The sequence below is a fragment of the Bacillus sp. FCW2 genome (assembly GCF_021228595.1).
Taxonomy (GTDB): domain Bacteria; phylum Bacillota; class Bacilli; order Bacillales; family Bacillaceae; genus Bacillus; species Bacillus velezensis.
In genome coordinates this window covers 1,503,761-1,559,006 of record NZ_CP089436.1, presented here as the reverse complement: position 1 = coordinate 1,559,006, position 55,246 = coordinate 1,503,761, and the positions used below count along the sequence as shown (strand labels likewise).

Sequence of the window (55,246 nt, the reverse complement as noted above, 5' to 3'; positions counted from 1 at the left end):
TAATAATTTTATTTTTACTCTTAAAAGCCTTATGCTTTCCCGTCTCACCCCCTTTCATGTGCCTTTTCTTACTTTGCTTAGGTTTAATGAGTTTTGCTGAGATAGTCTTCTCTGTATGCCTTTTTAATTGTTGTTCTTTGTTCGTTTGAGCTTTTTTAAATAGCCGTGAGACAATATTCTCACTTGATGGGATCCTAATTTGTCCAGGCTTCTTATAAAATGATTCTTTTATTGAGTTTTCATTTCCCTCTGTTTTATGTATATGCTGCTCATAACTTATGTAAGAAAAAGTGGCTAAGGGAATTAAAATCATCATACCATAAACGGACTTAAAGATGTGTGTTTTGATTTTATTTTTACTCTTAATTGCGATGCATATCACTTCTCCTTCTTTGTTTTCTTTCTATTCGATATTCCTAAATAATCATTTATTCGTTTTTTGGCTATCTCTATGTAATATTCCTTATCAAGATAATCAGGAACTTTTAAATCAATAACGTTATCATTATTTATAAAGCAGCGCGGTGGAGTATTTCCGATTTTTTCAATTCGTTCTTCTGTTTTAACCTTGAAAACACCTTTAGCATCTTCATCATTAGAAGCAAAAACTCTTAAAACTTTTTCAGGTAGCCTTTCTTCTCCATAGAGAGCGTACATATATTTGTTTGAAACCTTTGATATCTTTTGAAATTCTCTTAACTGATCACATTCATTGATGGTTTTTTCGACTGGAATGTCTTTTGTAAAATACTCAATCATGGCTTTATTAACAATTGGTAAGTCATAATCCAGGTTGTTTAGTTTTTTAACATAAGCACCTTTAGATTTATACTTCTGGTCTTTATCAATGATTATATAGTTGTTTACATCCTTCTGATAAATCTTCTCATAAACATCCCACTCTAAATCTAATCTTGTTCTGGTTTCCCACTCCTTTGCCACTTCCTTAATTAAATCAATATCAGATTCCTTTTCAACTTTCATAAACAATCCATCAGTATTTGACTGAATCAGTTTACAGTACGGTTCAATTTTCTCGATCAAATCTAATAACAGCAGCTGTCCGGCTAAACATACGTTATTTGCCATTAACGGGTCGTAAAGTGGATTATACTGATCTTTCATTGCTCCATACGTTGAGTTTAGGACGATCTTGTAGGGAGCCTGCTTAGGATCTTTTTTCCGTTTAAGTTCTAACCGTGTATCTCTGATTTCAGTATATTTTAAAGGGTTTTTCACGTTACGACTGATGTAATCATATTCAATCATGATTGAAGGATATAGAGATGCAACATCACAACATAAAATTATCCCTTCATCTTTATACTTTGGTAATGCACCATGTAAGCCTCCCCAGGCAAAAATATGAGGTACACCTGCAACATCAACCTTTAAATTTTTTTTATAATCTAGATTTTCAGGATTTCTATACCAATCAACAATGTGTTTGTATTTTTCAATTTTTAATGTATTAGGAAATCTAAGTTCAAACTCATCTCCCCTGTTTCCTTGCTTTTCAGCCCCCAAGATAAATGCAGATAATTGGGCTTTTGTCTTTGTAAACATAGACATTTCTAAATCAAAGGCTTCAATTAGAGCCAATTGACTTTCGAATTCCTCTTTTTTATTATCAAACACTTCAATTGTTTGTTTCACATCGTGAATACAGTACTCAACAACTTCCTTAATTTCTTTTTCTGTCAAAGCCCTGGAGATATCAAATGGTACTGATGACTCCTTAATCCTTGAACCCATAAAGCCTTCTAGCTGCTTTAAGCTGTGGAAACCAGTTGTTATGTCAAAGTTATTCAGTGGGATCTTATAACCTTCTCTAACAACATTAAATCCCTTTACATTATCATTAATAATTCTTGAACTAATATAATAAGGATTCATTCCTAACAGGATTCCCTTTAAAATGTATTGGTCGTACATTCTAGAGTTGTAACCAATCCAAATATCATCTTTAAACATCTTATAGAATCGTTTCAGTTCATCAACATCATCTACAATAACCTTACCCTTTTTAGTATCATAATCGATCAGCACAACCATCCAGTTATTTTTAAAAACTTCAAAGTCATAGAATATCTTCCTCATCATTACCCCCTAAGAAAATAGGTTATCAAACAAATCGGTCTTATCCTTTTTCTTGAATTTATTTGATGATTTATTTAAAAAATCCTTATAAAACTTGCATGTTTTTCGGTGACCACATAAGACACTGCAATAAAAGGAGTTGTATTTATCTATTTTCACTGGTTCCCATTGTGTTTCATCTTCACAGTCTTTATTTTCAATCTTTTTAACAGTATCAGTAATATAATCTTTCAGTTCATTAATTTTCTCTTCAGTAACTTCGTATTCAACTAAACAATCTTCAAGCCAATACTTATTTTTAATCTCTGCAGGTAAGCAGTCAATGCTATTTTCTTTTACTGCGTTATCTAACAATAGGTCAATTTCGAAATCATCATATTCCAGAGTGCGCATCTCTTTTTCAAGCTGCATTCGTATTTCCTTTACCCACTTACCTCTGTTACACATTTTCTTTTTTACTTTGGTTTTTCCTTGGGTACATACATAAACGTATTTCACCATGAACCATAGGATTTTATCTACTTTTAAGTCAGTTGTTTGCTCCAACGCAAGCTTGTACATCAATAACTGTCTTCCTGCTTCATTTAATTTCTTTCCGGCAAACTTACTTGATGTCTTCCAGTCATAAATACTAACGTACGGTTTTCCTTTTTCACTGGGCAGGATTGCATCTACATATCCTTGAAGATATATTCCATCTGATATTTCAAATACAAGTAGCTTCTCTAAAACCATTTTGCTGTCAATTTTATTAAAATTGTTTAGGAAATGACCAACGTCTGCTTTCCAGCTGTCCCCGATTGAGTCACTCGGAAAGTTGACTCCATTCAGCTCTAATTCAATTAATCTATTTTCAAATCCCTTTTTAAATTCTCCAATGTTTAATTCATTTTTATAAATCTGTTCAATTCCGTTATGTAATTCAGAACCCATAAGGGTATAAATATTATCTATGCCTTTCTTTTTCAAAACGTATGTATTGTAGTATTCATATTCACAGTTTTTAAAGGTTCCGAGCTTTGAAAAGGAATAAATGTTTTTCCCTTGTTGTCTCAATTCATTTAATTTTTCTTTCAATCAATCATCTCCTTTTCATATCCAAACTGTACAGTCTCTAATTAGACGGTGTAGAGTGCTTTTATCAAGGTCTGCTGGTGCCATTTTTGATCCCTTAGGCAGATACTTGTTTTCACGATCAAATATGTACCCAACTTCATTTTCAAAGAAATTTTCAAACTTAAGGCTGTTGGCAATTTCTACGCTATGTTCTTCACCTAATCCTTCATCCATCATGACTAATGACTTTTTCGGAAACATTGATTTTATGTGATTTGCTTGAATTTCACTTAAAAAGCTGCCTCCCAAAGAAACTCCAACATTCAATCCCTTGCTTGCTAAAGCCATTGAATGTTTTTCAGATTCCCCGATCATTACAATGCTCTTTTCTCTAATTGAACTGTAATTTTCAACAAACCCATACAGCGTTTTGGACTTTGGAAAAGAAATAATAGGCAGCCATTTTGTTTCCTCATAATTAACTTCCTTCTTATTAAGACGCCCCATTACACCACACAATTCACCACTAAGAGATTTCCATGGAACCGTTATTCTTCCGGAAACACTATCATAACCTACCTGGAACAAAGATTGAGTTAAAGGTAATATTCCATCCTCATAAAACAACTTATTTGGAACAGATACAAATTGATCTAAAATGTCATCGGAATACGTTTCTAGATCCAAATCCATTGGATTACTTAGTTTTCTTATATTCTTATAAAAACCTCCGAATGGTAACTCAGGTGGTTTATATTCTTCTTCACTTTTATAATCAACTATTTCAGATATCCTTTTGATTGTTTTGGGAAAAGATAAACCCAATTTATTTTGAACAAGTGTTATCAAGTCACCTTTTAAGTTGGTTGAAAAACAGGTTGCACCTAAAGTGGTTTTATTTACTTTTACTGAAGTCGGATTTCTTCCTTTTTTTCTTGCACATCTGTACTCATTCCCGCGTTCATCAACATTGTAAAACCCCGTCTGTTCTAAAATAAGTACTATGTACTCTGGCTTTTCAATAATGTGATTCTTAAGATCATATACGTCCATGATTTCACCGTCCCTTGGTAATCATGTCCGCTCTGTAGTTCTCTGATGTTTAGGAGTACAATAACCGAGCTCATTCCATTTATTCCATGCACCGTCAAATTGGTATAACAACACTGTATCGCCTTCGTCATTCCGTGTCTTATTCAAAAAGAATAATCTATACTTCTTATTTGGGTCTAACTGAATTTCTTCTTTAATGTTTGTAAATTTTCCCGACGAGTCTTTTTTGAATCTATAGGGTTTAACATCGAATTTTCCTCCTGGGAATTCATCCTCCCATAAAGGTCTTGTTAGAACTAACTCTGAAACAATCTCCTTAACTGCTTTAGCATTTGATAAACAAGACGCTGTTAGATATCTAGTATTCTCCATATAAATGGCCAATTGCATTGTAATGATGATGCAAATATCCTCTTTTTCCGCCACTTGTAATAACTGTTTTGAGGCTTCAATTAGCTCACCTGTTACATTGGTTGAAGCCGCATCTTCAGCTTTAAATGTATCGTAAAGCATATAACCGAATCCTTGTTTTGCCATTCTTCTCATTATTCTCTTTACATCATTAATGCTGTAATCATATATCTTGGCAAATTTGATACGCCCCTTGTAATGCTTCTCATAATATTCAATTGCCTTTTGTAACATTTCCTTTTGCTCATGCTTTAGGTTGCCCATTTTTTGTTTCTTTCTTGGCAAACCATAATAACCAAGTTTATGACTTAAAATTGTTGCCATAAAAATATGTTGCCAAGCCCTTTTATTCATTTCATTGGCGATAATTGTTACCTTTTCACCCTGATCTAAAATTGACATGATATAAGAAGAAACACAAAAACTTGTTTTCCCTGTCCCACTAAATCCAGCAAAAATTTGAACATTAGATTTATGAAGTCCAAGCGTGTGATAATTCAATAATGGACATGCAGCTGAATAGCTTAATCCCATTTCTTCCCCGTTTTCAATTGATTCGACAAACTCTTCATTCAAATCAAGATCCTCAATTTTCACTCCTGAACCGCGACCTAGAAAAACATTATCTAATTGAAATTCAAAGTAACTGTACAATTGTTGACTCGTCATCTTCTTGAATTTATCAAGCTCGTTCGAAACATTGAATCCCTTATCATGAAGCTTTAGTATCATGTTAAATTTAATTAGTTCATCATAGTATGTCTCAACGTTTTCATCGTTTAGTACGTGCTTGAGTTCATCAATGGTTTTCATTCCACCTCGCCGAATAAAACCATTTTTTAATGTTTCTTTACCTTCTATGTAGCTGAAAACACTCGCATCATCAAAGCTCTTATAATTCATGTTGCTCAGTTCTAAACCTAGAGAGTAATAAAATTTCCCGTCTTCTGTTAGAAAATCTCTATCCGCCCTCACGTGGTCTTTATAATCCTCATACAAATCAGGGTTTTTCCATAAACAAAATATAAAGCTTCCTTCAATTTGTCCCCTGTTTTCAACTAATTCCTTTGGATAAGAATCTAAGTTGTTCAATACTCGTCCTCCCCATCCAGAAACTCTGTTATATTTTTTGGTGAATTGTTTTGTTTTAAAGATGCGGAATCAACGATATTAGTTTGATTTACAATTGCAATATCAAGATTATGATTTTTTTCAATCATTCTCTGATTTTGTTCATGCAGCCATTCCTTATAAACATCATTGATGTTACTTTCAACAATCTTAAAAATATAGCTAATCATCCCATACTCGTTGTAAAACTCTTTATTAGTTAACCAATATTGAATTGTTTGTTGGTTCTTCTCAAAGCAAATTTGTATCACTTCATAATCATAAAATCTTTTTAGTTCAGCTATCTTTTTTAGAAAAATTGGAGGAATGACTTGACCCTCTCTATAATTCAAGACACCTTTCGCTATGTAGTTTAAGAGGTTTTTTCGTTTCACCTTATCATTGATATAGGTTTCATATTCATCCTTAGTACAGTAGTATTTATTTTTCCCCTTATCGTCAGAAACCCTAAAAAAAGTATCAACAGTTCCATTAGCTTTACATATTTGACATACACATCTTCTGGCCAAGAATACCCTCTCCTATTGATAAGGGGGAGAGTCTCCCCCTCTTTTCCTTCAGTTAGATAATGCTTCGACTATCTTTTCGAATGCTGTAGTTGGTACAATGTCTACTCCTTTAAAATCTTTCATATTAAATTGATCCATAATTTTCTTCATTTCACCCTTAGCTTTGTCAGTTGCATTAGGGAATAGTACCTTAATCTCTTCTGCCAACCTCTCATTCTCTTCTTTATCAATAAAAGATGAGTTGTTAACTTCGTTGTGAATTTGAATTTCTTTAATTTGCTCTTGTTCTTTTCTTTCTTCTTCAATGTTATTTGTGTTATTTTTTTGTTTATCAAAAGCCACATGGATAGCTTGTTCAATTGCTTTAATAAATTCATTCGGATCTAAAGGAATTGATGGTGTGATATCTGAGAATCTTGACTTTGAATCAATATTAAAGTTGTCATCTCTAAAAGTGATGATTCTTGATTCATCAACAACTGTTCCCACTGTTTTGTCAGGCCCAATTTTTTGTTTTACTGTTTTCTTTTCAATCGACCGATTAATAGATGCTACTCCTAAAACATGCAGCTTGGTTTTAATCGCATTGAAGTATTTATGTGTCATATTGGTTGTCAGCATGTCGTATTCCAAACCCGTAACTACGTCTGTCATTGTTCTTTTCTTCGTATGACCTAAAATAAACATGCTAATACCGACCTTTTTAAGTTTCCACATCTTTTCAAGAATTAACTCAATTACCTTGTCCTCTCCTGCCTGGAAACCACCGAATGCTGCTTTAATGGTATTCACTCTTTTTTCAGGATTTGCTTTATTGTGTAGTCTAATAACTTCTGGTTCTGTAATTTTAATCAACTCATCAAATGTGTCATATACTAAAACCTTTAAATCAGCATAATCTGTTGTTCTGTTTTTAATAATATCTTTAGTAATTTCATCAAAGGTTGTCCAATCAGGAACATCTTCATAAGAGGCATTGGGGATGGCATCAATACCATCCTCTTTACCAATATTCAAGATTATATACCCGTCTTCTCCGACTAATTTTTCGCAAACTTCTTTAGCTAGAGTTGTTTTACCGATCCCCGATTCACCAATAATTCCAGTGTTATAATCGAGAGGATTAACTTTAATTTTATTCTTTTTACCAAATTTTCTTGCCATATGGATAAACATCTCCTTATTGTTTTTAAATAAATGTTAGTTAGGTCTTTTCAAATCAAGCAAATAACTCATCAAATGCATTTTCTTTTTCTTCTTCAGTCACTTTAGGTTCTTCTTTTTCTACGGGTGGTGTAGAATTTTGAATCTGTTGTGGAATATATGTAAGATCTTCAATTTCATATGTAGATGTTGCGGCACCTTCTGTAAAATCATTAGAATCATTAAACTTTTTTAAAATAGGTTTTAAAAGTCTATTTTCTTCACGATTTTCGCCCAATAACCCTCCCTTAGGTTTAAAGTCATCCAGTGTGTTTAAACCTAAAGCAATCATTTCCTTTTGACTTTCCGTGAGTTCCTCTTCGGTAAACTCAATCTCATCAGCACCCCTGAAAATATTCACAACCCATTGAAGGTGAAAAACTTCATCATTTTCAACTTTAAAGAAGTTTTTCAAGAGATCTAACCGTTTCATATGTAATTCATTTTCAAAGTCCAATTTTTGTGCATTGATGACTAATTGCTGAGGAAAAAATCGATCTTTTTTTGCCTGATTATCATAGCTAAGTACGTACGCATCAACAAAGTACCTTTTTTCTTCCTCAAATGACGATTCATCTAAAGATTCACTTGTGAAAAATACATCCATGGTGGCTCTTAGTTGAGATGGTGTATCACTACTTACAATTTCAATGGTTTTGATTTTGAACTTTCTAAAATTCCGTCCATTCCATGAATTGTATTCAATATTGCCTGTGATTTTAAATTTATTGTCTTTATGCTTTTCGAGGTTTTGGGACAAGTACTGAATAGCATCATATTCATGAATGAATTCTGCACCGTTTACGTTTAATTGTTTATATTCTCCCTTGAGAGTAGATAAAGTTTTATTTTCTTCTTCAGTAAGAGAGCCTTTCATTTCCAACCCTCTAATTTTAAATTTCAATTCATTTAATTTGGCTTTTGTTGACTCATCGTTTAAGTTAATTAAGATCTTAGAAAAATCAGCAACCATGTTTACTGTTTCTTCTTTCAACCGATCTTCCCATGGAATTTCGAGTCTTGATCCTTTTTCATTTTCTGTACCCTTGCTAAATGAAAACACTTTATTTTGTTTACTTTTTGAGTAACCACCTTCAATCTCAACAAAAACACTGTTTGTTTTTGACTCTTGAACTGCGAAGCTCAATCTTTCCTTAACCCATCCGCTGTCATATTCCTTAATTTCATGGAATTTCTCTTTATTGTTTGAAATAAATAGGTTACCGATAAATTCAAATGTATTATAAAGTTTGCTCAATATAATTCCTCCCAGAATAATTAGTTTAAGATTAATTTAAGAACTGAATCTATGACTCTTTGATTAATTTGACTACCGGCTGCTCGGGGGTGACCTCCACCACCAAATTTAGCAGCAATGTCTTTTCCTAAATCAATTTTCTCCTTGACTCCCCTATAACTGACCTTTAATGAACCAGGATCAATTATGATAATGAAATCTAAATTAGGATTTTTCTGAGCAAGTTCATTCCCTAGTTCAGATTGATATGTATCAGCAAACACTACTCCTGTACTGTAATCAAGCACTTGCAAAGTTCTCAGTTGTTTTTCCTTTTTAGATATGTATTCTTTAATTTTAAATTTCTCAATGTCCAAAATATGTAGTTCATGATCTGAAAAATAAATGGATGGATTTGTTGAGAATCTTTTTATAAAGTTTTCTCTCCCAATAATATAAAGAAGATCATTCAGTTTTTTGGCATGGGTGTCATTATATTTTGTTGACCACTCCCAGGTGTCATATCTTCTTACTTTTTCTACAAATTCACTCAATTCTTCACACTCATTATTTTGAAACTTAATGAGATGGTCATAAACCATACTTGTAGCAGATGTCTTTAGGTTTTCTTCGCATGGTGATTTAATATAGTAATCATTAACATTTGCCCATTTATAAATATTTAACCACTTCGCTGTCGCATGATGATCAATAAGTACCCATTTAGACGTTGATTGAATTTCATTTATTTTTTCAGCAAGATCCTTATTAACAGATATATCTGTAACGAGAATTAAATCATATTCCTTAAACCTGTTATTATTTATGAATTCAAGAACTTTTTGATCTATATTATGATAATCACAAAACTCTACTTCCACGTCATTTAATAAGTGGTTACATACTATTGCACAACCAACTCCGTCTAGGTCAGTGTGTGTAAATAATTTTACCTTTTTAATATTCCGCACCTCTTTCTTTTTGTTTATATTTTATTTTTATCCTTAAAATGCCTATAATGAGACTTGCTACTAAACTTACAATCCTTTATACCAAGTAGCTTGTTTAATTCTATGTATCTCTTTTTTGGAAAGTCCCAAGGTTCTGGATCACCTTTTACATTTTCAATCCTTATTACTGTTCCATGCCGAATTGTGATCTTTAAATTTCCATATGAGTATGTTTTAGAAAAAAGACCTCTCTTAATTCCTCCTGGTTTAAATTCCTTTACCAACATCACATTCCTGGTTAATTTTCTTCTTGCTTGGTCTTCGTCAATGTCGTAATTCCTTTTTACATCATTTTTGTAGGTATGCAAGGCTTCGGCAGATACTTTCAGTATCTTTAATTCCTTTTTCATCTCTTTCCTCCTTTCTCTCTTTGGGATAACTTAATCTTACATCATTAAAAAGGCATGGTCAATAACTATTTTATTTTTATTCTGAAAAGTTTTAATGAGTATCTTTATTAATTGGGGTACAGACTGCATCTGAAGAATGATTTTCTTGTTTCCACCCCCAACAGCGTAATTTTATAAAATCATATCGAGAGTTAAGAAGCACCTTTGCTTAGGCGCTTCTGTATAACAAACTATCCTATACCCGAAATTCGGCTACGTATCTCTTATCTGATCCTTCATTACCGTAATCAGAAACTTTTGCAAAGTCCGTTGTGAAAGTTTCATCTGGGTACTCACGGATCATTTTTCTACATAGGTTAGACAGAGCTTCTTGCTTCGTTCTGCCATATTCATATACCAACACATTAAACACCCCTTAACATTATTATGAGAGAACCTTTTCCTTCTCATCCTTAATGTACCCACTTAACGATATGACAAATCAAAACAAGTGAAAATTCATAAAATTAAACAACTTCACTCCATGACCACATGTTCATTGTTTGCAGCGTAAAACCGTCAGGAAGCTTTTTCATTTTTACATTCACATTATATCTTTTCCCAGTGGTCTTATGAATTACAGCAAGTTCTTCACCATCATAGAACCGCACAATTGCTTCATTAAATTCAATTGGCTGATCAACCACGTAACCTTCTTTGAGCGCTTTGATATACAGATAAGGATCTGTTTTATAAAGCTCATATAGTCTATTGCCAAAGTCTTCGTGTTTATCTCTAAGCAGATTAAAATTAATTAGGGATATGTACAGTTTTTCCGATATGTTTAGCTTGTTCTTGAAGTACCGGATTGCTTCATCTTGCTCTTTACTTAAAATGTTAATCATTTAATCAAGCTCCTTTAAGTATAATGTTTAAGTGTTTTTATATGGGGGAATATGTATATGGAGGTGGTTCATTTGGAAAATAATCAGAAAATAACGCTAAACTCTTCTTTCGCGTTATCCACTCTTATTGTCTTACTTATTGCATTGTACCCGTCCTATTCTTCTTGGTTTGTCACAATATTCTTTTTAGGGTTTGCACTAATTTACACATTTGAAAAAAATAAGAGTAAATCCTCAAAATTAATTGCCATTATCTCTTATCCATTGTTTGTTGTAGCATTAGTTTACAGCATAATAAACAGCATATAATAATCCTCCCACCTAAGGGAGGATTATTTTTTATCCATTACATTTCAACAACTTTTGGGCCACCTTTGTCTGTGATGATAAAGCTGTCACTCCCGATTTTTTTCTTTCGATCCTTATCTTCATAAATCGTTACATGGTGCTTTGTCATGAGAGTTGCCCCTGCCATCTTAAATTCCTGCTTATCCTTAAAGTAAACAATTTTATATTCACCTAGAATAATCATGTTAGCTAGTCCAGCTAAATAAGAAGACCATCCCCCTGTAGGCAAATTTAATGCAAATCCTAATGTTTGAACGACTGCAGCAGTTGAATACTTGTCAAACTTGGTATCGCCGTATGTAGTTCCGGCATCTTGCCAATCATCCGCAGTTGTCGAAAAACCTGGGCTCTTAATATTTGAGGCGGTCTTAAGTACATTGATTGGTTGGTGGTAGACATTGCTTTCAGTATCATTCCTACTTTGATTTAGCTCTTTTGCATTTACTCCTACTCCAAAATCACAAAGCAAACCACTTACGAGTAAAGTTCCAACAACTCCAATTTTACCAATGTTTTTTTTCACACCTAATTCCTCCTCTGAGTGTTTTAATTATATTACACTCAGACATTACCCCAAAAATATCCATACAAACCACTTTCTATTTAATTTGTTTTCTTTTAAAACTACAATTTTATTTAATCTAATAAAGTTGACAAAGCTGGTTAAGCCCTGTCAACTTTTTGTTTATCTAAATCGTTTCGTATCCTTTAAATTTAAAAAATGTTATTTCTGTATGTCTTGTTGAAACCTTCAAATAGTCTTTGAAAAAGCTCTCTACTAGAAGTTTGGTATAAAATTCAAATATGGCTCGTCCAAACTCTGCATTATTTTCTGTTGATGTTCTTTCACGGAATTTGTCATCACTAAAATGATGTTTATAATGGAAGATTACATTTGTGAACTCATATTCAACTCTGATTTCATTATCCTTTTCTTCAAATTCTAATTTTTCAATTTTAATCGGAGTGGTTTCAATATACGTTTTAAATAGTTCTTTTAAAGCTGATTTCAATTCACCTAATAAGCCGTCTTTTTTCTTAACAATTTCAAAACTTAACAATCCTTGTATTTTTCGTTTTTCCATTTTTATCAATCCCCTTCTTTGTAATTACATCTTTATTATATCTCAAATTTCTTAATAATAAGATATTAAAGCTTTACGTAGCCTTAAATGACTACAATATCTCCTTCTGCAGTCTTCAGCGTTCCACTATCATATGTGTTATGGATTAAGGTTGTATTCTTTGCTTTATCTGTGCAATAAGGGTGGGATAATAACTTGCCTCCAATTCCGCGCACATCGTTCCTTACGAGACGTACCTTGTCTGTATTCTCCAAATAAACGCCGTATCCTTGGTCTACTGAACGATTAAACATTATCTCATTATCCTTTAAAATGTGTTCTGAGCCACCAGTCAGTTGAATAGCGATCAATGATTTACAGAAATAAACCTGATTCTCACTGATCTGGCAACTATACTTCTCAGGAGTACCTTTAATTGCAACATTCCTAGGCTCATGAATTTCATTTCGTTGCAGTGAGACAGAAGAGTCCTTGTCCCAAAAGATGCCGTATCCACTCCCACTTAACAACAAATCATTTCCCTTTAAACGAACTGACTGAGATCTTTCGCAATACATTCCACCATACACATTAGCAAATTCATTATTAACGAGACTGATTCGGCTAGAATCCATTATCTTTGCAGCATATGATGAGCTCGTTCCTTTTCCTTTGGTATTCACAACCTTGATATCATTTGAGTTTCTAACCTGTACTTGAACACAATCACTGTTTTCTATCCTGTTGTCCGTAATTAAAAAGTCCTCTGCTTGATGTGTTGCAATAGGACATGCTTTTATATTTTCAAAAGTATTATTTGATACTGTGCCACCCTTTCCTCTTACACAAATGCCCACTTCAAAGCCACTTATCGTATTGCCATCAATTTGAACTCTGTTTCCCGACTCCGTACTTGAAACGCCTACCGAGTCAATCCCATATGTCTTAATTTCATTTTCATTGATGATCTTGTTATTTTTGATACTGACATCCGTGCTATATCCATAGGAAATAACATGGTCACTGTAGTTTCCTTCAATAATTACCTTGCCGCTTGTGTGCGCTGTAACGGATCCACGTCCATTGTTTTTAAACCTGCAGTTTCGCACAGTTAATTTATACGGGTGATCATATTTAATTCCGTTTTCTCCAAAGCCCTCTAAATCAATGCCTAATTGTGGCCCAATTGTATCTCCCCCAGCTTCTTCTATATCACAGTCATCGACAAGAAGACCTTCACAACCATTGGTAGCTAGGTTATTTCTTCGCCCTCTTAAAAGCGTACACTTTCTAACGGTCACATTCTTTGAAGGCGTATATGTTCCTGAAGTATTCATCATTCCATCAGCTGCTATCCAAATGTCATCTCCAATACAGTCAGAGACTTGTGCATTTTCAATTAACACATTGCTACTTCCATTAACATGGATACCATAGCCCCATTCATGCGTCTTCTTAATTGAGGTGATTTTTGAATAATCATGCTCATATCGATCCCCTATAATTTGTCCGCCTCGAATCGTTACATTACTCGCTTGGCCAATATAAAAACAGGAGTAGCCTTGATAACCATTAGGCAACACTTTAAATATAGCCTCTGGATGAAGTATTAACTCAATATTTGATGGTACATTAATACCTCCACCGAATTCAGGTAACCGCTTTGTTGTATTCACCGCATCAATTAGATAGATTCCTTTTGGAATATGTACTTTATAGAATGATTTTGAGCTTGCATACTCTAAAGCTCGATTTAACCCTTCTGTTGTTTCAATTGCATTTGACCCTTTATCATCAATTCCCCAATCCAGAGCATCAACAAAATAGTATAAGGGCTGCTGCATGTTCATGTTGTCAAACCCTTCCCTTCAACATTTTCATTGAGAAACCCTGACAGAGTATCAATAAAGTTATAAAAGTTCTCGTTTCTTGTGTCTGAGCGTCCTTTTAGAGAAAAGGTGTTAAACATTGATTTGCGCAGTCCAGTGCTCAATTCCAGTTGAATGCTCTTTCCTGATTTATTTTTATTGGCAACATTATTTGGACTGCTACCGGATAACCTCGTCCCCTCATCAAGAAGCTCTGCAGAGTACCCGGCATTATTTAATGTTCTTGTTATCGCTTCAGCTTTGTTCCGATCTGTGCCGCCAATCAAAACATGTTCCACATTACTTGCATAGCCATGAAGTGACAGTGTGAACTCATGCTCCTGTAACATTTCAAGTGCTCGTGGTTCATCAAAATTCGTACTTGTTAAATGTAAATCAAATGCTCCTGGTATCTTTAAAGCTTCAAAAAGATATGTAGAGTATGCTTCGCTTAATTCCTTTGCAAGCTCGCTTGTCCCCCCTTCTATGCCACCTCCATGGGGAGCAAGAATTAATACATCAGTGTCTTGCTCTTTTGAGAACACACTAAAATTGAACGGTGATTCATTCGCTTTAAGCTCTTCAAAGTTCCGATACTTGTCCGCTGCTAAAATACTCACTGGATTCAGGAATGAAACCAAAGCTGTCACCAAGATTGGAAAAGTCTTCTTAACTGTGTTATACTTTAATAGCTTCACTTCGCGGTGAGGTGGGCAGATTAGAGTGTACCGTCCAAAGTCTCTCTTTTCTGCTCCTTTAGTCTTTTTTAGCAATTCCTCTATTCTGTTTTTAATCCGTAACAATTAATAACCACTCCTTTTTATTTTTGTTTTATTCTTAAAACTCAAATCACATAGGTAACTCACATTGTTATCACCCCCTTAAATTAGACATACAAGTTAAATCCAAGACACAATGCTACCGCATTTTAAATGCACGTGTTCCCAATCTCCTTCCCAAGGGACTTCTACTAAATCAACTTCATCTTTTTCAATTACTTTTTCACATTCGTTGCAGAAACAAGTAAACATTTTTATTCATCCTCTTTCTGTAAAATATCGTTTTTATTTAGACTCCAAAAGCTCTGGATTTTGATAGACTGTTCCGAGAAATTCAGAATCTGCCCCGCAATCGCCAAGAGACTCATAATGACCGTTAGTATATTCTCCGTAAAATGCGGCTAAATCATTGTCGTAAACAACCTTAAATATTCTCCCCAAAGCGTCTTTTCGAATGTCTCCCTCCCAAATCTCCTCCCCGGCCTCACTTTTGTCCTTTAATCCGGTGTATTGCAAATAAATTAGATGGTGCAACGTTTTAAAATTAGGTTCGTCTTCTGTGATGTCTGTAGCAACAATACCGCTTCCACCAAAATCAAAAACAATGTCATCTTCTTCGCCTAAATAAAGCATTCTGTCTTTGACATCGTCCCAAGCTCGAAACTTAATCTCCCTCATTCTTCCGCCTCCATTTTCAATTTAAATTCATCTTTATAAAATCTCTGATTTTTTTATCTTCATCGAAGCTATCCGCTCGCCGATTACTACACACTTATTTTATTTTTATCGATTAAATCAATTATGTAAGTCTCATACATGTCATCCCAATAAGGATCTGTTCTTGCTATGTATTTCTTTACTCTTCCATTTTCCTCGATCTTAAATGTTTGTCCCTTTTGGATATCCGTGAACCTCTTCTTTCTCCAGATTCCCCTAATCAACACTTCAACTTCTTTAACATCAACTGTTTGCTGCATCACATTCCTCCTTTTTGATTTTCGTGTATCAAGCCTGTACAATATTCAAAAACCCTAAAGGATGATGAACATGTGTGGCAGGTTCACTTTATTTTCTGAGTTTGACGACATCATCGAACAGTTCAATATAGATCAATTTCTGGCTGAAGACGAATACCGTCCAAGTTATAACGTTGCTCCTTCACAAAACATCCTTACAATCATCAACGACGGATCAAACAACCGTATGGGTAAGCTAAGATGGGGTCTTATTCCTCCCTGGTCTAAGGATGAAAAGATCGGATACAAAATGATCAATGCTCGCGCTGAAACATTGTCCGAGAAACCAAGCTTTAGAAAGCCGTTTGTAAGCAAACGCTGCATTATCCCTGCAGACAGTTTTTATGAATGGAAACGCCTTGATTCAAAGACTAAGATTCCTATGCGGATTAAGCTCAAATCCTCCAATCTCTTTGCATTTGCCGGCTTATATGAAAAGTGGAATACACCTAAAGGTAATCCGCTATACACCTGCACAATCATCACGACAAAACCCAATGAGCTTATGGAAGACATTCATGATCGGATGCCGGTCATTCTTACTGATGAGAACGAAAAGGAATGGCTAAACCCCAAAAACACGGATCCTGATTATCTTCAAAACTTACTGTTACCGTATGACTCTGATGACATGGAAGCTTATCAAGTTTCATCTTTAGTGAATTCACCTAAAAACAATTCACCTGAGCTCATTGAATCCCATTAAGTACCACAGTCATTTTGCTTTATATATCACCTTCGCTTAGCTATTATGTTCTAAGTAGGAGGTGATATTTTGTTTGTATCGCCAATGTTATTACATTCAATTAAAGAACCATTTGATGATGATGGTTATATTACCGAGCTGAAGTTTGATGGAATTAGACTGATCCTCTCCAAGTTTAATGATCAAATAAAGCTTTACACTCGTCACAACAATGAAGTAACAAGCAAGTTCCCAGAACTGTTGGATATCGATATCCCCAATGGAACTGTTTTAGACGGTGAAATCATTGTAGCTGCGCCAGGCGGTGCTCCTGATTTTGAAGCAGTCATGGAACGCTTTATGTCTAAGAAATCAGCTCATAAGGTGGTTTACTGTGTATTTGATGTAATTTATATTGATGGGTGTTCAATCGCTAATAAGCCGCTCATTGAACGAAAGAGCATGCTTTCAGACCTAAACCTTGAGCACGATAATGTCTTTGTGATCGAAGGCCTGCAAGGAAACGGATTAGCTTACTTTAATCTGGCCAAAGAAAAGCATCTTGAAGGAATCGTACTAAAGAAAGCTAACTCCCCTTATGAAATCAATAAACGTTCCCATAGCTGGCTGAAAGTGATTAATTATGATTACACAGATGTGCTTATCACTGGCTACACCAAAGAGGATATAAAATTTCTTCTGTCTTATCCTGATGGTACTGCAGCTGGGTTTATGGAATTCATGCCGAATGCGGAACGAAGTAAGTTCCACTCTATAAAACATGTAAAGTCTGAAACTGATGAATATGTATTTGTAGAACCGATCTTATGTAAGGTTAAGCACAGATTTAAGACTAAGCATGGTAAACTCCGCATACCTTCCTTTGAATCCTGGAGAGTCTAATCTCTCCGTTACATAATTCCTTAGTGACTCGCCATTACACACCGAATGAAAATTTAGTACATGGATCAATTAGACAATTTATCGTTAAAATAACTATTTTATTTTGATTCTATAATAATCACCAAATATCATAGCCCACAAAATCATTTAAAATATTCGTCATTTCCTCATCCTCTTCTTCTGTCAATCCATATCATCAAGTCTGTTTAAATAATCTTCTCGTTCGTTCTTGGTCAATTCCCTTCCTCCTTTAATTCCACATTAATATTCAATACTTTTGCAATCCTTTTACCCACCTCATCAGAAACTGTTTGTGACACCCTTTCTTTAAATCCATACAGCAGTCGATCTCCATTTCTAAAACCTTCTTCAATAAGTGATTAAATCTTTTCTCCTGCAACTCTATCCAGTTTTCCTGACTCAGACATCTTCTGAACTTCATTGGAAACCGCATTGCTGATCATTTTCTGTATGTCTTGCCTGGAAATACCTAATTCATTATGTATGAGATTTTTCAATTCTTTGTATACATTATGTTTATTTTCAAAGGTCTTCTCTTTATCTAGTGGGACGAGAACGCAATAATATCCATGATAAAAACCGCTATATAATTCTCCCTCATCTTCGAATGTATCAACATCCACTCCATCGTCGGCGGCTTTGCGAACAACTCGGACAATGCCATTCGACTCTCCTTTATAAACATGAATAACTTTATCGCCTACTTCCCCCTCACGTTCGACCATTTCGTAACGTCGACCGTCAATGTGAACGATGTCGGTCGGTTCGAGTACACGGCAACAGGCTGGATCGCAAGCAACTCCGTTCCTATAGCCTCCTAAATCTAAGTAAACAAAACTTGAATTGCTTTCGAGAAACGTACCTATCTCATCATCATCTCTGAGGATAATTCTATCGCCTACTTCCGCCTTCCGATCGACCTCGATGTATTCCCGCTTGATGCCGCCTAGTTTTTCATCAGCCAATACGTGAATCTTTGTATTTGTGTTTGCACTAGTTTCGCTCATTTGCTCCACCTCAATTTTCTTCATGTTTTTTTCAATTCTTTTTGATTTTCATATTACTTTCCACTCTTTTATTAATAGGAGCGTGTCATACACATGCCACCTAAAAGAGATAGGACATTTTTGTCTCGGGAGGTGAAAGGTAATGAAAATTCTTATAGATCTTTTCACAAATTGGACTTTTGATAAAGTCATGGATTACATGTTTACTTTTGTAATTTGGTTTGTATTTAAATCCAGATTAAAGCAGAATAAGTATCCGGATTATTTCGAGAAAAGACGCCACTATAGAGATTAATATTCTCTTATTTGATCGTTATCTATTAGGTTGTAGCGCTAGATAGCGATCTCCTATTGGTTTAATTTAAATTCAACACCCAAAAAGTCGCATAGCTCTTCCTTAAAATCCGGTTCTCCAAATGTTCCATTCAGCAACCTGTGTTCTAAAACATTGAGAGTAACCTCTTCAGGTTCCCACTGATCTTCTAAACCGTGGCATGAACAGTGGGAACCATTAACCTCGAACAATTTCCCTCTCTCTTCAAATAGAGCCCAAGCGTGCCCTTCACAAATATCGCCATCATAAGAGGCAAACAGAATGTTTACATCAGTTTCTTTTTCTTCAAAGTCAGACAAAACGTCAACCTTTTCTTTTCCTTCCCATTCGTTCAGAAGTACTGATTTTTGCTTAATGATTTCTTCAAATTTTTTCATTGTTGCTTTCCCCCATTTTCACTTTGAAAACTATCTTTTATTAGACTTGTTCAGCTCTCTCCAACATTTCTAAAAAGGATTGTGCCTCTTTTAATTTGGTACTGTAGTCTTCAATCTCTTTCTTTGTATTGGCCAATTTATCAAAACCCACTTGCCATTCATCGTTACGAATTCTGATGAATGATTTAATCTTAATACCATCAAACCAAACATCTAATACCAGTCTGTTACCTGAAGTGTCATTAATTTTGCTAAAGGCAACTTCTTTATTGACACCCGCGTAAAGCACCTTTTTAATTGGCTCATTGCTATAGTATTCTGTTTCCTTTGTTACTACATATGTATTCATTTTACCACTCCTTGTAGATTGTATTGACTGTCTTTAATTGAATCCCAATCAAACGTTTCAAGTATGTTAAGTAACCGCTCAACTTTTGGCGCTCTCCAAGCTGTCATTGCGTAAGTATGTGCTTCAGAAGTGTAGTGATGCTTATTCAATTTGATGTGTGTCTTCGCCTCTGCTTTGGTCAAAAACATTGTATCCGGCCATACAATGTGAACCTTTCTTTCTGGAATTAAGTCTGCTTCTTCATCAATGTATTTTTGAATCCACTCAATAGGATTGTCAAAGTCGTCCTCTTTCAACTCTGTTAAAGCTTCCTCAGAGAGCTCGCTATCTTCTTTTATTTCTTCTAAATAATCATCTAAAACATAGGCTTCTGCTATATATGGCAGGTATACAGAATACCGTTCTGCATTTTCCTCTCGAGCTTCGACCCATTCATAATCACCAACTGTCCAGAAACGCGGTGCAGCTTGACCGTCGTTATCTTGATTTTTTAACTCTTGCTGAAGTTCTTTTAAAAACTGAATATCTTGATTCATTCGTTTCCTCCCATTGTTTAAAATCACGATTTCATCTAAATTGTTAAGCTTACATCACTGTCATTATTAAGATAGTCATCTACCATTAGCGTTAAACCATTTACGAAATCTTCAATTTTATCTTCACATTCACAAAAGCTGTCCTCTAAAAACCACCCTCCTGTTTTGTGCATCACGGTATAATAGATGTTTTCCCACCCTCCAAATGACGCATTTCTTGTTGCAACTATCTCAAACCCTTTGTAAATTATCTTCATGCAGCTTTACCACCTCTAATATTTTTTTATTTAACCTGGACTAAGATTTCATTTAAAATCACAGCGAACCTCATTTATTATGATTTTAAACAATTTGTTAATTCTCATTTCTTCTTTTTCTTTCAAAATGTCCTCTTCATTACTGCCAGCTTCATTTTCAACTTAACGTTTTCTTTAATCAATTTCTTCACGTTGCTCATATGTATTATCTCCCTCAAGATATGTGTTATTTATAGTCAAACAATGTCCCTTCTTCTGTCTTTGGAACTTTAGTACATTCATTTGAATTTGGTTTATGTCCAACATAAATGTATTCCTTTTCTTCGTCTAGAATTTCGTATTCCTTGTCCTTTTTGAAAATTGGATTGTTAGGATCCTCCGCAAACGCAATATCCTCTTTAAAAATTAACTTGTCCATGTCTTTCACCATCCTTTTTAGATTGTTTGCAGGCTATATACGACTTCCATCCAGCTGCAGTTCTCAAAGAAATGATTTCATTCAGTCCCACTGCCTGATGATCTTAAATCCCTTCTCTATATATAAGCAGCGCTGTATTATGAGTTCGACCTGTATTTATTGAATTATATTTGATATCAATAACTTCAATCTTTTTTGACTCTGCTCTTATGAAACCGTTTATTAGCCTATCAATTTCAACCCATTCACCATTGCAATATTCATCTTGGAATAGCCTTGTTTTAATCATTGTTTAAACCCTTTCTTTAATGAACTTCTTTCGTTTAACTTTCGGAAGACATATTAATCTACTAACATTAATAACTCATCGACTTCATAATTATATTCACCGTATTCACCAGAGTCCCATTCAACACCTACAGAACCTTGATTTGTCGTCCACAATATAATTCCCATCTCCTCATCTTCATGCCACCTTACTCGCTTCCCTATCTGATAACCAAGCATGTTTCCACCCCTTTCTTGAGAAAGCATTTAATTTAACTTTAATGTGTATTGCCTTGAGAAAATCCCCTTTAATTGGTAAACTCATACCTAACTTACATACGAGTGGGTGATCCCTTGAATAAAACAATCGGTATTACTGGATTAATCATCAGCATTGTAGTGCAATCATTTTCAGCCGATGATTCGCTATCCAAAAAGATTGCTACTGGTTTGTTATTTTTATCAATAATGATTTATAATTTTGAACATGCTAAAGATTATTCTAAAAAGTCACTTGTAATTTTAGGAGTTTCCTTTATTGTTTTTATGCTAGGAATTTATAAACTTCTTTCATTTGTCAGCGATTACTTTGAAGAGCTTAATATGAATTTTGGATACATCCTCTTATTTGAAATAGCATTGATTATTGCATTAGTGTCGATTGCAGTAAACGTAATGAAGTATATTGCGAATCGGTTAAGGAAATCACCTAATGGTAAAGAGCTTTGACTCTTTGCCTTTTTTAAGCTAAATACTTCTTCTTATGTGGTCTTCTATGTACAAAATCAAATGCTATATCAACCTTTACCGGTTCCTTCTTCTCTGCTACTCGTTCCGTAACAACAATCAGTTGTCCATTTTCCTGGCGTTCAATGCTATGGACTGAATATCCTTTACCAGCGTAATATTCACTAATAATCTCATCAACGTGGTTACTAAGCAGATTCCTCTTTATCACTCGAATAACCTCCACTTATTTTATTTTTATTCTTTAAAAGTTTATATGTATTCCATCCGCAGCCATCAAATACGCTTATGTCCGCTCCAAGATGCCATCTAAACCAAACTAAGTTAAACCAGGCTGTATCAATTATGTGCTTTAAATAACCTATGTGCCTTCCTCCTTACAATGAAATAATCCATTTATTCAAAAATGAAAATATTAAGGCGTCATTATATTATTAATATGTATTGACGCCTTTTATTCTGTTATGGCTTAGTTGCAATATCTTCTGGTTTTATAAATTTACTTGGAACAGGAGCGCTGTCAAAAATTGTTGGAAATGATACCGGTCTTCCAAAGTTCTTAATGTTATTCTTTAATTCTTCAATAGTATTAACACCGAATACACTTAAAGTTTTTTGCGCAAACTTTTCAGATTTTAATTTACTTAGAAACTTAATGTTTAAATGAAAAAGATTATGGATATATGTGATCGGAAACCAATCAAAGTTCACACTTCTCATTCTTAATAAATGAAAAAGTAATACATCAGCTACTATCAATTCGTCTCTTAAGTCGTTCGATCTTTGTATCAATAATTCTGAATGATAACTCACCCTATTCAATTTAAGATTCTCGTTTCTTTTCTCTATAGATGTTATGTAAAACCTGAATGCAGTTAAGTTTTCAGAGCTTCCCCTAAATGTCAAATTGTATTCCATATCTAATAGGTCAGCAATAATGTTGTACATTTTATACTTGAACAGTAGAGTAAAGGTGTATATAACGATTTCATGGAGTAAAAACTTAAAGTGATCAAATTGCTCAGGATGACAATTATCCATTCCTTTTTGTATATCTGTGAAAATATATATTCTTTCAAAGAACTCTGACAAAGCATCCGAATCAACCTTGTCTGCCTCAATTAGTACTTTTATATAATTCACAAAATCGTCTTTTAATGGTAGTGACTTATCAATTCCTTCTTTAACCAAATCGTCAATTTGGTTATTTTCAATTTTTTCATTTTGGATTTGTATCTCTTTTAAAGATTCAACAAATGCTTCAATAAATTCTTCTGAAAGGAAACTAATTCTTGAAGAATTTTTCTCAAGGGCGTTTCTCATTTTTCTAATAATATTTTTAGTTTTAAAATGGTTTATTTCTTCATCAAATAAATATAAAGGCAGTTCACCTAAAGGTGGTTTTTTATACTTTGGTGCTTTCAATATATTTCTAATCAATTTTTCATAATTTTCTTCAAAAGTTTCTTCATTAGAGAGTTCAATATAAATTCTATTCTTAACATAAGCCGGAATGAAAGCATTCCCTTTTTCATCTCTTTCTGCGATAATAGGGATAAACTTTTCTTGTTTTGTATCCGAATAAATATTTGGAGTGATTATTTGAGTTTCATCCCCTACTCCACCTGTCCTATTATCAGCTTTATTTTGATAACCAGAATCACAAATGATTAATACCCTGTCTATTTCTGTAGAAGTAACCATACTCTCCATGAATGCATATTTATCTTGTCCTTCTTTTAAATCCCACTTATCAAGTATAACCTCTATACCATCTCCTTCAGACAATCGTACTGCTAGATCTAAAACCCAATCTTCATGTTCATCAGAAGTCCAACAATATGATATGAAAACTTTTGGTCTTTTAATGGCTTTTTTATTCATAAATTATTCTCCCTTTGTTCTTAATTTTCTCTACTAAAGTTTATATGGTTTTATTCCTCCAAACAAGGAAACTCTTTAAAATGCATCTTTTATTTAGTTCCATTGGTGATTTCTTTTTCTAATAACGTTTGCACTCTCTTAATCTCTTCAATGGAATGTACAGTACCTCCGGTGTTTAATTCAATATACCATTGAAGAACATCTGCTTTAGTTGGGAGATCATTAATGACAAACTCCAAACTGATTAAATTGCTCAAAGTGTCTTCAAACTGATTGTAAAAGTGATCAAATGCTTTAATTTCATTGTTTAGGAACCTCAAACATGCCGTTATCCTTTGTAAACCATCCACACATACAAAGTCTCCTTGAAAATCCCTCATCCATCCTTTTTGGTTAAGGAAAATGGGATTTGTTTTACCTCCTTTTAAAAGATGTTCTACAAATTTAATTTGCTGCTCTTCAGTCCATACATGCCCTCTTTGAAAATCAGGGTTAAGTTGTAGACCTTCCTCAATATACCTTTCAATTGCACTTTTAAAATGCCTTAGTGAGTGATGAACTCTATAACTGCCGTCTTTTGTGTATGGCACTATATCTTTGAACTTCATTCCACGTCCTCCTCTTCATCATTTGCACCAATTAAAACATGTGGGAATTCTTCATGAGGATAATTTTTTAGTGCGAACTCCATGCATTCCCATTCTGTCCCTGTAAAAAATGTGGCGTTATTTCTTGTATCAAAAACACGCGCTGGTTTTCTTTTCACTCCGCATCCTCCAATAACTCAGGATTTTGGTAAACGTCGCCGATGACTTCGTATTTTTTTACACTAGGATCTGATTCACTTTTCAACCAGCTTATAGCATTCATGTCTAAATCAATCCAAGGTCTTAAATCAAATGCTGGGTAATCTTCGTTTTCTAAATATTTCACCACTCCGATATAGAATGGCTCTTTGGAAAAGGCAGAGTCGTATGTAATTTTTATATAATCTCCTGCATATATGTCTTTGCCATTGCTGTCTTTAAGACAAGTCCATATATCCCGACTTATCAACTCGTAATCTTCTTTATCTGAGTAGATTGCCTCCCCAAAATATTCAATTTCACTCAAGGTGTAATAAAGCAAGACAATTTCAGCAGTATTCTTATGTCGGAAAACGTATCTGATTTTGATTTCATTCATTATCTTATTCCCCCCAATGTCCATGATTTCTCATGATGTCCGTTACCTCGTCAATATAAGGCTCATCCTGGTTGATAACAACATAGTCATTGACTTCTTTTCCTTCGGCTTCTCTTCTGCAAAAGTTGATCCTACCAATTAACGCCCCTAGACAAAGCCGTTCTTGAAAAGTTAAATACTTTTCGGCGTCCTCGATTTTTATAACAGTGAACTTACTCATTCCGCGCCCTCCTCAGTCCAAAACAATCTCTCATTCGTTATTTTTTCTACTTTATAATTTATGAGGTAGTTATTTTTTGCGTATTCCTCTGCATATTTCAATGCAGTTTTATCATCATTTGCGCCGAAACTGAAATGCTTCCAACCGAACTTAACTTCGTACCAAAGCTTATATTCAATACGCTTCACTTTCACAATTCCCGCGCCTCCTTTGGGTTTTCGTCACACATTTCTTTTAACGCCTCCACAAACTCTTTTTCGCTCATGTTCAGCGGTGTGTACCACTTTATAACTTCGTGAAACGGCCGTAGATAATTTGCAAGTGTATCTTCAGCATCTTCCCTTCCTTTTGTTGTCCCAGTAAAATTATTTAAATAGTCTTCACGTGTCATGTTTATGTGCGTTGGGCAGTCTACCACTGAACTAAATCGGCAGTACCGTCCATTCGGTTGCTTAGCGATTAATGCACCCATGTTATTCCCCCTTATCTTAATCTCTATAAAACTTACATTTTATTTTTATCTCTAAAATATTCATGCTGATTCACAACATCACGAAGTATGTATTGTATTTCCTCTAAATTGTCTTTAACAAAGTCCAGGTCTCCTATTGCCATTCTAATTTCATTGTTCTCTATGCTGCGCAAAGATCTTTCACATGATGCTAAGAGCTTTGCATATTTCCTTAAAACCATACTTCTTATTTGATTGTTAGTTGGTTCATTAATCAATAATTAAAGCTATCTCCTTTCCTGATTCTAATTCGATTATATAACCTCAACCATATGTTGTAAATACTTATTTTATTTTTACTCTAAATAATTTTAAAAAAATCAGCTTTACTCATACTGTAAAGCTGCTGTCTTCATAAACGTCTTCATGCCGTCTAGTTTCCAAAGAGTTTCATTTATTTTGTCTCTAAATTCTAAAACTGAAGCATGATCCATTCTAATCCTCAAACAATCCCCATTGTTTTTAAAGATAATGTCTATGTAGTACTCTCCACTTTGTATGTTCTTAGAACCAACACTCATGGAAACTGATCTCATAATGTCTTTCAAGTCAATTTCAAGATTAAAATCCATTGTATGCTCCAGTCTGACTAAAAAGTCACCAATTTTTTATGTCTCATGATGACTGACAAGATGTGTATGTATTTTTACTTCGATGATAACAATTGTGAAGATTTATAGCCTTCATTTTCAAACGAATCGTCTATCTCTTCGGCATAAGATGTTGTTAATTCAGCATCCTCTGTACACATGATATCTACATCAAATAGTGCCTCATATTTTTCTTGATCTTTTTGAAGAAACCCCATTTTCCCTGTTTTATTTCTTAATTTCTTTTTAATTGATTGATATGCGAACAATAGTGCTTCCTCTTCATTCTTGGCTTTTATTCTGCCGAAAAAAGGAATGCACAGCTCCCCTTGAATGAAATAATCCTTTTCTGACATACGTTTCCCTCTCTCTGGTAGTAATTAACCGAACCTACGTTCCCTTTTTGTTGACTTAATTATAACCTTTTACCTAGTTAGTGGCAAATCTTTTTTCTTTCATTTAAAAACTTGGAAAGAATTGATATAGTATGATAAGCAATACTATAACAGGAGGTTGTCCGATGCTTGAGGTTGAAATCGGACAATGTTTGATATCCATTCTCCTTGAAAGTAGAGGAATGTCCTTAGGAGAACTTTCAAAGCGAACAGGCATTAGTACGCAAAGATTAAGTGACTATGCAAACGGCTTTAGACCTTCTATGAATATAAAAACAGCGAAAATCATTGCTATTGCCCTTAACTGTTCGATTGAAGAGCTCTATGAATGGAAAATCAAACATTGACTTTATCGCTAGGGAGTTTGGCCTAGCGAACCTCCTTGTACCCTTTTTAGGGTATAGAACTATTTTACTGCATATGTACAAATTTGTCTCTGTCTAACTTTGTCGAATTCTGAAAAATATGAACAAAATCCTGATATTTTTTTAAAAATACCACGAGTTAACTCACATTTGTTTTATTTTTACTCTGAAAGTTATGTAAAGTTAATCCCTGTAACAGGGATTAAGAATTAGTCTCAATTACTTCAGACTTGATACAATATTTTTCTAAGTTCTCCATATTCACTACTTTCCTCAGTGTTTGTGAATTAAACTCCGCGTCTTCATTCAAGAACCCATATTGTCGAGTTATTTGTTTATAATCAGGTACTTTTAATTCACCCTTCTCTTTATATATCGCATACGCCATGTTGAGCTTTCCTGAATTGATAAGATTTTTAGGTGTAAAGAAGGGTTCTTCTAAAAATTTTTGAAACTGACTAAAAGAACGATGAACTAAAAATTTGTCAGCTTTCATACTCTGATTAGAGCTCTTATATTTTAGCCTAAAAATATTTTCGCTTTTAACTAATGTGGCAAATTTGTTTTTAAGGCTACTATCTGGCGAACCATTGCTAAGATGATATGTTCTTTGGTCATTAGCACGCTTAAGTAACTCATAACATTTATCGCTTACAGTAATTATTCTTACACCATGTTTATCATCTACTAGCTTTACCTTGTTATCATCGAGTAAATCGTCACCTGTTAAATTCAGTAACTCTGAATGCTGATAACCATCTATACCTTCATAAATAGCCTGTATCATGGCCTTATCCTGATAATTAATCATAAAATCAACATACTCTTCTACTTCTTTATTAGTGAATAGTGTTTTTTTGTTTTTATCTATAAACTGCTTTAAGTCACCATCCTGTATCTGATACACTTTGTTGATGTTACTGTTTGCCAAGCCATTTTCCATTGCCCAGGTTGTGTATTGTCCAATTACAGCTCGTGCTCCTCTTAATGAGTCTATAGATTTGCTATCCAAATCGAAAAATAACGTACGCAGCTCTTCCAAAGAAAAATTAAATATGTCTTTTTGAAGTATTTTTTCTGTAGCTGAGAAATCCCTTAGCCTTAGCCAATAATGGTTTCTTGTTGCTTCACTTTCGTATTTCTCTAAAAACTTTTCCTTCAATTCAGCATTATATATTTCACTCATATTAAATTCTCCTTTAGGCTTTAAACAACAGCAATTTCATCATAAAACATTCGCTTAAGTTTCTTCTTCATAATATTCTTTAGTTGATTCTCATTATTTTGTCTTCCTAATTCTTCAAACACTCTTCCGCTTTTACTAAAGTCAATCGTATTAAGGATATTTTCAAGCTTGTTTAGTTCTACATTGTTTTCCTTCATCTTCTTGGCCAAATAAACATAACCGTAAAACATTACGTTATGATTAATGTATGATTGCTTTCTAATGGACGATAAATCATCTTCAAGAAATTCGTCTGGGAAGGCATAAAAAAGGTTATCAAAAAAGTCTACCAAGTATTTCGCAATTTTCAACGCATCTTTTCGAGATTTCAGCTCAAATGCATCGTCTATAGCTTCTGATAAAGTATAATATGTTACAAGGAAATTGCTATCGATACCAATTTCACTTTGTGGGCTTATTTTATTTTTAAGTTCACTTTTAAATTTCAGCTGCTCGACAACGGTTGAAGAATACCGTTTTTGTCCCAATTCTTCAATTCTGGATTTTTCAACTGGGTTTATGGTATTCATTTGAGCAAAGTGAACCTTAGCCTTTTCTTCATCGTAATTGAGCACATTTAAAATGAATGGTTGATCTAATTCAGGGACTTCAGCAATGGCCTTAACAATACCTGAAATTCGATGATATCCATCAAGAGCATCTAATAAGGTTCCTCGTGTTACAGTGAGGGTTTGGTCGCTTGGATCATATTCAACTTCTTCATCACCATCAGATGTTCCAAGACGAGCGTTAAAAGTTAACATTGATACAATTAAATCGCCTTTAATAAACAATTCTTTGATCTCATCAACTGATTTAGGGTTTGTTTTAGGTACAGGGATAAGGCTGCCCTTAATGTATTTTCCTTCACGCTGAGTATTGTAATTGTACTGCAGGATGGAGCTATTATATAACTCACTAAGTTCCTTGGCAGTAATGGAAGTGACATAGTTATCCTCTTTAATTTTAATCACATTTTTGAACTTGTATGGTAGCTTAACTACTTCTTCACCGGCGAATACTCTCCCACCTTCAAGCTCTTTTGCCAATCTGGTTGGAAAATAATTTGAGGGATCTAAAGCTGGAGCCCCAAGAATTGAATACATCTCTTTTGAAACAATGTACACTTCTTTTTCGTTTAAACGCTGTACGTTGTTATCATTATTATTTAAAATTTCTTGGATATAACCAGGGAGTGCCTTGTATTTGTCCGCCATTGTGGCTTTTAATTCCTTCACCATATTGGAATCACTTTTAATATCAATAAGATTTTTCTCTATTTCAGTTTTTAACTTATAAAGTTTATCCGTTGTTAACAAAACTTCAGACACATTATCACCTCACATAATCATATTAAATTTATCATTATTTTCATAAGCAAGTAAAGCTTTTATGTGATTATTTATATCACTTGTTCAAAAACATTTTAAGTTTACTCTGTATATACATGTCTGATTTTAAAAAGAATTCTTTATATTGCTCTAAGGTAACATCTTCTAAAAAGGACATGTCTTCTTTTTGATCAACCAAAACCCCTGGATCTTGAGAATAATCCCTTTCATTGACTAAATAATGGTCATTTAAAGTATTGATATTGCTGTGACCAGAGAACGCTGCCACTTTTTTAATATCACCATTAACGCTGTAAGAAAAGTTTGTTGCAGTATTGCGTAAACTATGCGGAGTTATCTTTCTTTCTTTGGGAATACCCATAACTCTACATACGCGATTCCACATATCCTGTATTGAATCAACTGTTAACTTATGAAATAACAGTTCATGTTCCCCATACTCTTGCTTTAACAGCAACAACTCTTCATAGAAAGCTGTGGAAATTCCAACTGGCCTAGCCTTTTTTTGCTTAGTTTTTTTAAAGTTGACGAGATAGCATTGGTGCTTTTCTGAATAAGTAATATCATCCCACCCAACTCTAAGCACCTCTGATTTACGCCCACCAGTACGTGCACTAAACAAAATAAACATCTTTTTCATTAATCTGTTCTGACGCTCAGTAACATACGCTACCTCAGCAAATTCATCAGCTTCAGACATTCCTTCAAAAGAGCCTGCTGGGTTCTTTTCTGTTGGAAGAGGTCTAAAATTAAATACAGATGCATCACACTCATGTTCAGATTCAAGGTACTTAATCATACTTTTCAGTGCGGCAATCTTATTGTTAATTGTTGAATTGGAGTTGCTTTTATTTTTAGCCAAATGGGTTCGATAATCATACAGGTCACTCTTCTTAATCGCCAGGTCACTCTCAGTTAAATATTCAATATCCTTGGCAGCATAGTGGTTGAAAAACTCTCTTATATGCCTTTCATACGTGGCTCTAGTATTAGACTTTTCAATTTCTCCAGTTTCTCGATCCCTGTTTCTTAAATCTAATTCATCAAACCACCTATTTATGTTATTGTATATTGAATAATCCCTTAGTGTTGACGCTTTCTTTTGAGCTTCCATAATGACACCTCATATCATTTTTTTCATTAAGTATTGATCAAATTCTTTCCACGCAACAATCCATTCATTCTCACCTTGAATATTACTCAGCAGCATTATATTGGCGTTACAGATTTCCATTTGCTTTAACATGTCGTATTCTTTAAGAGCGTTAATTAAGATGTCTGTATTCATTTTATCACACCTAATTTATTTTTATCCTATAATAAAATTCAGTTTAGGACATTTACCCTCTCGTCCTTACAGACGTTTATAATTGGCATCCCCGTCAATTCCTCATAAAGCTCCTCTTCGAACCCAACCCATTCATCACTTGTCGCTTCTCTTCGTAGGTACTCATTATAAGCTACTGCTATCTCAGGCTGCTCTAGAAACTTTAAAACGATCATATGCTTTTTCCAAACTTTAGCCTTGTTTTCTTCTGTATAATATTTATTATTCATTTTATTTTTACTCCTTAAATACATTTTATAGAATTTTTTTGTTCTTTAATGAGGTTGTATTCTTTATGGTTTTTTCTCATTGTAGTTACATTATTAGGTGTAAACACATCTGGATCCTCTAGGTGGAGATTGACTCGTGTGAAGTTCTTTAGTTGTTTTATGTATTGATATTGTCTTAATGATGTAATCTTCAACTCTTCCTTTTGAGTGGCACTGGTTGTTTCCATTGTTTCATCTCCCAACAACGTTCATCTTGTAACTTCATTATATATGTTGCTAGAATAATATGCAACTATTTATTTTATTTTTATTCAAGACAAATAACACATCCCCTATGTATGTGTTAAAATGTCTGCTGATTTGTCTTTAATCTTCATTAGGATACCTTTGCTTTATATTTTGATCTAACCATTTCTGCTTCATTTTCAAGATGATTATCTTCCTGGGAAATTTCTAAATTAATATCTCCCATTTCCATGTATCCCTTAGCCATATCCTCATAAGAAAGTACTTGTCCGAAATGCTTTTTCATTTTAATTCCCCCATGGTCTTATATTTGGTTTTATAAAATATAGGAACTTCCCCTTTAAATTAGAAAAGACGCCTGATCCTTTGGATCAAACGTCTAACCATTGACTATGTAAATTCCTAGTTGTGTTATGCTCCTCTGCTAGCTGAAGCCACTGTGATATCTCCGTTAGCAGTTTGGACTGATTGTTGTCCACTTACAAACCCTACAGTTAAAGCTAGTAAAATGACAATCGCGCAATTAAATTTCTTCATTCTTTCACCTCCTTTCAAGTGAAGAAAACTATAGCGCAATTAAATTTAATATTTCATCTGAGTATCCACGCTTTTTCAATTCAATCAAAGGTAGATTTAGACAGAGCCTATCGCCTGACTTTTTGAATTTCTTTATACTCTCGTGAAAATGGGACATATCATTATACAGCAAGCCCTTAACGTGATAAAGAAACCCTAAATCATCATCCAGAACATCATGTTCTTCAATTTTTTTAATAACATCTTCTGCTTTCTTAGTTTCTTTAATATTAGTCAAATAAAAAGCAGCTTCAATCATATCCGGTATTTCTTGAGACTCGAAATCTACCCATTTGTTTTCTCTCGCCCAGACATTTTCTAAAAAGCAAAGTGCGAGTCGTAATTTATAATGATGATGGCTATTGTCTTTTGCAAAGTTCAAGCCTTTTTCATAGCATAGTTTTGCTTTAGCATAATCTTCAAAAATGTATGTATTCCCAAGTGTTAAATAACTAAATACAATCAATCTGTTATTATTGCATTCTTCAATTACAGCGCTACAATGTTTTCGGGTTTCTTCTAGTTCATAATCATTTAAGCTTATATTGGCCTTTAACAGTTCAATTCGACCACTATACGAATCTTTTATAAATCCATCAGACAGTTCGTCAATCTCCAGAAACTGAGCTGTACTTTTCATTAAGCCAAATTCTCCAATTTTCAAGTATTCGTACATAATCATAATATTCGAAAATGAATACATTTCAGGAGATTTAATTCTATATTTCCCAGTTTCCCGGATTGCTTCATTTATAGAAATTTTATTATTATTCAGTTTTCTATGTAGGGAATAAACCTGTCCCCATTCACGACTTATTGAATTAGATGATTCGCAAAGATTGCTTACGATCTTATCAGTCAATGCATTCCATTGGTTTAAATCTGCATACTCGACAGACTGTCTTGCGCTTTTTTTATTGGGATCCAATGATAAGAAGTAGTCACTTAGAAGCTGCTCTTCATTATCCGGAAACAAGCTCTTAACAATATTAATTAAACCGCCTAAGTTGTCCATTTCTTTCTCTGGGGTGTTGATGAATTTGTAAAAACCATTAACCTTTTCGTACCCTGCTATTTTTGAGAGTTTCGCTGCGAGCTGGTTGTCTTTTTCACATTCATTCTTAATCATCTGCTTAAGATTCATTGGTTACTCCACCCCTTCCCAACTAATGTTCCCTTGTTTATAATATACATTAGAGTTGTCAGAATTACAAGTATTTATTTTATTTTTATTCTAATTATTTTTTAAGGAATACTTATCTGTTTAAAATTCGTATTTTATGTAAACCGGCACAATAAGATTTCTTACTGTGCCTTAAAGATATTTAGTCCGAGTTTATCTTTTAATGCATCCTGTAGCACCTGAGAAAAATTGATGTTCTTTTCTTCAGCCACTTCATTCAACCATGCCGGAATAGTCAGTGTTTTCTTAATTGATTTACGTCTATACTCATCACGGAATGCGTGCATAGGCACATCAATCAAACACACAACTTCGTTTTCCTCTGTCTTAATTTTCGAAAACAGTGAGGGACTAGGATACTTCTCTCCGTCCATTTCTAACCCGTAAAGATGAAGACCTAAAGCTTCTTTTGCCATGCTAATTGCTTCTGTGTCATTCTTTCCACAGGTTATACACCCAGGAAGGTCTGGAAAGGTTACTGTAATACCATCATTTGCAAAGTGTAAAATAGAGGGGTAAGATACCCAATTCATTTATAATCAACTCCTTATTAAAGATTATAAATACATTTAAAAAGTTTGCAAATTCAATACGTATAATTGAACGTATTTGTTTTTATTACTCCTTATTACCAGGCCAAATGCACATTTCAATTTCACTTTTTAACTTCTTTTTTGTTTCTTCATCTAATTTGTTATAGAGAGTGCGAAGAAGATGACGCTGATCAATAATCATGTCAACTAACACTGACCTGGTACGTTTATTTAAGCCCGCTTTTGTAAGCAGCCACTCGTCTTCATACCCAATAAACTCAAGCAACACTGATTCAAGATCGCGTATCCGTTTTTCCATTTGATCTTTATATTCAGTTCCTGCTCTGAATCCCCTCTTAAAGTCTGCAGATTCTCTATTTTGATTATCTACTAAATTTATTAATTCTTCTTCAGTCATATTTGTCATCTCCACACCTACTGAATTTCACCGTTATTCCTTAAATTGCTCATGAGCTCAGGGTTTTCATTTTCAACATCATAAAAGAACACTTCATCAACATAATTTTCAATGTCCCAACTTTTTATGCCCCATTCATTTGTTGTGATTAAAATTATTTTCCCTGAATTAGTTTTTTCAATTTCACTCAACAAATTTGTATATCTCTTTGAGTCATCTAAAGCACTTTGAACAGGATAATATAAAGTGAACGTAGATTCATTCCCGCTTGGATTTGATCTTGTACGCCCTTCATAGCTATTGATTTTGACAATCATTCTACCCAATTTATAAGTAGTTGTGGATTTTATAGAACTAGGTAATAATTCCTCTTCAAATGCACTATTTATTGATCTTGCTACATCGTTCATTTTATTGCTAGTTCTAATAATTCCTCTATTAAATATTTCATTTAAACAATAAAGAACAACTCTTACCTTAGCATCATTATCGTACCCTCTTACAAGTAATACTTTCTTTTTTTCATCTTCTAAAAATTTCATCACATTCTCAATTGCTTTATCTCTATCGTTCAAAATAACCCCTCCATATTTAAAGCCGTTTCCATTCAACATACTCAAATCGTTGCTGATAAAGGTCTTCCAGGATTGCGGCCCATTCAACCCAGCCGTCCGCAACAATGCTTTTCTTCTCCCCATCCTCAATCCATTCAATCCAGTACACCTGAACACTCCTCACCTAGTAATAACCTCAATTTGTCTTATCGCAGAAGTGGCTTTAAACTCTGTATGCAGATCGTTTGCGATCACTAAAGCTTCTGACATTGTAGTGAACTTAGAAGCGCCCGAAGCCCCTTAGATGTCTTATAACCACTTCCATCTAATTTAAATGAGTTGAAGTAATCATCATTTTCAAATTGAATAACAAAAAAGTTATCGATAACCGGCATAGCTAACCCCTCTTCAACAGACCAGCAATTTTTATGGCCAGTGGCAGCAATCCAATTAATATGTAAAACACCATGATATTTATTTTATTCTTAAAGAACAGTTCAATCATATTCTGCTCCATACCTGGTGAAAATGAATCAATCAGTTCCTGCTTAAACTCTTCATCATAAACCTGATCAACAAATAAGGCCTTAAATCCTGTCAGAAAGCCTACACCAAGCCAGAGCATTAAGAAATATGCTATTCCAATCAAATTAAAGCCCTCCTTACTTACATCGTCTGGTATTATAGTAGTGTTAAATACTTTGTGTAGGTGAAATTTAATGGAAGAGAAAGATTTTGAGACTAATGGCTACGATGTAACAATTGTATATGATTATAAGGAGTATCCCGATGTTAAATATGGACGCTGTGACAACTGTGATTACGCTTTATTCAAGAGTTCAGTGAAAAGTGGTGTGTTTTTACGTGAGTGTCGTAGGTGTGGTATGAAGAAGAGCATTTAAATGCTCTTTTTTATTTCACTGGAATCATGTAGCTTACATATACTTCAATTCCGTCTTCAGTTTTATATTCCGCAATCCTGTCTGGATCAGCTTCAATCTTCTCTATTAGTCGTTTCGCATCCTTATTCCTCTTTGCAGTATTGGCAACAACAATCCAAGACCAATAATTCCATTCAGAGATATAGGACTTAATCTTTTCTGGTATCTTGTGACCTTTTGTGTAAACCTTGATCATTTGCATACTCCCCTCCAAATCTTCATTTAATCCAATAAGCCGGCGGAACGCTCAATACTTTATTCTGTTCATCCAAGTATGCATATTTCCTTTCCCAATCACTTTTCTTCCACGCTTCTTGATTTGGGAATGACGGATATATTGGATTTGGATATTCTCCGTTCACCCATCCATCTTCAATATGATTTAGTTTGGCTTCGTTACCTTTATCATCGTATTTGTACCAGACAGTTATCATTTTGACCGTCATTTGTTCGCTCCTTTCTCTTTAACAACAAATTAAGGCATCATTTCCTCCATATACTCGATGTAAGAATCATGCGCCATTGCTTCGACATCAGGATCGATAATTTCAAGGGAAACTTCAAATCGCGCTTCAGATAACAAGAAAATTAATTCCTTTTCATATTCAGAAAAGAATGAAATGGTCATCTCATACGTAGCTTCTAAATTGTCAATAAACAACCTAAACTCATCTTGATCCATATCAATTTCATAATGAGTGATTTCATTTCTTTTTTTGTTTATGTACAACAAAGCACTTTTGAAATTGTCAGGCACAGTCTTTTCACACAATAACTCCAACCTGCGTATGGCTTCATAAAAACCTACAGTGTTTAAGTTTGGATTTACTTCAAACACATTTTTCTTCTGTTTCTCAATCATTTTTTCTTTCGCGGACATATATTTATGAATATCAGAGAATATCAAAAACTCATTTTCTTCCTTCAGTATGTGTTTAAAAAGTAATTCATTTGCATGATTTAAAGAAAGAACTGCATCTTTAACCAAATGTTCACCGCCTATGGCAATTTCTTTATATTTCTCAAGAGAATTATAAGTTGATTTTAAAGAATCGATTGCATTCTCCAATAAGGTAAACTTCATATTATCGCCCCTTTTTGAAACTTTGCCGTATGTACGCACAGTCTATATCTAATGGCTCTCTCCATAAATGAATGGTGTCATTGCAACTTAATCAATCCTTGAGAACAGCCCGTTCATTACTCTGTCAGGATCAATACCATTACTATCTAGATTTTTACTTAGTTGCTCCAATAATAGGGCAATCTCTTCTCGATTAAATTTAAATTCTTCCTTGTCTAAGTCTAGTAACAGTTCTAATGACTTCATAACTTTAACAATTTGGACTGGTGAAAGATTTAGTTCGACTTCCTGTTCCCTGTCGATTGCAACTGGAACAGATAATAAAGAAGAAGGGACTTTTAAGCTTCTGCTTCCGAAAAGAATTCTAACCATTTGACCGTTCAATTCGTAATACTTGTCTTCTAGTCTTCCTTGAGAACCTTTTTTTCTTATCAAGGAAGCTTTTTCTGACGACCCATTATAGTAATTATCATGCAGCAGAACTGCAGTACCGGCAGTCAAGCTTTGTTTTTCTTCTTCAGAAAGTTCGCTTATTTTAACCCATTCTTTATCTCTAGCCAATTAAAACCCACCTTAATTATATTTTTCAATGATTCTTGAAGCAGCGTCATTAAAAGCTGTTTCTGGACACTCAGAATTAAAAATATTTAACAACTTTTCTTCAGTGAATTCCCTTTTCATATCCGCGATCATTTGGTTTTCACAGTCATAAGAATTAAAACTTAAATGGGCTAAATCACTGAGCGAAGATGATTCTCCTTCTGGGATTGGCCATTCGATTTACTGGGGATCATACATATAAAAACCACCGATGTATTTAAAGCTTTGGGATTTATCCATCCTTTGAATTGTCGAGTCGTCTAAATTCAGCTCTGATATGAATCTATACATTATGTACTCTCCTTTATTAATTAAGATGAAAGAATGATTTTAACTTAATTATTTTAGTCGTTTAAGTATTCTTTTTCCGTTTCAGATATTATTCCGCCCCACTCAGATGACCACAGTGTAAATGTTTTGTCGTTTGTTAATTTAACGAAAATCGGGTAGGAATCAACTGGCTCTATTCTTGCCTTTTGTCCCAACATCTCTGAGTAAACTCCTTCAAAATCTTGTTTACTTGACCAGGAAGGCTTTTTAATGTATGCACATTCCACCACATCACCTAAAATATCTTTCATTTCTTTAGTTAGAATAATTGTGTCATTGATTAGTTGCATATTGCACCCCTATCTAGTTAAAAGTATGTAGACCTAGAAAATTTGTAAGTATTTACTTTTGTTGTAACTTTAGTATACCATGATCACTTTAAGTGATCAATATCTTTTTAATCTTTTTTGTAAATCAACAGCTCATGCAGCTCAATGTCTAAATATGCACAGACTTTATCCAACATATCCCTTGGGTACCGCTCCATTTCATCATGATACAGCTTCCTGACTGTGTTAAAACCATGATCAATATCATTGGACAGCTTTCGAATACTGATATTCCTTTCGTCTAATATCTGCTTTAAATTTGATTTAATCAATTTAACTACCCCACATTCATTATTTATGATCACTTTAAATTATCATCATATGCATAAAAAAGGTCAAGGATATACCTTGACTATGTATTAAGCTTACCAATCAAATAAATCTTCATGTTCAAATCCATAAATACCTTTAATCCACACATCCCCGCAGCCTGGATTCTTTGTAATCTCTAACACATGATTACGGTTTGCATCTCCCTCTACTCGATCTGTAGCAGTATAGTCAGCATAGTTCCCAACAAACTGCTTCTCACTACGTGGAAATACCCAGCCTGCAAGAGTTATCCTACTGATTTTCATATTTAGAGTACACCCCTCAGCATTGCTAATTGTGAATTTGTAGAAGAGCCAAGTGCGATCATAATTCCGATCAAAATAATCTGCCATTGAAAAACTCTCTGTATCCTCACTCATGTGAAAATTTACGTTTTTGTAGTCTAATGTAAGCTTCGCCTCAGCACTTGGTGTGTTAAAACTCAATATAAAACCAATGCAAATCACAACCAAAAAGATTAGCTTTTTCATTTCCTCTCCCCCTTTTCCAAAATTATACTATATTTAAAATAAAGGTGAAAGAACAGGCAGAAGCTTCTCGATTTCCCTATATTCTCTATGATATAGCTAGATATACACGTATCTATGAATATCTACATGTATTTATAAGTATCTATACCTCCCTGTACCACACAAATATACCTTATTGAGAACAAAAATATTTATTTTAGTTCATTTTTAAGAACAAATCTTCCGTTTTTATGATATAATCATCACTGCTTATAGGCAACCTTACTGCTTATTCGCCATATGGTATAGGAAAGAGGTTCTTTTAATGAACGTAAAACATTCTAACTGTTTCTTTGTTATCAGGCTGTTTGCTGCTCTTTGTGTGTTGATTGGTCATGCTACAAGAGATCTAAATATTTCTGTCTTTGGTTATACCCCAGAGAGCAAAGCAATATTTCACACCGGCATATCAATCTTCTTTTTTCTAAGTGCATTTTTTCTTTTCACTTCCTATGAAAGATCTAAGCTTAAAGGGAATAATGTAACTGATTTTTATTGGAGCAGAATCATCAGAATCGCACCCGCTATATACACCTATGCTATCGTCTCCACCATCCTGTTAATTGTTCTAGGAGCTCTTTCATTAACAGTATTCACTACTAAAGAGTACTGGACATGGCTTCTTAGCAATTTTGTGTTATATCCTCAATACTTCCCTGACATATTCCATCACATTGGCACAGGTCGCCTTAACGATTCACTTTGGACAATTCCTGTTCAGATTAGCTTTTACCTTGTGTTACCCGCAATTTATTGGTTTTATAAACGTTTCGGATTCAAAAAAATGATTCTTTGCTCTTTTGCTGTTTCCGCTTTCAGTGTGTTGGTTTCTTTTATAACATTGAAGTACTCGCCTGACAGTTTGATCGGTAACCTGTACTTACATTCTTTCCTGCCACAGATGTTTTATTTCACTTTGGGCATCTTCTGGGCAAAGGCATGGAGAAAGTCACCGCCGCAGCATATTGTTTTATTTTCATCTTCGGTAATTTTATTTTTACTCTTTAAGGCAGATCCCATGCATCTCAGTTCAATAAACAGTACACTATGGAGCTTTTTATGGTTCATTCCTTTGAGCTATGCAATTATTTGGTTCGGGTACAATGGGCCGAAGATATTGTGGCAGCTGAACCGGTTAGATGATATCAGTATGGGGATTTTCATATGGCACATGGTGATCATCAACATCTTCTTATACACTGGAATTAATAAAACATTGTCTGATTACCCGCTGATCATCGTTCTGATGGCTGTCACTGCTACCGTCGCATTCCTTTCATACAGAATAGTGGAAAAACCGGCTCTTAAATTACGTAATATAGAGACACGCAAGCAAGTCAAAACGAAGATTGCGAGCTAATGGCCAAGGGCTGTTCATGTAGGCAGCCCGTGTCCCATTTAGCATGAAATGGTGTTTTTATTTAAAATAGGCTTTGGAATACTAACGTTTCATCAAATAGCTTTGATATTTTCGCTTTCACAAGATGGACAGTCTTCATCAAAGTCATCGCCAATCCATTTATACCCACACTCTTCACACTTGATCAGTAGCTCATCCATTGTTCATCTCTCCTTAGTCTCAGTTGCCTAACTAATTAATGGCTTAATTTCTTTTACATATTCAAAAAACTGCTGTTGACCTTCAAGAATGCCAAACAATTCATGCCTACCAGTAAAGACCCATTGAGGTGACTCCCCATTTGTCTGTATCTCTACAGTAAAGCTTACTCCTTTTGTATTAATCTCTTCATCTTCCTCGAGTTCATAATGATGTTCAATTAATCTTTTCAATGTTTGACTGTCTTTTATTTCCTTAGAATAAAATGTCAACCCCTGATCTTCATATTCCTTTAGTTTAAAGCCGTTGTCCAGTAAGAATTGAAGGATGTTTTCATTTAATTTTGATTTTGTCATGCTTTATTCTCCCCTCTTTAAAACTGTGTTTTATTCAGATATGATTGCATGTATCCTTCTTAATTGATCTAACGTTAAATCAACCGATGACCATCTATCAAAGACTGAGCGTATATTGAAAATTAACTTTTTCTTCTCTTCCTTATCAATAATATCTTGTTTGGACAAATAAAGTTCCCAGTCAGGACTATATTCTGTCACTTCTGTCATATCCTCTAAAGAAAATTTGAACATGCGTCTTATTTCTGTCTCTCCCGTATTTCCAACATAGAAATATTTCCTTCCTTTTTTTAACACAACTTTCTCTAGAATATCTTTTCTTCCATATCGTGCGGCATTATTGATTGGTTTAAGATATACTGTTGAACCAACCTTTATTAATTGACTTTTATCCAAATTAATTCTCTCCATTCTATTTCAAATTGCTATTTTATTCATATTTCTTTAAGGTAATAAAGCTACACTTTCACCTGTTTGTATAAAGTATGCACGTTGTAAAAATGTTACAGTGTGGTCATATTTACCTTCCATGTATTCTTTTGCTCCCTTCTTCCTCCATGCGAAATACGATTCACGATCATTCACATAAACTTTTCCACTTTTAACTTCTTCAATACAAGCTATGGCATTATCAGCAAACCATTTTCTTGTTTTTTGAACTGATTCTTCTGTTAGTTGTACCCCATTAAATTTTATCATACTATCACTACCATTCTGTTTAAAATATGCATTTTATTTTATTTTTACCCTTAAAATATGTATGCTTCCGCTGTTGTTTTAACTTGATTTAAGTATAGCATGACCGTTTTAAATAATCAATAATAATTTTATTTTTATTCTAAAAGTGCGTATTTTGTTATGATGTAAGCATGAGAAGCTTCGATGTATCCAGGATATAATAAGAAGCGTTATTTACCGTTTCATTGTAAGATTGCGCACCCTCAAAATTATTGATTACGTCTTTTTCTTCTGCTGTCATATCCTGATATTTCACCTTACCATACGAAGGAGGAAGCCAGTTTTTCTTTTGGCTGCCAAAGATGTTAAATGTCTTAAGAATTTCCATATCTTTAAACTCGATGTGACATGTTCCTTTTTTATAGAAAGTTACATAGAAGTACTTTAATTCTATTTTTTTCGTTTCACCGTAATGCTTAGCTAGTTTTAGAGATTCATCTATGTTAATGTCTTCTGTTAACCCATTGTCAAGGTAATTGAAAACTTTTTCAATGTCTTTCAACTTTTCTAAGACCTTGTAGTCTGTTGGACTATAGTGACCGAGCCAACTACAATACCCGTTTAGTGGAATAATTATTTTTTTATTAATTTTATATGATTTATTTGTTTTCCACCCATTATATAAGTGCACATTTTTTGATGATTCATCATAGTAATGCTTGTGGCTAAATTCTTCAAAAAGGTTAAGTATTGTATCTTCTACGCCCTGCGTCATCTCTTTACTCATCTGAATTCTTAATGTATAGATATTGAACAAAGAAAAATCATAATCTTTTAATTCCTCAACGTGCTGCAAATACTTTTGTTTTAAATTGCTTGTGAAGAGCCCCATAAATTGATCATTGTTAAATAACGTATTCCAATACTTCGCCCTAATTTGTTTTATATATGCATTCTCTATGTCATTTTCTTCGGTATTCTTGTCAATTAGCAGCTTCAATATTGGAGTACTGTCATCATTGAAACTATGCAGCATTAATGGTTTTAAACTGTTATATTCATTGATTAATTTTAAACCCGCTTTGATTTCATAATTGAACTGTTCTACAATTCCTTTTATAAAGTCTGCATTCACTAACTGTGTTGCTTTATAATCGGCACTAATTTTATGGGACTCATCTTTTTTCAATTCTTCTATTAGAACACTGTCATACTCTTGTTTTTCAATGCTTATGTAAATTAGCGCCGTTTCAACTGCTGTGTTTCGCTCTGAGTTCGAAAAAGCGTTTTGAATGTATTCAACTTCTGCATTTATTTCCTCTAGCTTACGTATAAGAAATTTCCTGTCATTTGAATACGGATTTTTTAATGTTTCGGCATTTAGTAAGCAAACAATTTGTCCGGATCTTTGTTGCTTTTCAATTAATTCAATCGCCTTTAATAAATGTTTAACACCGCTACTAAAAGGTGGATTCATAAAAATCAAATCATACTTCTTGTAAGTGTTAAACATCAGAAAATCGTCTGCTATCACTCTGTAATCTTTGCCTTTAAGTATGTGTCGTAAGTTTTCATCTTGTTCAATTGCATCAATGTCATATTTCGAATTCCTTCTATAGTTGCTGGTGTTTTTAAATTGATTGTGAATATCTTCTACTAAGTTTCCTTTACCTGCTGACGGCTCCAAAACGGAGTTAATGTACTTCCATTCTACTTTAGATGTCATTTTTCGGATTAACTGTGGTGGTGTCGGATAAAAATCCGGATTATCTTTAAACATTTTTTATTCTCCCTTTTTAGGGAATGAGATGTTTTCCCATCCCCCTCTTATTTCATAGATTAGACTTATAAGTATTGATTAAAGGTTTGAAGCTTTTATTATTTAAGTAATTTAAAACCTCGTCAAATTGTCTTTTGTCACACGAGTAGTACTTACTGTGAATTATTTTAGTCCCATCTGGTTTAACCTCTACATTATTCAACACTGTTTCGGGCAGCGAGTGCCATCCTTTGAACATCAATAATTCTGAATAGAAGTGTCGGTAATATAAATTCCTTTTATTTACAGGCCGATATGTCAACTTCACTGCATTATCATATTGAGCATATTTAGTTGACTGGCAACTGTCATACGTTATTCTTTCAGTAATTAAAGATCCAAGATCAGATATGTAAAACAGAGTATATTTTTCATCTTTTTCAAGATCAGCATTTTTAAATTGTTCTTGGATGCTGTCAACTTCATGGAGAATTCTGTATAAAGCAGTTTTTAATTTTTCTGTATCTACTTGTTGGATAACATTTTTACTCAAATTTAAATTATTCAATTTCAATTTTTCTTTGAGTGAGGCTTTATATTTGTCCCAGTCTTCATTATTCCAGGTTGCAAATAAATTTAATTCTTCAATGACTGAGCTAGAAAGATCTTCTATTTTTCCCGCTTGACGTTTTAACTCCTGCAATTCTTCTTTTAACGCTTCCTTATGAGAAACCTCCTTTTCAATTTTTGCATTATCCACTAAGCCAACATATCTGGCATAAGAATGGCCTTGAGCGTCTACAATAAATTGCAATTTCCCTCCGTAGTACACTCCTACGCCATATAAATTCCATTTGACTGTGTTCTTTTCAAGATCGTCCATATTGTAATAATCAATCATTGAGTTGATTCTATTGTCTTCCGTAAAACTTCCACCGGTTTCCGCAAGAAAATCAAAATCATTTAAAAGCAAGTTAGAAAAGTTGTTTAAAGCTTCTTCAGTATTGAAATGCACTTCTTTTGTAATTTTCACATTTTCAAGTCTGTAGTCACCTTTAACAACCTCGTCTTTATATTGATTAAGTGTTTGATTTTTGTTTAAGTTGGCAAACTGTGCATCAATAACAAAATACTCTTGATCTTCATTCAGTTGTTTTACTACAATGCTGCTATAGATTTTTTCGACTTGTTTCTTTTCTTCTTCTTGCCGTCTCTTATATTCAGCATTTTTAAGCTCTTGCTCTTTTAAATATTCCTGAAGTTCTTTTTCTTTTCTCGCTTTCTCGGCTTCTTCGAATTCTTCCATCTTTGAATCAAACAGTGTCATATCTTCTTTAATTTCTTCTGTTTGTTCTGTCACTGTGTATTCCCAATCTAATGAAACACGACCATAGAAATTGTAACTACCTGCGTAATCACTGTAAGGATCTGCTGGGCTGTAGCAATGGCGATAATTGTTTAAAAGGCTGTTGCAATAATCATAAATCGCAGTCAAATAAGCTGAGCCTTTTTCATAAGGACTTGATTTGATTGTGATGTTAATAGTGCTATGTGAATTGCTTCCCCCAGTAGTAACAGAGAATTTGCATTGTGGGAAACGTTGTCTCAAATGCTTTCTTATTTCCTTTGCCATTTCTTTCACTTCTTGTTCCTTGTTAACCTCGAATTCACTCCATTGTGTTGCATCCCACAGACTCATTTTTACGCCCTTAGCTTTCTTTTTGGTTTTAGTGATTGTTTTAGAAGATGAGATTTCTTGTTTAGTGACACCATTAGCGACCTGCATTGATTTTTCTGTCCGTTTGCTCCACCAACATTTTTTGAATCCAGAGTATCGAAAACCGTTTGATTTAAGATGAGTTAAAACCTCTTGTTCTGGTTTACTATCAAAATAAAGTTCAATTCCGTTTAACTCTTCGTTAATTCTTAAAACAGCTGTCATTTTCAATCTCCCCATTCTTTATAAAAATTTTATTTTTACTCTAAATGTATGTAATCCTTTGACTTGATTTAATTTTAACATGATCACTATAAATATTCAATAATTATTTTATTTTTATTCTAAAAAAAGAAAAACATATTATCGAGGTTCAGCTTGCTGAAACGAGACGGCCGTAAAGGCACTTTACGGACGAATTTATTATTTTTTTATTTAATTATTTTTCTGGTTCTCCTTAAGACTTAGGCTCTAAAACCCTTGATATGACTGGCTTATTTTTTAAGTTTAAGAGGTTTGTCCTCTTTATCAGGTATCGAGCCAGTTTGTAAGCAGCTTCCTCATTCTCAAAGAAGGTATGTACAAAGTTATTTCTTCTCCATCCCTAATAGCTGACCTCCATACCCATTGCACTAACTCAGACAATGCAAATGCGTCCTGGTCTATTGTAATACTGTACTTTTCTTTAAAATAATTATACAGAACAGTATTCGTATATCTGTTTATTGTATATGCTAAGTGTTTCTTATGCTTAAACTCATTTGTTGCACGTGCATTACATGAGACAAACCCCTTTGTATACCCATTACCCTTTATTCTGTTCTTATGGTCTGAATAAGTCGTCCACATAGCTTCATCACTTGACGACTTAACAATATTATTAAAGTAATTGAATACATTGTTCTTCACCTTTTTGATTGTGTAAGGTGATTTATTTTTATACCAATTAGAAGACAGTGAAAACTCCAGTTGTCCTATTGTGTTTAGATTACCTTCATATATTTTTATTTTGTTTCTTAACTCTTTCTTAAAGCTCCTTTCATAATCAGTACTGTGATCAATGAACCTATACTGCCCATCCATGTAAGCTGAAATGTACTTTTGATACTTAATGTTGTTCAGATCGTAGTAATACTTTTGTATTTGAGCATCAAACATATATGTAAGTATGTAAACCTCCTTGAATAACTGGAATACGTCGGCAGGAAAGTTCCAAATCAATATATTGTCTTTGAAATACATTAGGTTGTTATTTAACGCCATATCTCGAATATCATCGTATCGTGTTTCATAGTCTTTTTTTTCTTCATTCCATTTGACAAAACCGTCTTCAACATAAATCAAATTGGAATCAAACAGTGTTGTTAGATCATGTTTCTTCACCTGTAATTGTTCCACTACTTCCATGACTTCATCTAATATCAGTGTGTAATTGCCTGCAAGTATAAGTTCTTTTGTCTCGTCGTTTGCGTTTTTAAAAAGGTTATGAGTTGCCACAATATTTTTATTCTGTGATAAGAGTTCGTGAAAGGATTCAAACTTATATTGTGTTTTATCACCTTTCTTCTTTACTTTAGGTTCGAAAAATTGTTTGGACTTTATGCTTTTCTTTATGCGCTCAACTTCATTTAAATAAGGTGTGATGAATATAAAGGTTTCTTCTTTACTGGCAGAATTCATTTTGTTAATCGCTGCAGATGTTTTACCGCTCCCCATAACCGAATCAACTATTTTAATTTTATTCATAATATATACAGACTTCCCCCTTAAATATTATATATCCATTGTGAAAGCAGCTTTTCCATTCTCATCGAAGGAATGAACACTGTTAAAGGCTTATTGATATTGCCACAGTTTATTATCCATTTTAAAATCAAAGATAAAGCGTATGTATCTTCATCTAGAGATGACAACTCGTTATATTTCGCAATCAAAAACGAGTTTGGGAAACAATTGGCTGCAAAGCACAGATAACTTTTCTTTTCCTTTAGCTCTTGACCATTGAGAGGCACAAATCTTTTCTTGTTTCCTTTGAATTCTAATTGTCTCGCATATTGTGTGAATGTTGTCCAGCAACGCTCTTGACTAGTTGATTTTGTTTGATTATAAAAATAATTATTCATATTCAATTTTAATTGTTGCACAGCACCACCAGAGTTTTTATTGAACCAAGTTTTACTGTAGTCATATCTATTATTTCCGCTATGAAGCAACTTACCTTTTTTCTCGTGGATTATTAAGTTTTTCTTTAAGAGATGCAGAGTTCTCTCTGAAAGGTTTTTACAATAAAACACATCTTCTACGAAACTAGAAGGAGCTGAAATGCTCCGCATTGTAGTGGAGCTTAGAACATTATACAGACCGTCTGTGCCCTCTCCATCTAGCCACATTTGCTCTATTTTTAATAAATCCTTTTTCTTTTCTACATGCTCCAATATTTCGAATGTGAAATCATTTAAGCTATGTTTATCCCAATCTTTCTGAAGGATATGAGAATGGTGAACCCCATAATGTAGATCATTTATATGTTGTTCCCAACGTTTGAATACATTTATGCTACTTCCTATATATTTTTTTCCGTTATGCTTATTTGTTATCTGATATATTCCTTTCATTTTACCTCCTTATAATTTCTTTTTAAAAAGGAACGATAAACAATATACCGCTCCTTCTTACGTCTTAAATTCAATTGTTAGTTCTCTCTTCAAGATCATTAAAGTGTCCTTCCAGCCTAGAAATTGAATCATTATTGCACTGTTGATCACTTTTTATTTTGGCAACATAGATGCAATTTCTTCAGGTTCATTTGTGTCAATCCATTTTTCTGTCCCGCTCACCACTAATAAGCACCATTAATTGTGATGTCAGTTAGATTTGTTTACCTTCTTTTGGCGTATGCAAAATAAGCGATCCATAACAAAATGACAATGATACACGTTACTATGAAGATAGCCGTAATAAGCGACTGTATTCCGCTGCTGAAGTAATCTTTGATGAACAGGAACAATAAGAATAAAACAACAAATGTAATGTTCGTAAACCACAATGAGAATCGTTTCATATTTACAATGTGCTTGTCCATGTTATAATATGGGTAGTGACTAAAGGGGAATTAATCCCCTTTAGCGTGTTATCTGCGTATACGTTTGCGTTGTCTCTTGCTACGGAGGCGCTTGCGTGTACGCTTTTTATTTTTGCTTTCTTTATTCTTCATCAGGTTTTGAATCTTCTCAGCTATCGTTAAACAGTTGATGATTAAAACCGTGATAGGAATAAGGAAAGCAATTGTTATACCCACTTTCTCAAGCACTCTGTTCACCTCCTTTCCTATAACTCTATTATAGCACATTTTTCCTACAAAGTCATTTTATTTTTACTCTAAATATGGATTTTTTTAAATTATTTTGGACTATTATTTATGGGTGTTTATAGGCTGTATAAGGCGTGTATATGGATTGGATACCAATGATACTATGATTAATTTAAAATTGATTCTAGGTGTATTAGAATGCTTCTGACGATGTTATGGTTTGTGTGTTATGGGATGGATATATGATGATGTGTGGTGAATGGAAACGGATATAGATGAGAACAGGTAAGGTTATGGGTGGATGTAATGAGATGAAGGATGAGAAGGAATATTATTAGAGTGAATATAAAATAGGTGTGAGGATGAAAATGTATAAGATAAAAAATAAGACTTCGATTTGCTCCCTCTCGTTATACACACGATTATTTTTTATGAATGGTTATTCACTTTTAAATTGACCGCTTAATTATTTTTTCAAAAATAAATATTGTTTTTCATTTGAAATTGTGTTAGCTGTGTAAATTTATCAGCCAAATCAGAAAAACCCTACATAACGTATCTTATATAGGGAATTCAATACCAATATATAGGGGGTATATTAACATCTAAAGGCTAAAAAACAAGAACAAATGTACCCCTAGCACTTCCATTTCCACACCCAACTTATTTTTTCACTTTCCCATTTTTCAGCCTATTTTCGCATCGTAACCGCTATCGTAAAAGCCTATAATATCAATGTTTTTCTACCCCTCATTCTCCCCTTTTTCATTGGATTTTTAAATAAACAACCACTTTTCCTCTCTCCTGTCTACGTTTTACGATCACAAAACACCTATTATCCCCTTTGACAGCTCTAAAACATTGCTATATCAACTAATTAACCCTTTCCGATCTTCATTGACGATAAGCACTTTTTTAGCTCACGATCACCAAGGGGGGTCATAAAAAATCAAGCCACCAAAAATAGGCAGCTTCCCTTTAAAATTAGCGCTTTAGTCTCTTCAGTGCCTCCATATAAGAGGTCTTTTTCGATTCCTTGTTCTCCAGTTTTTTCGGTTTAAATAAATCCTCTCTACGGCGATTCTTCGCTTTATAAACAGTTGTTTCTTTAACTTCAGTGTTCCCATTTTCAATTAAATCATCTAACTGCTTCATTCGCTCATTGATCCAGGTTAATCCACTAAGAATCGTTATCGCCCTATTACCTTTATCATAATGCCCTTTAAATAAGTCTAGGGGCATCTTGTTATCAAAGACATTAAACAGCTCATTATACGATATATGTTCCGTTAAGAACTCATGAACATCCAGAATAACTCCAGCTCTCATCACATTTGTAAACTCAACAGGAGTGAAAATCGAATTGTTCCACGACTTTTGTATATCTTCATGCAGCTTATCAAAATACTTACCCTCATTTGTAAATTCATTGAGGTCTGTTTGAGCAATAGTCATGATTCCTGGTGTGTCAAAAAGCTGATTTAAATCCTTCCTGTCTAATGTACTGATCTTTGAGCCTCTGTCCGTGTAATTGAGTAAGACTTCGATTAAATCAAGGAACATCTTGTTTGTCTCCTTGTATAGTCTGCTTTCAGAAATCTTCCCTTCATATTTGCTCAAAACCATTTGATTATCCAAAGGTAAAACACATGTCTCTGGCATAGATAAGTCATCAAGCAACTCCAGTGAATTCATCTGATTGACCAATACTTCATTGTTGTCAGGAAGGATGGGTACAGCAACTATTGTTTTATGAGTAAGACATTCGTTTAACAATTCTAATAATATAGGAGCTACCCCTGAACCAGTTCCACCAGCTGCAGAGAAAACAACAAAAATGACTTGTACTGAAGGCTTTTCCATTGTGTTCTTTATAAACTCAATAGAAGATTCCCAGTTGTTTTTCATATGTTTCGCTGCTACACTTCTTTCTTTGCCAACTCCTTCTGTCCCAACCAGATGAAGCTTATCTTGAATATTGACCAATGAATTAAGGTCTGAAAGTGAATAATTTATTGCGACAGAATGAAATCCTCTCTTCATTGCTTCATCTGCTACACTTCCGCCGGCCTGACCAACTCCAATAAAACCAAACATTAAACCCTCTCCCCTTCTAATTGATATCTCAAAGCTTCTTGACCATATTGAGTAATAAAAATTGTATGCTCTTTACTGTTTTTCACTATATTAATAAACTGCAAGGCCTCAAGACGATCAATGCTCTTTCTAAAAGTAGCATCAGTTAGTTGAGTTTTAGCTTGAATGGTTTTCTTCCTAATTGATTTAAACTTTAAATCAGCCCCTTCATCGCTCAATAAGCCTAGAATATACAGATCATTTCGAGTTAAGTTGTCAATGACAGAAGCAAAATAAGTATCCATGTGACCCCTCCTTAATATCTGATGATTTTGAAGTATCTTGGTTGATATACAATTATTATATTGCCTATTTGCATTTAAATGCAAATATTTTTGTATCTTAATGCAAATAATCATACTCTGCTTGTATGTAAACCAGTCATTTTATAAAATTTATTCAAACAGCAAAAGGATGATTTAAATGGAATATAGGGTTAAAAGTAAGTTGGATTCATTTCTAAACAGCAAAGGTATTGAAAAAGGCTGGTTAGCAGAGCAAATAAAAGCTGAAAGAGCAAGTATATCTAGATGGTGTAAAAATGACAGCGAGGGATTTGCAACCGTTCTCCCTAGTACATACAATCTTTTATTGATGGCACATATTCTAAATTGTAAAGTTGACGATCTTTTTGAATTAATCGAAATTAAATCCAATTAACTTTGGATTTTTATGTTTACAAGAGTAAAAATAAAATATATAATAAAGACACAACCACATGAAGTGGTCTTTATTTTAATTACTTTAAGAGTAAAAATAAAATAGTATGGAGGTGTAAGATGAAAAAGCAGTATTTATTTAGTCATTTAATGGGATTTATTGAGGGAAAAGTAGTCGATGGGACAGCAACACCCGAAGAAGAATTCCTTTATCAGGATTATAAATGGTACGGAAAGATTAATAAGCAAAGCTTTACATATCGAAGTTTAGTAAATCAATATCTTAATAGCGAATATTAAGCACTTTTAGAGTAAAAATAAAATAGTGTGGAGGGAATTGATTGTTAACAGCTAAAGTTGGAGAGAACATAATACGGAGTTTTGATAACAAGTATGATAGATATACCTTAAAGAAGTGGTCAGATAAAAAGATCCTAAAATGTCCAGTATGCAACGATACTTATGAATATTGTCACGGTGATATAGTGTCACCTTATTTCAGACATAAAAATAAAAAGTGTAGTGATTTTTATAGCGAGCCAGAAACAGACGAACATAGAAAAGGGAAGATCATGCTGTTTAATTGGATTAGTCAGCAGCCAAACATTGATAAATGCGAATTAGAAAAATGGCTCCCTGAAACTAAGCAAAGGCCTGACATTTATTTTGAGAAAAACGGAAAGAAGTATGTCATTGAATTTCAGTGTTCACCTATAGCTACAGAATTTTTAAACAGGAAAGAACTCTATAAATTAAACAATATCACTGATATCTGGATTCTAGGAATTGGAAAGTATAATTTAACAAAACATTATGAGGGTTACAATCATAGTTCACGTTTTAGAATAATTGAAAAAGAGTGCTCATCTAGTTTTGGTCTGTATTACTTAGATACAGAAAGTGAAGCATTTTTAATTGGAGACTCTGTGCTTCATGTTAACAACCTTGAGGTTAATCCATTTACCTTTACTGTTACGGAGTTTATAAAAAAGTATTATCTTAAGCCCAATATTCAAGGTGATCTTTTAAACCACCTGTCTAGTTTTGATGACCAGATACATTATTACATGCCTGTAAAGACAAAAGACGTTGAATTTAATGATTCTATTTGTTTAACCTTCGATTTTAAATCAAAATACAAAGAAACCATTGGTGAGGTAATTGAATCATATTCTAAATATTCATCTCACCTAGAATTCTTGAAGCAATTGAAGGAATTAAAAAAGTCTATCAGTATTAGAAAGATAAAAAAAGTCGTTAAATTGTTGAACGATAAATACTGTAATTTTAATCTCTCTTTCGAAATTTCAGGTTTTAATAGTCAATATTATATTTGTTCGATTAATTTTGAAGACTATGTCTTTTTTATAAAGAAAGAACAGATCGATTTTTGTTCTAAACATTACTATTTTTATCCCACCTACAGAAAAAGAAAAACAGTTTGGAGAGAAGGATATAGGCACAAGAACTTAAATTCATTAAAAATTAAATCTGTTTTTGATAACAATGTTTCTAAATTTATAGAACAATGTGTAGAACCCTTCATTTCGGAAAGAATAGAGAATGAGTTAAGGTTTCAAAAAAATATGAATATTGTTAAAGACTCTAACCTCAAAATTATTACAAACGATTATTGGATAAATGGTAATGAACGATTTAAATATTATAGAAACATAGAAGAAATAAATGAAGAATTTATTAAAAATGAGCTTGTAGAAGATACGGTTAAATTTAAAAAGAATAAAAATATAATATATATGTTTAACGAATCAAATGATATTAATAAAATCATTAACACCCTAAAAGAAATTGGTTTTAACAATGTTGAAATGTTATCTAATTGTACTAAGAAAAGAGGTAGTAATCGTTGACCAATGTTCAATACTTTACTTTTAAATTTAACTCTTCTAGATTAAAAGAGTTTAATTATAATATAAAATTGACCTTTAAAGAAGCAAAAAAATTTAATGAAATTATCTCGTTATTTGACAATCAAATTTTGAGATCTATTAGAGATATAAAAAAGATATCTTGTGAGGACATGATTAGAACCCTATACATAGAAAAAGAAAAAATAAAAAAAAGCAACCATAGTAATGAAAGTGCAAAAAGATTAAATGAAATTCAAGAACAACTAGATGACCTTCTTTTTGTTCCAGAGTATATAACAATTAAAATGGAGCACCCTAGCCACTATAGATATCTGTATAGAAAAGGTCTAACTCTAAACGGCAAACAGTTTGTTAGATTCTCTTCATCAGCTGGTCAGGCTAGAGCTTCAACTGTGGTGTTTATTGAAGCAAAAACAGCTAAACAACTAAATAAATTATTAGACAATGGTCGAGATATAGATAAGATGCTAGTCCCCTCCAAGTTCAATGCGTACAAAGGTCTGGCCGGCAGCGCTACGAAAGTAGTTAGCACTCCAAAATTTTGTTTAACACCTGACTATTACAGCGATACTAATGTGAAAGTTAACTTTGTTACTGAAACTCCACTTGAAGATGATGACATTATTGAAATTAAAGATATTGTTGAATCATTTAATCGTTTTGATGGTCAGGGTCTAATTAGCTATGAGATGGCAGAGAAATGGGCAGCAGAATTGGGGCTCGATTACGTTCCTGCACAATGGTGTATTAGACAAAACTTTATAAAAGGTATGCTAAACACCTTCCCTATTCATGAGTTTTGTGAAACAGTCAATAACGGAAATTACAGAATAAGAACATCCTATAAAGATGAAAATGGTAACCCCAAGATAGTTGATTTAAGAGACATTGATGTAATTTTGACTGAAAGCCAATTTAAATTATGGGACAGCTTCCCTTCAATTGAGGTTTATCAGGAAAATTGCATAAAAAACAATTTAAGATGGGGAGTGTCTCTTCATAGTCCTAAAAAAGATAAAGACATCTTGAAGATGAATTATCAGTTTCTACAAACACTTAATTTGAATAATGAGGATATTGAAAAGATTTGTGAGAAATTTGTTAATTGGATTACAGGAGTTAACGGGGGAAACATTTATTACACTATCCTCTTCCTCATTGGAACTGATATAACTGACGATAAGGTTGAAAATTACATAGACAAGTCAGATAATCATTGGATAAAATCATTGCTTGTTAATCCTAATTTAATTAATGACAAATACATAAAAAAGAAGATATATGACTTAATGAAAAAGAAAATCCAACGAGGTTGCCTCGGTGACATAATTCTGGATGGGAACTTTCAAACTTTAGTAAGTGATCCTTATGCCATGATGCAGCATGTTTGTGGACTTCAAGTTACTGGGCTTTTAGGAAAACGTGAGTATTATTCTAACTATTGGAATCAAAAAGGTGTCAAATATGTTGATAGTATGAGAGCCCCCCTCACCTACCGAAGTGAACACTTGATCTTAACTCTTAAGAAGAATGATGAAGTTGATTATTGGTACAGACATAACTACACAGGAATAATCGTTAATGTACATGGATCAGAAACAATGAACTGGGCTGGGAGCGATTTTGATTATGACATCATTGCAACTACTTCAGACGAAACTGTACTCAAAGGAGTTTATAAAGATGAGTTACCTGTAGTGTATACCCCTCCTACTTCTGAGAAAAGGATTCTTACCGAAGATGACTTATTCAATGCAGACTTATTCTCTTTTGGGTCAATCATCGGTTCAATAACAAACAAAAGTACAAGTGGTTATGCGCTTTTAGCTGAATTGGACACTGATTCTAAAGAATATGAAACAACTTTAAATCGAGTAAAGATGTGCACAAAGCTTCAAAGCGCTCAGATTGATAAAGCTAAGATCGGTAGAGAGGTTAAAGGTATTCCCTCCCCTTGGGTTAACTACAACAAGGTTAAAGACACGGATTCTGATGAAACTAAGACTGAAAAAGAATTTAAGAATAGGATTTTGCTAGACAGACACCCATATTTCTTCATCTATTTGTATAAAGGAACTAAAAATAAGTACAAAAAATACGTCAAAAGCTATGACATTACTTGTCAACAGAAGTTTGGAGTAAGTCTTCAAGAGCTTAGGACAGTAAAAAGAAAAACAAAAGAACAACGAGACTTTTTGAAGCTATTTGAAAGATTTAATCCTGTAATTGAAAGTGAATGTGTAATGAATCGTATTTGCAAATATATTGAGTCTGTTGATTTTGGAATAAGGAATATCGTTAGCAATGATTGTGATGAAGAAATTTATAAATTGTATTTGAG

Annotated in this window: 77 protein-coding genes (2 of these 77 cut by a window edge); 11 read left to right on the top strand and 66 right to left on the bottom strand. The window is 33.7% G+C overall.

Translation table 11 applies throughout. The features are described from left to right. From K3G25_RS08030 to K3G25_RS07980, 11 genes are all read right to left on the bottom strand, one after another. Nucleotides 1–382, bottom strand: partial view of a 3D domain-containing protein gene (locus tag K3G25_RS08030; RefSeq protein ID WP_232489659.1) — the 5' portion only. Its footprint begins 344 nt before the window's first position; the window shows 382 of its 726 coding nt (coding positions 1–382); the start codon lies at nucleotides 380–382; its stop codon lies off the left edge, out of view. Beyond that, on the bottom strand, nucleotides 379–2,103 hold the full coding sequence (locus K3G25_RS08025; RefSeq protein WP_169061528.1) for a DNA polymerase domain-containing protein: 1,725 nt from the start codon (nucleotides 2,101–2,103) through the stop codon (nucleotides 379–381). The genes K3G25_RS08030 and K3G25_RS08025 overlap by 4 nt, the downstream gene beginning before the upstream one ends. A 6-nt stretch (nucleotides 2,104–2,109) precedes the next feature. After that, entirely contained in the window at nucleotides 2,110–3,177 is a 1,068-nt protein-coding gene (locus K3G25_RS08020) for a PD-(D/E)XK nuclease family protein (protein WP_104679094.1), read from the bottom strand. 15 nt (nucleotides 3,178–3,192) lie between these two features. Next, complete coding sequence (locus K3G25_RS08015) at nucleotides 3,193–4,209, bottom strand: hypothetical protein (RefSeq protein ID WP_104679095.1); 1,017 nt, start codon at nucleotides 4,207–4,209, stop codon at nucleotides 3,193–3,195. A gap of 21 nt (nucleotides 4,210–4,230) precedes the next feature. After that, nucleotides 4,231–5,712 carry a DnaB-like helicase C-terminal domain-containing protein gene (locus K3G25_RS08010; protein ID WP_029974388.1) on the bottom strand — a complete coding sequence of 494 codons (1,482 nt, stop codon included), beginning with the start codon at nucleotides 5,710–5,712 and terminating at the stop codon, nucleotides 4,231–4,233. Further along, the gene (locus K3G25_RS08005) at nucleotides 5,709–6,260 is read right to left on the bottom strand and encodes a hypothetical protein (protein WP_029974390.1); all 552 of its coding nucleotides are present in this window, start codon (nucleotides 6,258–6,260) and stop codon (nucleotides 5,709–5,711) included. The genes K3G25_RS08010 and K3G25_RS08005 overlap by 4 nt, the downstream gene beginning before the upstream one ends. 48 nt (nucleotides 6,261–6,308) lie before the next feature. Then, complete coding sequence (locus K3G25_RS08000; RefSeq protein WP_029974391.1) at nucleotides 6,309–7,424, bottom strand: AAA family ATPase; 1,116 nt, start codon at nucleotides 7,422–7,424, stop codon at nucleotides 6,309–6,311. 55 nt (nucleotides 7,425–7,479) lie between these two features. Continuing rightward, nucleotides 7,480–8,721 (bottom strand): hypothetical protein, encoded by a 1,242-nt coding sequence (locus K3G25_RS07995; RefSeq protein ID WP_029974393.1) that lies wholly within the window; start codon nucleotides 8,719–8,721, stop codon nucleotides 7,480–7,482. Between the two features lie 20 nt (nucleotides 8,722–8,741). Next, nucleotides 8,742–9,671, bottom strand: coding sequence for a DHH family phosphoesterase (locus tag K3G25_RS07990; RefSeq protein WP_050569592.1), 930 nt, complete (start codon nucleotides 9,669–9,671; stop codon nucleotides 8,742–8,744). A 14-nt stretch (nucleotides 9,672–9,685) separates the two neighbouring features. Further along, nucleotides 9,686–10,060: a hypothetical protein gene (locus K3G25_RS07985; protein WP_104679096.1), complete on the bottom strand. Its 375-nt coding sequence runs from the start codon at nucleotides 10,058–10,060 to the stop codon at nucleotides 9,686–9,688. A gap of 506 nt (nucleotides 10,061–10,566) precedes the next feature. After that, complete coding sequence (locus K3G25_RS07980) at nucleotides 10,567–10,944, bottom strand: hypothetical protein (RefSeq protein ID WP_029974400.1); 378 nt, start codon at nucleotides 10,942–10,944, stop codon at nucleotides 10,567–10,569. 72 nt (nucleotides 10,945–11,016) lie between these two features. Here K3G25_RS07980 and K3G25_RS07975 point away from each other — a divergent pair, with 72 nt between their 5' ends. Next, the gene (locus K3G25_RS07975) at nucleotides 11,017–11,253 is read left to right on the top strand and encodes a hypothetical protein (protein ID WP_029974402.1); all 237 of its coding nucleotides are present in this window, start codon (nucleotides 11,017–11,019) and stop codon (nucleotides 11,251–11,253) included. A gap of 37 nt (nucleotides 11,254–11,290) precedes the next feature. Here the strand turns inward: K3G25_RS07975 and K3G25_RS07970 are convergent, their stop codons facing one another. The 6 genes from K3G25_RS07970 to K3G25_RS07945 form a co-directional block, all read right to left on the bottom strand. Then, complete coding sequence (locus tag K3G25_RS07970) at nucleotides 11,291–11,815, bottom strand: hypothetical protein (protein WP_029974404.1); 525 nt, start codon at nucleotides 11,813–11,815, stop codon at nucleotides 11,291–11,293. Nucleotides 11,816–11,981: 166 nt separating this feature from the next. Then, nucleotides 11,982–12,377, bottom strand: a complete 396-nt coding sequence (locus tag K3G25_RS07965) for a hypothetical protein (protein WP_014417926.1) — start codon at nucleotides 12,375–12,377, stop codon at nucleotides 11,982–11,984. An 83-nt stretch (nucleotides 12,378–12,460) separates the two neighbouring features. After that, on the bottom strand, nucleotides 12,461–14,206 hold the full coding sequence (locus K3G25_RS07960) for a right-handed parallel beta-helix repeat-containing protein (RefSeq protein WP_232489658.1): 1,746 nt from the start codon (nucleotides 14,204–14,206) through the stop codon (nucleotides 12,461–12,463). Then, nucleotides 14,203–15,027 (bottom strand): poly-gamma-glutamate hydrolase family protein, encoded by an 825-nt coding sequence (locus K3G25_RS07955; protein WP_232489657.1) that lies wholly within the window; start codon nucleotides 15,025–15,027, stop codon nucleotides 14,203–14,205. The genes K3G25_RS07960 and K3G25_RS07955 overlap by 4 nt, the downstream gene beginning before the upstream one ends. A 261-nt stretch (nucleotides 15,028–15,288) precedes the next feature. Beyond that, nucleotides 15,289–15,681: a YopX family protein gene (locus K3G25_RS07950; RefSeq protein ID WP_161512170.1), complete on the bottom strand. Its 393-nt coding sequence runs from the start codon at nucleotides 15,679–15,681 to the stop codon at nucleotides 15,289–15,291. A gap of 86 nt (nucleotides 15,682–15,767) precedes the next feature. Beyond that, complete coding sequence (locus tag K3G25_RS07945) at nucleotides 15,768–15,983, bottom strand: hypothetical protein (RefSeq protein ID WP_161512171.1); 216 nt, start codon at nucleotides 15,981–15,983, stop codon at nucleotides 15,768–15,770. Nucleotides 15,984–16,050: 67 nt separating this feature from the next. Here K3G25_RS07945 and K3G25_RS07940 point away from each other — a divergent pair, with 67 nt between their 5' ends. Together K3G25_RS07940 and K3G25_RS07935 are read left to right on the top strand one after the other, a co-directional pair. Further along, nucleotides 16,051–16,725 carry an SOS response-associated peptidase gene (locus K3G25_RS07940; RefSeq protein WP_161512172.1) on the top strand — a complete coding sequence of 225 codons (675 nt, stop codon included), beginning with the start codon at nucleotides 16,051–16,053 and terminating at the stop codon, nucleotides 16,723–16,725. 69 nt (nucleotides 16,726–16,794) lie between these two features. Continuing rightward, the gene (locus K3G25_RS07935) at nucleotides 16,795–17,607 is read left to right on the top strand and encodes an ATP-dependent DNA ligase (RefSeq protein WP_161512173.1); all 813 of its coding nucleotides are present in this window, start codon (nucleotides 16,795–16,797) and stop codon (nucleotides 17,605–17,607) included. Between the two features lie 380 nt (nucleotides 17,608–17,987). Here the strand turns inward: K3G25_RS07935 and K3G25_RS07930 are convergent, their stop codons facing one another. The 7 genes from K3G25_RS07930 to K3G25_RS07900 form a co-directional block, all read right to left on the bottom strand. Next, nucleotides 17,988–18,659, bottom strand: a complete 672-nt coding sequence (locus tag K3G25_RS07930) for a hypothetical protein (RefSeq protein ID WP_232489656.1) — start codon at nucleotides 18,657–18,659, stop codon at nucleotides 17,988–17,990. A gap of 324 nt (nucleotides 18,660–18,983) precedes the next feature. Further along, a complete protein-coding gene (locus K3G25_RS07925) occupies nucleotides 18,984–19,346 on the bottom strand; it encodes a hypothetical protein (RefSeq protein WP_232489655.1) in 363 nt (120 codons plus the stop codon). Between the two features lie 40 nt (nucleotides 19,347–19,386). Further along, complete coding sequence (locus tag K3G25_RS07920; RefSeq protein ID WP_225046036.1) at nucleotides 19,387–19,695, bottom strand: hypothetical protein; 309 nt, start codon at nucleotides 19,693–19,695, stop codon at nucleotides 19,387–19,389. Further along, nucleotides 19,692–20,231 (bottom strand): hypothetical protein, encoded by a 540-nt coding sequence (locus K3G25_RS07915; RefSeq protein ID WP_232489654.1) that lies wholly within the window; start codon nucleotides 20,229–20,231, stop codon nucleotides 19,692–19,694. The genes K3G25_RS07920 and K3G25_RS07915 overlap by 4 nt, the downstream gene beginning before the upstream one ends. Before the next feature lie 35 nt (nucleotides 20,232–20,266). Beyond that, nucleotides 20,267–20,488: a hypothetical protein gene (locus K3G25_RS07910; protein ID WP_029974422.1), complete on the bottom strand. Its 222-nt coding sequence runs from the start codon at nucleotides 20,486–20,488 to the stop codon at nucleotides 20,267–20,269. A 226-nt stretch (nucleotides 20,489–20,714) separates the two neighbouring features. Further along, nucleotides 20,715–20,906 carry a hypothetical protein gene (locus K3G25_RS07905; RefSeq protein WP_029974423.1) on the bottom strand — a complete coding sequence of 64 codons (192 nt, stop codon included), beginning with the start codon at nucleotides 20,904–20,906 and terminating at the stop codon, nucleotides 20,715–20,717. Between the two features lie 342 nt (nucleotides 20,907–21,248). Then, nucleotides 21,249–21,413 carry a hypothetical protein gene (locus tag K3G25_RS07900; protein ID WP_165882051.1) on the bottom strand — a complete coding sequence of 55 codons (165 nt, stop codon included), beginning with the start codon at nucleotides 21,411–21,413 and terminating at the stop codon, nucleotides 21,249–21,251. A gap of 114 nt (nucleotides 21,414–21,527) precedes the next feature. Between K3G25_RS07900 and K3G25_RS07895 the strand changes: the two genes are divergently transcribed. Then, the gene (locus tag K3G25_RS07895) at nucleotides 21,528–21,902 is read left to right on the top strand and encodes a YoqO family protein (RefSeq protein WP_029974427.1); all 375 of its coding nucleotides are present in this window, start codon (nucleotides 21,528–21,530) and stop codon (nucleotides 21,900–21,902) included. 13 nt (nucleotides 21,903–21,915) lie between these two features. Here the strand turns inward: K3G25_RS07895 and K3G25_RS07890 are convergent, their stop codons facing one another. The 11 genes from K3G25_RS07890 to K3G25_RS07840 form a co-directional block, all read right to left on the bottom strand. Further along, nucleotides 21,916–22,131: a hypothetical protein gene (locus K3G25_RS07890; RefSeq protein WP_029974429.1), complete on the bottom strand. Its 216-nt coding sequence runs from the start codon at nucleotides 22,129–22,131 to the stop codon at nucleotides 21,916–21,918. A 251-nt stretch (nucleotides 22,132–22,382) separates the two neighbouring features. Then, entirely contained in the window at nucleotides 22,383–23,804 is a 1,422-nt protein-coding gene (locus tag K3G25_RS07885) for an SEFIR domain-containing protein (RefSeq protein WP_050569593.1), read from the bottom strand. An 89-nt stretch (nucleotides 23,805–23,893) separates the two neighbouring features. Further along, the gene (locus K3G25_RS07880; protein ID WP_014471987.1) at nucleotides 23,894–24,412 is read right to left on the bottom strand and encodes a DUF262 domain-containing protein; all 519 of its coding nucleotides are present in this window, start codon (nucleotides 24,410–24,412) and stop codon (nucleotides 23,894–23,896) included. Further along, nucleotides 24,409–24,570, bottom strand: a complete 162-nt coding sequence (locus tag K3G25_RS07875; protein WP_158649802.1) for a hypothetical protein — start codon at nucleotides 24,568–24,570, stop codon at nucleotides 24,409–24,411. The genes K3G25_RS07880 and K3G25_RS07875 overlap by 4 nt, the downstream gene beginning before the upstream one ends. Next, nucleotides 24,567–24,989 carry a YopX family protein gene (locus K3G25_RS07870; RefSeq protein ID WP_050569594.1) on the bottom strand — a complete coding sequence of 141 codons (423 nt, stop codon included), beginning with the start codon at nucleotides 24,987–24,989 and terminating at the stop codon, nucleotides 24,567–24,569. Before K3G25_RS07870 ends, K3G25_RS07875 begins: the two co-directional genes overlap by 4 nt. A gap of 4 nt (nucleotides 24,990–24,993) precedes the next feature. Then, the gene (locus K3G25_RS07865) at nucleotides 24,994–25,209 is read right to left on the bottom strand and encodes a hypothetical protein (RefSeq protein WP_232489653.1); all 216 of its coding nucleotides are present in this window, start codon (nucleotides 25,207–25,209) and stop codon (nucleotides 24,994–24,996) included. After that, nucleotides 25,206–25,403, bottom strand: a complete 198-nt coding sequence (locus K3G25_RS07860) for a hypothetical protein (protein ID WP_232489652.1) — start codon at nucleotides 25,401–25,403, stop codon at nucleotides 25,206–25,208. The genes K3G25_RS07865 and K3G25_RS07860 overlap by 4 nt, the downstream gene beginning before the upstream one ends. After that, nucleotides 25,400–25,681 (bottom strand): hypothetical protein, encoded by a 282-nt coding sequence (locus K3G25_RS07855; RefSeq protein WP_173722090.1) that lies wholly within the window; start codon nucleotides 25,679–25,681, stop codon nucleotides 25,400–25,402. Before K3G25_RS07855 ends, K3G25_RS07860 begins: the two co-directional genes overlap by 4 nt. Before the next feature lie 32 nt (nucleotides 25,682–25,713). Further along, nucleotides 25,714–25,938, bottom strand: coding sequence for a hypothetical protein (locus K3G25_RS07850; protein ID WP_110124771.1), 225 nt, complete (start codon nucleotides 25,936–25,938; stop codon nucleotides 25,714–25,716). A gap of 108 nt (nucleotides 25,939–26,046) precedes the next feature. Further along, nucleotides 26,047–26,292, bottom strand: coding sequence for a hypothetical protein (locus tag K3G25_RS07845; RefSeq protein WP_020954128.1), 246 nt, complete (start codon nucleotides 26,290–26,292; stop codon nucleotides 26,047–26,049). A gap of 74 nt (nucleotides 26,293–26,366) precedes the next feature. Then, nucleotides 26,367–26,666 (bottom strand): hypothetical protein, encoded by a 300-nt coding sequence (locus tag K3G25_RS07840; protein ID WP_022553114.1) that lies wholly within the window; start codon nucleotides 26,664–26,666, stop codon nucleotides 26,367–26,369. A gap of 164 nt (nucleotides 26,667–26,830) precedes the next feature. Between K3G25_RS07840 and K3G25_RS07835 the strand changes: the two genes are divergently transcribed. Next, complete coding sequence (locus K3G25_RS07835; RefSeq protein WP_041482535.1) at nucleotides 26,831–27,052, top strand: helix-turn-helix domain-containing protein; 222 nt, start codon at nucleotides 26,831–26,833, stop codon at nucleotides 27,050–27,052. A 220-nt stretch (nucleotides 27,053–27,272) separates the two neighbouring features. Here the strand turns inward: K3G25_RS07835 and K3G25_RS07830 are convergent, their stop codons facing one another. The 14 genes from K3G25_RS07830 to K3G25_RS07765 form a co-directional block, all read right to left on the bottom strand. Beyond that, the gene (locus tag K3G25_RS07830; RefSeq protein ID WP_062623451.1) at nucleotides 27,273–28,256 is read right to left on the bottom strand and encodes a phage lytic cycle repressor MrpR family protein; all 984 of its coding nucleotides are present in this window, start codon (nucleotides 28,254–28,256) and stop codon (nucleotides 27,273–27,275) included. A 20-nt stretch (nucleotides 28,257–28,276) separates the two neighbouring features. After that, a complete protein-coding gene (locus tag K3G25_RS07825; RefSeq protein ID WP_014417909.1) occupies nucleotides 28,277–29,626 on the bottom strand; it encodes a DNA sulfur modification protein DndB in 1,350 nt (449 codons plus the stop codon). 76 nt (nucleotides 29,627–29,702) lie between these two features. After that, entirely contained in the window at nucleotides 29,703–30,761 is a 1,059-nt protein-coding gene (locus tag K3G25_RS07820; RefSeq protein WP_110124769.1) for a tyrosine-type recombinase/integrase, read from the bottom strand. Between the two features lie 9 nt (nucleotides 30,762–30,770). Then, nucleotides 30,771–30,935 (bottom strand): hypothetical protein, encoded by a 165-nt coding sequence (locus K3G25_RS07815; protein ID WP_021493556.1) that lies wholly within the window; start codon nucleotides 30,933–30,935, stop codon nucleotides 30,771–30,773. Nucleotides 30,936–30,973: 38 nt separating this feature from the next. Further along, entirely contained in the window at nucleotides 30,974–31,204 is a 231-nt protein-coding gene (locus K3G25_RS07810) for a hypothetical protein (protein ID WP_110124768.1), read from the bottom strand. A gap of 14 nt (nucleotides 31,205–31,218) precedes the next feature. After that, nucleotides 31,219–31,431 carry a hypothetical protein gene (locus K3G25_RS07805; RefSeq protein WP_014472000.1) on the bottom strand — a complete coding sequence of 71 codons (213 nt, stop codon included), beginning with the start codon at nucleotides 31,429–31,431 and terminating at the stop codon, nucleotides 31,219–31,221. Nucleotides 31,432–31,580: 149 nt separating this feature from the next. Then, on the bottom strand, nucleotides 31,581–31,736 hold the full coding sequence (locus K3G25_RS07800) for a hypothetical protein (RefSeq protein WP_020954135.1): 156 nt from the start codon (nucleotides 31,734–31,736) through the stop codon (nucleotides 31,581–31,583). A 125-nt stretch (nucleotides 31,737–31,861) separates the two neighbouring features. Further along, nucleotides 31,862–31,987 carry a lysogeny pheromone AimP family peptide gene (locus K3G25_RS07795; protein WP_142295830.1) on the bottom strand — a complete coding sequence of 42 codons (126 nt, stop codon included), beginning with the start codon at nucleotides 31,985–31,987 and terminating at the stop codon, nucleotides 31,862–31,864. A 28-nt stretch (nucleotides 31,988–32,015) separates the two neighbouring features. Next, nucleotides 32,016–33,170, bottom strand: a complete 1,155-nt coding sequence (locus tag K3G25_RS07790) for an AimR family lysis-lysogeny pheromone receptor (protein ID WP_110124767.1) — start codon at nucleotides 33,168–33,170, stop codon at nucleotides 32,016–32,018. Nucleotides 33,171–33,331: 161 nt separating this feature from the next. Continuing rightward, nucleotides 33,332–33,742, bottom strand: coding sequence for a type II toxin-antitoxin system HicB family antitoxin (locus K3G25_RS07785; protein ID WP_102422173.1), 411 nt, complete (start codon nucleotides 33,740–33,742; stop codon nucleotides 33,332–33,334). 85 nt (nucleotides 33,743–33,827) lie between these two features. Next, nucleotides 33,828–34,160, bottom strand: a complete 333-nt coding sequence (locus K3G25_RS07780; protein ID WP_104843439.1) for a hypothetical protein — start codon at nucleotides 34,158–34,160, stop codon at nucleotides 33,828–33,830. 17 nt (nucleotides 34,161–34,177) lie between these two features. Continuing rightward, on the bottom strand, nucleotides 34,178–34,735 hold the full coding sequence (locus K3G25_RS07775; RefSeq protein ID WP_104843438.1) for a hypothetical protein: 558 nt from the start codon (nucleotides 34,733–34,735) through the stop codon (nucleotides 34,178–34,180). 16 nt (nucleotides 34,736–34,751) lie between these two features. After that, complete coding sequence (locus K3G25_RS07770; protein ID WP_014417905.1) at nucleotides 34,752–34,883, bottom strand: hypothetical protein; 132 nt, start codon at nucleotides 34,881–34,883, stop codon at nucleotides 34,752–34,754. A gap of 228 nt (nucleotides 34,884–35,111) precedes the next feature. Further along, the gene (locus tag K3G25_RS07765) at nucleotides 35,112–35,363 is read right to left on the bottom strand and encodes a hypothetical protein (protein WP_160228939.1); all 252 of its coding nucleotides are present in this window, start codon (nucleotides 35,361–35,363) and stop codon (nucleotides 35,112–35,114) included. Nucleotides 35,364–35,433: 70 nt separating this feature from the next. On the opposite strand from K3G25_RS07765, the gene K3G25_RS07760 reads away from it, so the two are divergent. Further along, nucleotides 35,434–35,616 (top strand): DUF8096 family protein, encoded by a 183-nt coding sequence (locus K3G25_RS07760; protein ID WP_041482308.1) that lies wholly within the window; start codon nucleotides 35,434–35,436, stop codon nucleotides 35,614–35,616. A gap of 10 nt (nucleotides 35,617–35,626) precedes the next feature. Here K3G25_RS07760 and K3G25_RS07755 read toward each other — a convergent pair whose 3' ends face one another. From K3G25_RS07755 to K3G25_RS07725, 7 genes are all read right to left on the bottom strand, one after another. Beyond that, the gene (locus K3G25_RS07755; RefSeq protein WP_057080574.1) at nucleotides 35,627–35,851 is read right to left on the bottom strand and encodes a hypothetical protein; all 225 of its coding nucleotides are present in this window, start codon (nucleotides 35,849–35,851) and stop codon (nucleotides 35,627–35,629) included. 22 nt (nucleotides 35,852–35,873) lie between these two features. Continuing rightward, a complete protein-coding gene (locus tag K3G25_RS07750; RefSeq protein ID WP_232489651.1) occupies nucleotides 35,874–36,101 on the bottom strand; it encodes a hypothetical protein in 228 nt (75 codons plus the stop codon). 29 nt (nucleotides 36,102–36,130) lie between these two features. Further along, entirely contained in the window at nucleotides 36,131–36,739 is a 609-nt protein-coding gene (locus K3G25_RS07745) for a hypothetical protein (protein ID WP_163113722.1), read from the bottom strand. Between the two features lie 87 nt (nucleotides 36,740–36,826). Beyond that, on the bottom strand, nucleotides 36,827–37,300 hold the full coding sequence (locus K3G25_RS07740) for a hypothetical protein (protein WP_232489650.1): 474 nt from the start codon (nucleotides 37,298–37,300) through the stop codon (nucleotides 36,827–36,829). 383 nt (nucleotides 37,301–37,683) lie between these two features. After that, nucleotides 37,684–37,959 (bottom strand): hypothetical protein, encoded by a 276-nt coding sequence (locus K3G25_RS07735; protein ID WP_232489649.1) that lies wholly within the window; start codon nucleotides 37,957–37,959, stop codon nucleotides 37,684–37,686. Between the two features lie 107 nt (nucleotides 37,960–38,066). Beyond that, nucleotides 38,067–38,270, bottom strand: coding sequence for a helix-turn-helix domain-containing protein (locus K3G25_RS07730; protein WP_232489648.1), 204 nt, complete (start codon nucleotides 38,268–38,270; stop codon nucleotides 38,067–38,069). A 93-nt stretch (nucleotides 38,271–38,363) separates the two neighbouring features. Continuing rightward, a complete protein-coding gene (locus tag K3G25_RS07725; protein WP_232489647.1) occupies nucleotides 38,364–38,801 on the bottom strand; it encodes a hypothetical protein in 438 nt (145 codons plus the stop codon). A gap of 304 nt (nucleotides 38,802–39,105) precedes the next feature. On the opposite strand from K3G25_RS07725, the gene K3G25_RS07720 reads away from it, so the two are divergent. Beyond that, nucleotides 39,106–40,200 (top strand): acyltransferase family protein, encoded by a 1,095-nt coding sequence (locus tag K3G25_RS07720; protein ID WP_232489646.1) that lies wholly within the window; start codon nucleotides 39,106–39,108, stop codon nucleotides 40,198–40,200. 227 nt (nucleotides 40,201–40,427) lie between these two features. Here the strand turns inward: K3G25_RS07720 and K3G25_RS07710 are convergent, their stop codons facing one another. The 10 genes from K3G25_RS07710 to K3G25_RS07665 form a co-directional block, all read right to left on the bottom strand. Beyond that, on the bottom strand, nucleotides 40,428–40,754 hold the full coding sequence (locus K3G25_RS07710) for a hypothetical protein (RefSeq protein WP_021493578.1): 327 nt from the start codon (nucleotides 40,752–40,754) through the stop codon (nucleotides 40,428–40,430). Nucleotides 40,755–40,784: 30 nt separating this feature from the next. Next, nucleotides 40,785–41,150 carry a beta barrel domain-containing protein gene (locus K3G25_RS07705; RefSeq protein WP_021493579.1) on the bottom strand — a complete coding sequence of 122 codons (366 nt, stop codon included), beginning with the start codon at nucleotides 41,148–41,150 and terminating at the stop codon, nucleotides 40,785–40,787. 48 nt (nucleotides 41,151–41,198) lie between these two features. After that, a complete protein-coding gene (locus K3G25_RS07700) occupies nucleotides 41,199–41,453 on the bottom strand; it encodes a hypothetical protein (RefSeq protein ID WP_232489645.1) in 255 nt (84 codons plus the stop codon). Nucleotides 41,454–41,610: 157 nt separating this feature from the next. Then, a complete protein-coding gene (locus tag K3G25_RS07695) occupies nucleotides 41,611–43,212 on the bottom strand; it encodes a DUF4942 domain-containing protein (protein ID WP_110124759.1) in 1,602 nt (533 codons plus the stop codon). Nucleotides 43,213–43,264: 52 nt separating this feature from the next. Beyond that, nucleotides 43,265–45,133: an LPD29 domain-containing protein gene (locus K3G25_RS07690; RefSeq protein ID WP_199449042.1), complete on the bottom strand. Its 1,869-nt coding sequence runs from the start codon at nucleotides 45,131–45,133 to the stop codon at nucleotides 43,265–43,267. A gap of 303 nt (nucleotides 45,134–45,436) precedes the next feature. Next, nucleotides 45,437–46,654 carry a hypothetical protein gene (locus K3G25_RS07685; RefSeq protein ID WP_020954160.1) on the bottom strand — a complete coding sequence of 406 codons (1,218 nt, stop codon included), beginning with the start codon at nucleotides 46,652–46,654 and terminating at the stop codon, nucleotides 45,437–45,439. A 20-nt stretch (nucleotides 46,655–46,674) separates the two neighbouring features. Beyond that, nucleotides 46,675–47,523, bottom strand: a complete 849-nt coding sequence (locus tag K3G25_RS07680) for a GIY-YIG nuclease family protein (RefSeq protein ID WP_029974526.1) — start codon at nucleotides 47,521–47,523, stop codon at nucleotides 46,675–46,677. Nucleotides 47,524–48,038: 515 nt separating this feature from the next. Then, nucleotides 48,039–48,218 carry a type I TA system toxin YonT gene (yonT, locus tag K3G25_RS07675; RefSeq protein WP_021493591.1) on the bottom strand — a complete coding sequence of 60 codons (180 nt, stop codon included), beginning with the start codon at nucleotides 48,216–48,218 and terminating at the stop codon, nucleotides 48,039–48,041. Nucleotides 48,219–49,202: 984 nt separating this feature from the next. Further along, the gene (locus K3G25_RS07670; RefSeq protein ID WP_014417886.1) at nucleotides 49,203–50,315 is read right to left on the bottom strand and encodes an FtsZ/tubulin family protein; all 1,113 of its coding nucleotides are present in this window, start codon (nucleotides 50,313–50,315) and stop codon (nucleotides 49,203–49,205) included. Beyond that, complete coding sequence (locus tag K3G25_RS07665; protein WP_021493592.1) at nucleotides 50,315–50,599, bottom strand: hypothetical protein; 285 nt, start codon at nucleotides 50,597–50,599, stop codon at nucleotides 50,315–50,317. Before K3G25_RS07665 ends, K3G25_RS07670 begins: the two co-directional genes overlap by 1 nt. Nucleotides 50,600–50,777: 178 nt before the next feature. Between K3G25_RS07665 and K3G25_RS07660 the strand changes: the two genes are divergently transcribed. The 4 genes from K3G25_RS07660 to K3G25_RS07645 all read left to right on the top strand — a co-directional run. Beyond that, complete coding sequence (locus K3G25_RS07660; RefSeq protein WP_021493593.1) at nucleotides 50,778–51,014, top strand: helix-turn-helix domain-containing protein; 237 nt, start codon at nucleotides 50,778–50,780, stop codon at nucleotides 51,012–51,014. Nucleotides 51,015–51,133: 119 nt separating this feature from the next. Then, nucleotides 51,134–51,313: a hypothetical protein gene (locus K3G25_RS07655; RefSeq protein WP_029974522.1), complete on the top strand. Its 180-nt coding sequence runs from the start codon at nucleotides 51,134–51,136 to the stop codon at nucleotides 51,311–51,313. Between the two features lie 41 nt (nucleotides 51,314–51,354). Next, complete coding sequence (locus K3G25_RS07650; protein WP_029974520.1) at nucleotides 51,355–52,884, top strand: competence protein CoiA; 1,530 nt, start codon at nucleotides 51,355–51,357, stop codon at nucleotides 52,882–52,884. Continuing rightward, nucleotides 52,881–55,246, top strand: the 5' portion of a protein-coding gene (locus tag K3G25_RS07645; RefSeq protein ID WP_029974518.1) for an RNA dependent RNA polymerase. It continues 406 nt past the right edge of the window; the window shows 2,366 of its 2,772 coding nt (coding positions 1–2,366); its start codon is at nucleotides 52,881–52,883; its stop codon lies beyond the right edge, outside the window. The genes K3G25_RS07650 and K3G25_RS07645 overlap by 4 nt, the downstream gene beginning before the upstream one ends.

Excerpts from the sequence above, each read along its gene's own strand:
- K3G25_RS07965 (WP_014417926.1), bottom strand. The coding sequence starts at position 12,377 with ATGGAAAAACGAAAAATACAAGGATTGTTAAGTTTTGAAATTGTTAAG.
- K3G25_RS07695 (WP_110124759.1), bottom strand. The coding sequence starts at position 43,212 with ATGTTTAAAGATAATCCGGATTTTTATCCGACACCACCACAGTTAATC.
- K3G25_RS07745 (WP_163113722.1), bottom strand. The coding sequence starts at position 36,739 with ATGAAGTTTACCTTATTGGAGAATGCAATCGATTCTTTAAAATCAACT.
- K3G25_RS07785 (WP_102422173.1), bottom strand. The coding sequence starts at position 33,742 with ATGAATTGGGTATCTTACCCCTCTATTTTACACTTTGCAAATGATGGT.
- K3G25_RS07795 (WP_142295830.1), bottom strand. The coding sequence starts at position 31,987 with ATGAAGAAATTTAATTGCGCGATTGTCATTTTACTAGCTTTAACTGTA.
- K3G25_RS07800 (WP_020954135.1), bottom strand. The coding sequence starts at position 31,736 with ATGAAAAAGCATTTCGGACAAGTACTTTCTTATGAGGATATGGCTAAG.
- K3G25_RS07820 (WP_110124769.1), bottom strand. The coding sequence starts at position 30,761 with ATGGAAGCTCAAAAGAAAGCGTCAACACTAAGGGATTATTCAATATAC.
- K3G25_RS07980 (WP_029974400.1), bottom strand. The coding sequence starts at position 10,944 with ATGATTAACATTTTAAGTAAAGAGCAAGATGAAGCAATCCGGTACTTC.
- K3G25_RS07855 (WP_173722090.1), bottom strand. The coding sequence starts at position 25,681 with ATGGGTGCATTAATCGCTAAGCAACCGAATGGACGGTACTGCCGATTT.
- K3G25_RS07950 (WP_161512170.1), bottom strand. The coding sequence starts at position 15,681 with ATGAGGGAGATTAAGTTTCGAGCTTGGGACGATGTCAAAGACAGAATG.
- K3G25_RS07655 (WP_029974522.1), top strand. The coding sequence starts at position 51,134 with ATGAAAAAGCAGTATTTATTTAGTCATTTAATGGGATTTATTGAGGGA.
- K3G25_RS07685 (WP_020954160.1), bottom strand. The coding sequence starts at position 46,654 with ATGAATAAAATTAAAATAGTTGATTCGGTTATGGGGAGCGGTAAAACA.
- K3G25_RS07905 (WP_029974423.1), bottom strand. The coding sequence starts at position 20,906 with ATGGACAAGTTAATTTTTAAAGAGGATATTGCGTTTGCGGAGGATCCT.
- K3G25_RS07720 (WP_232489646.1), top strand. The coding sequence starts at position 39,106 with ATGAACGTAAAACATTCTAACTGTTTCTTTGTTATCAGGCTGTTTGCT.
- K3G25_RS07865 (WP_232489653.1), bottom strand. The coding sequence starts at position 25,209 with ATGAGTAAGTTCACTGTTATAAAAATCGAGGACGCCGAAAAGTATTTA.
- K3G25_RS07985 (WP_104679096.1), bottom strand. The coding sequence starts at position 10,060 with ATGAAAAAGGAATTAAAGATACTGAAAGTATCTGCCGAAGCCTTGCAT.
- K3G25_RS07755 (WP_057080574.1), bottom strand. The coding sequence starts at position 35,851 with ATGATCAAGGTTTACACAAAAGGTCACAAGATACCAGAAAAGATTAAG.
- K3G25_RS07760 (WP_041482308.1), top strand. The coding sequence starts at position 35,434 with ATGGAAGAGAAAGATTTTGAGACTAATGGCTACGATGTAACAATTGTA.
- K3G25_RS08000 (WP_029974391.1), bottom strand. The coding sequence starts at position 7,424 with ATGGCAAGAAAATTTGGTAAAAAGAATAAAATTAAAGTTAATCCTCTC.
- K3G25_RS07885 (WP_050569593.1), bottom strand. The coding sequence starts at position 23,804 with ATGAATAAAAAAGCCATTAAAAGACCAAAAGTTTTCATATCATATTGT.
- K3G25_RS07735 (WP_232489649.1), bottom strand. The coding sequence starts at position 37,959 with ATGCAACTAATCAATGACACAATTATTCTAACTAAAGAAATGAAAGAT.
- K3G25_RS07725 (WP_232489647.1), bottom strand. The coding sequence starts at position 38,801 with ATGAAAAAGCTAATCTTTTTGGTTGTGATTTGCATTGGTTTTATATTG.
- K3G25_RS07690 (WP_199449042.1), bottom strand. The coding sequence starts at position 45,133 with ATGACAGCTGTTTTAAGAATTAACGAAGAGTTAAACGGAATTGAACTT.
- K3G25_RS07700 (WP_232489645.1), bottom strand. The coding sequence starts at position 41,453 with ATGATAAAATTTAATGGGGTACAACTAACAGAAGAATCAGTTCAAAAA.
- K3G25_RS08025 (WP_169061528.1), bottom strand. The coding sequence starts at position 2,103 with ATGATGAGGAAGATATTCTATGACTTTGAAGTTTTTAAAAATAACTGG.
- K3G25_RS07840 (WP_022553114.1), bottom strand. The coding sequence starts at position 26,666 with ATGTCAGAAAAGGATTATTTCATTCAAGGGGAGCTGTGCATTCCTTTT.
- K3G25_RS07900 (WP_165882051.1), bottom strand. The coding sequence starts at position 21,413 with ATGCTTGGTTATCAGATAGGGAAGCGAGTAAGGTGGCATGAAGATGAG.
- K3G25_RS07870 (WP_050569594.1), bottom strand. The coding sequence starts at position 24,989 with ATGAATGAAATCAAAATCAGATACGTTTTCCGACATAAGAATACTGCT.
- K3G25_RS07710 (WP_021493578.1), bottom strand. The coding sequence starts at position 40,754 with ATGACAAAATCAAAATTAAATGAAAACATCCTTCAATTCTTACTGGAC.
- K3G25_RS07920 (WP_225046036.1), bottom strand. The coding sequence starts at position 19,695 with ATGAATACATATGTAGTAACAAAGGAAACAGAATACTATAGCAATGAG.
- K3G25_RS08015 (WP_104679095.1), bottom strand. The coding sequence starts at position 4,209 with ATGGACGTATATGATCTTAAGAATCACATTATTGAAAAGCCAGAGTAC.
- K3G25_RS07780 (WP_104843439.1), bottom strand. The coding sequence starts at position 34,160 with ATGACTGAAGAAGAATTAATAAATTTAGTAGATAATCAAAATAGAGAA.
- K3G25_RS07880 (WP_014471987.1), bottom strand. The coding sequence starts at position 24,412 with ATGAAGTTCAAAGATATAGTGCCATACACAAAAGACGGCAGTTATAGA.
- K3G25_RS07805 (WP_014472000.1), bottom strand. The coding sequence starts at position 31,431 with ATGGAAACAACCAGTGCCACTCAAAAGGAAGAGTTGAAGATTACATCA.
- K3G25_RS07830 (WP_062623451.1), bottom strand. The coding sequence starts at position 28,256 with ATGAGTGAAATATATAATGCTGAATTGAAGGAAAAGTTTTTAGAGAAA.
- K3G25_RS07810 (WP_110124768.1), bottom strand. The coding sequence starts at position 31,204 with ATGAATAATAAATATTATACAGAAGAAAACAAGGCTAAAGTTTGGAAA.
- K3G25_RS07910 (WP_029974422.1), bottom strand. The coding sequence starts at position 20,488 with ATGAAGATAATTTACAAAGGGTTTGAGATAGTTGCAACAAGAAATGCG.
- K3G25_RS07845 (WP_020954128.1), bottom strand. The coding sequence starts at position 26,292 with ATGGATTTTAATCTTGAAATTGACTTGAAAGACATTATGAGATCAGTT.
- K3G25_RS07750 (WP_232489651.1), bottom strand. The coding sequence starts at position 36,101 with ATGACGGTCAAAATGATAACTGTCTGGTACAAATACGATGATAAAGGT.
- K3G25_RS07790 (WP_110124767.1), bottom strand. The coding sequence starts at position 33,170 with ATGAATCTTAAGCAGATGATTAAGAATGAATGTGAAAAAGACAACCAG.
- K3G25_RS07940 (WP_161512172.1), top strand. The coding sequence starts at position 16,051 with ATGTGTGGCAGGTTCACTTTATTTTCTGAGTTTGACGACATCATCGAA.
- K3G25_RS07670 (WP_014417886.1), bottom strand. The coding sequence starts at position 50,315 with ATGTTTGGTTTTATTGGAGTTGGTCAGGCCGGCGGAAGTGTAGCAGAT.
- K3G25_RS07835 (WP_041482535.1), top strand. The coding sequence starts at position 26,831 with ATGCTTGAGGTTGAAATCGGACAATGTTTGATATCCATTCTCCTTGAA.
- K3G25_RS07665 (WP_021493592.1), bottom strand. The coding sequence starts at position 50,599 with ATGGATACTTATTTTGCTTCTGTCATTGACAACTTAACTCGAAATGAT.
- K3G25_RS07660 (WP_021493593.1), top strand. The coding sequence starts at position 50,778 with ATGGAATATAGGGTTAAAAGTAAGTTGGATTCATTTCTAAACAGCAAA.
- K3G25_RS07915 (WP_232489654.1), bottom strand. The coding sequence starts at position 20,231 with ATGAATCAAGATATTCAGTTTTTAAAAGAACTTCAGCAAGAGTTAAAA.
- K3G25_RS07680 (WP_029974526.1), bottom strand. The coding sequence starts at position 47,523 with ATGAAAGGAATATATCAGATAACAAATAAGCATAACGGAAAAAAATAT.
- K3G25_RS07815 (WP_021493556.1), bottom strand. The coding sequence starts at position 30,935 with ATGAATACAGACATCTTAATTAACGCTCTTAAAGAATACGACATGTTA.
- K3G25_RS07960 (WP_232489658.1), bottom strand. The coding sequence starts at position 14,206 with ATGAACATGCAGCAGCCCTTATACTATTTTGTTGATGCTCTGGATTGG.
- K3G25_RS07930 (WP_232489656.1), bottom strand. The coding sequence starts at position 18,659 with ATGAAGAAAATTGAGGTGGAGCAAATGAGCGAAACTAGTGCAAACACA.
- K3G25_RS07925 (WP_232489655.1), bottom strand. The coding sequence starts at position 19,346 with ATGAAAAAATTTGAAGAAATCATTAAGCAAAAATCAGTACTTCTGAAC.